Annotated in this window: 35 protein-coding genes and 1 tRNA gene (2 of these 36 only partly in view); 13 read left to right on the top strand and 23 right to left on the bottom strand. The window is 72.6% G+C overall.

The features are described 5' to 3' along the window. From SLV14N_RS26385 to SLV14N_RS26365, 5 genes are all read left to right on the top strand, one after another. A protein-coding gene (locus SLV14N_RS26385; protein WP_263271355.1) for an FHA domain-containing protein crosses the window boundary here: on the top strand, positions 1–1,405 show its 3' portion. Its footprint begins 203 nt before the window's first position; only the last 1,405 of its 1,608 coding nucleotides appear in the window; its start codon lies beyond the left edge, outside the window; its stop codon occupies positions 1,403–1,405. 116 nt (positions 1,406–1,521) lie between these two features. Then, complete coding sequence (locus SLV14N_RS26380) at positions 1,522–1,926, top strand: globin (protein WP_093643995.1); 405 nt, start codon at positions 1,522–1,524, stop codon at positions 1,924–1,926. Between the two features lie 132 nt (positions 1,927–2,058). Beyond that, a complete protein-coding gene (locus SLV14N_RS26375; protein WP_263271354.1) occupies positions 2,059–5,463 on the top strand; it encodes an ABC transporter permease in 3,405 nt (1,134 codons plus the stop codon). A 45-nt stretch (positions 5,464–5,508) separates the two neighbouring features. Continuing rightward, a complete protein-coding gene (locus SLV14N_RS26370) occupies positions 5,509–8,226 on the top strand; it encodes an FtsX-like permease family protein (RefSeq protein ID WP_263271353.1) in 2,718 nt (905 codons plus the stop codon). Next, complete coding sequence (locus SLV14N_RS26365; protein ID WP_263271352.1) at positions 8,223–9,344, top strand: ABC transporter ATP-binding protein; 1,122 nt, start codon at positions 8,223–8,225, stop codon at positions 9,342–9,344. The genes SLV14N_RS26370 and SLV14N_RS26365 overlap by 4 nt, the downstream gene beginning before the upstream one ends. 97 nt (positions 9,345–9,441) lie before the next feature. Here SLV14N_RS26365 and SLV14N_RS26360 read toward each other — a convergent pair whose 3' ends face one another. The 7 genes from SLV14N_RS26360 to SLV14N_RS26330 form a co-directional block, all read right to left on the bottom strand. Next, entirely contained in the window at positions 9,442–10,173 is a 732-nt protein-coding gene (locus SLV14N_RS26360) for a hypothetical protein (protein ID WP_208684169.1), read from the bottom strand. After that, on the bottom strand, positions 10,170–10,604 hold the full coding sequence (locus tag SLV14N_RS26355) for a thioesterase family protein (protein WP_208684167.1): 435 nt from the start codon (positions 10,602–10,604) through the stop codon (positions 10,170–10,172). Before SLV14N_RS26355 ends, SLV14N_RS26360 begins: the two co-directional genes overlap by 4 nt. A 5-nt stretch (positions 10,605–10,609) precedes the next feature. After that, positions 10,610–12,274, bottom strand: a complete 1,665-nt coding sequence (gene ettA / locus SLV14N_RS26350) for an energy-dependent translational throttle protein EttA (protein ID WP_263271351.1) — start codon at positions 12,272–12,274, stop codon at positions 10,610–10,612. Positions 12,275–12,850: 576 nt separating this feature from the next. Then, positions 12,851–14,260, bottom strand: coding sequence for an LAETG motif-containing sortase-dependent surface protein (locus SLV14N_RS26345; protein WP_263271350.1), 1,410 nt, complete (start codon positions 14,258–14,260; stop codon positions 12,851–12,853). A 226-nt stretch (positions 14,261–14,486) separates the two neighbouring features. Beyond that, positions 14,487–15,500: a single-stranded DNA-binding protein gene (locus SLV14N_RS38710; protein ID WP_272578549.1), complete on the bottom strand. Its 1,014-nt coding sequence runs from the start codon at positions 15,498–15,500 to the stop codon at positions 14,487–14,489. Between the two features lie 441 nt (positions 15,501–15,941). After that, a complete protein-coding gene (locus SLV14N_RS26335; RefSeq protein ID WP_263271349.1) occupies positions 15,942–17,981 on the bottom strand; it encodes a YfjP family GTPase in 2,040 nt (679 codons plus the stop codon). 875 nt (positions 17,982–18,856) lie between these two features. Continuing rightward, positions 18,857–20,947 carry a GTPase domain-containing protein gene (locus SLV14N_RS26330; protein ID WP_263273272.1) on the bottom strand — a complete coding sequence of 697 codons (2,091 nt, stop codon included), beginning with the start codon at positions 20,945–20,947 and terminating at the stop codon, positions 18,857–18,859. A 311-nt stretch (positions 20,948–21,258) separates the two neighbouring features. Between SLV14N_RS26330 and SLV14N_RS26325 the strand changes: the two genes are divergently transcribed. Together SLV14N_RS26325 and SLV14N_RS26320 are read left to right on the top strand one after the other, a co-directional pair. Beyond that, positions 21,259–21,334, top strand: a tRNA-Arg gene (locus SLV14N_RS26325). 422 nt (positions 21,335–21,756) lie between these two features. Further along, positions 21,757–22,587 carry an alpha/beta fold hydrolase gene (locus SLV14N_RS26320; RefSeq protein WP_263271348.1) on the top strand — a complete coding sequence of 277 codons (831 nt, stop codon included), beginning with the start codon at positions 21,757–21,759 and terminating at the stop codon, positions 22,585–22,587. Positions 22,588–23,016: 429 nt separating this feature from the next. Here SLV14N_RS26320 and SLV14N_RS26315 read toward each other — a convergent pair whose 3' ends face one another. Continuing rightward, positions 23,017–24,489, bottom strand: a complete 1,473-nt coding sequence (locus tag SLV14N_RS26315; protein ID WP_263271347.1) for an amino acid permease — start codon at positions 24,487–24,489, stop codon at positions 23,017–23,019. 569 nt (positions 24,490–25,058) lie between these two features. Here SLV14N_RS26315 and SLV14N_RS26310 point away from each other — a divergent pair. Further along, the gene (locus SLV14N_RS26310; protein ID WP_208684155.1) at positions 25,059–26,612 is read left to right on the top strand and encodes a glutamate synthase subunit beta; all 1,554 of its coding nucleotides are present in this window, start codon (positions 25,059–25,061) and stop codon (positions 26,610–26,612) included. A 364-nt stretch (positions 26,613–26,976) separates the two neighbouring features. After that, on the top strand, positions 26,977–28,371 hold the full coding sequence (locus SLV14N_RS26305; RefSeq protein ID WP_208684154.1) for a transcriptional regulator: 1,395 nt from the start codon (positions 26,977–26,979) through the stop codon (positions 28,369–28,371). Between the two features lie 290 nt (positions 28,372–28,661). On the opposite strand, the gene SLV14N_RS26300 is transcribed toward SLV14N_RS26305, so the two are convergent. From SLV14N_RS26300 to SLV14N_RS26280, 5 genes are all read right to left on the bottom strand, one after another. Continuing rightward, positions 28,662–29,186 (bottom strand): ATP-binding protein, encoded by a 525-nt coding sequence (locus SLV14N_RS26300; protein ID WP_263271346.1) that lies wholly within the window; start codon positions 29,184–29,186, stop codon positions 28,662–28,664. Positions 29,187–29,610: 424 nt separating this feature from the next. Next, a complete protein-coding gene (locus tag SLV14N_RS26295) occupies positions 29,611–35,952 on the bottom strand; it encodes a type I polyketide synthase (protein WP_263271345.1) in 6,342 nt (2,113 codons plus the stop codon). A 35-nt stretch (positions 35,953–35,987) separates the two neighbouring features. Then, the gene (locus tag SLV14N_RS26290; RefSeq protein ID WP_208684150.1) at positions 35,988–37,322 is read right to left on the bottom strand and encodes a beta-ketoacyl synthase N-terminal-like domain-containing protein; all 1,335 of its coding nucleotides are present in this window, start codon (positions 37,320–37,322) and stop codon (positions 35,988–35,990) included. A 79-nt stretch (positions 37,323–37,401) separates the two neighbouring features. Continuing rightward, complete coding sequence (locus SLV14N_RS26285; protein ID WP_259670520.1) at positions 37,402–37,608, bottom strand: DUF5988 family protein; 207 nt, start codon at positions 37,606–37,608, stop codon at positions 37,402–37,404. Between the two features lie 248 nt (positions 37,609–37,856). Then, positions 37,857–38,474, bottom strand: coding sequence for a hypothetical protein (locus SLV14N_RS26280; protein WP_263271344.1), 618 nt, complete (start codon positions 38,472–38,474; stop codon positions 37,857–37,859). Between the two features lie 838 nt (positions 38,475–39,312). On the opposite strand from SLV14N_RS26280, the gene SLV14N_RS26275 reads away from it, so the two are divergent. Further along, entirely contained in the window at positions 39,313–40,362 is a 1,050-nt protein-coding gene (locus SLV14N_RS26275) for a tyrosine-type recombinase/integrase (protein WP_263271343.1), read from the top strand. A gap of 95 nt (positions 40,363–40,457) precedes the next feature. Here the strand turns inward: SLV14N_RS26275 and SLV14N_RS26270 are convergent, their stop codons facing one another. Beyond that, positions 40,458–41,276, bottom strand: coding sequence for an IPT/TIG domain-containing protein (locus SLV14N_RS26270; RefSeq protein ID WP_263271342.1), 819 nt, complete (start codon positions 41,274–41,276; stop codon positions 40,458–40,460). 630 nt (positions 41,277–41,906) lie between these two features. Here SLV14N_RS26270 and SLV14N_RS26265 point away from each other — a divergent pair. Beyond that, complete coding sequence (locus tag SLV14N_RS26265; RefSeq protein WP_263271341.1) at positions 41,907–42,962, top strand: YncE family protein; 1,056 nt, start codon at positions 41,907–41,909, stop codon at positions 42,960–42,962. 72 nt (positions 42,963–43,034) lie between these two features. Here SLV14N_RS26265 and SLV14N_RS26260 read toward each other — a convergent pair whose 3' ends face one another. Continuing rightward, positions 43,035–44,291 (bottom strand): FAD-dependent monooxygenase, encoded by a 1,257-nt coding sequence (locus SLV14N_RS26260; protein WP_263273271.1) that lies wholly within the window; start codon positions 44,289–44,291, stop codon positions 43,035–43,037. 185 nt (positions 44,292–44,476) lie between these two features. On the opposite strand from SLV14N_RS26260, the gene SLV14N_RS26255 reads away from it, so the two are divergent. Then, positions 44,477–45,262 carry a TetR/AcrR family transcriptional regulator gene (locus tag SLV14N_RS26255; RefSeq protein WP_208684143.1) on the top strand — a complete coding sequence of 262 codons (786 nt, stop codon included), beginning with the start codon at positions 44,477–44,479 and terminating at the stop codon, positions 45,260–45,262. On the opposite strand, the gene SLV14N_RS26250 is transcribed toward SLV14N_RS26255, so the two are convergent. The 3 genes from SLV14N_RS26250 to SLV14N_RS26240 form a co-directional block, all read right to left on the bottom strand. Then, the gene (locus SLV14N_RS26250) at positions 45,259–46,344 is read right to left on the bottom strand and encodes an alpha/beta fold hydrolase (protein ID WP_263271340.1); all 1,086 of its coding nucleotides are present in this window, start codon (positions 46,342–46,344) and stop codon (positions 45,259–45,261) included. The genes SLV14N_RS26255 and SLV14N_RS26250 overlap by 4 nt on opposite strands. Before the next feature lie 226 nt (positions 46,345–46,570). Continuing rightward, entirely contained in the window at positions 46,571–47,650 is a 1,080-nt protein-coding gene (locus tag SLV14N_RS26245) for a rod shape-determining protein (protein ID WP_208684139.1), read from the bottom strand. A gap of 148 nt (positions 47,651–47,798) precedes the next feature. Continuing rightward, a complete protein-coding gene (locus SLV14N_RS26240) occupies positions 47,799–49,913 on the bottom strand; it encodes an FUSC family protein (protein WP_208684137.1) in 2,115 nt (704 codons plus the stop codon). A gap of 266 nt (positions 49,914–50,179) precedes the next feature. Between SLV14N_RS26240 and SLV14N_RS26235 the strand changes: the two genes are divergently transcribed. Further along, complete coding sequence (locus SLV14N_RS26235; protein ID WP_263271338.1) at positions 50,180–51,202, top strand: esterase family protein; 1,023 nt, start codon at positions 50,180–50,182, stop codon at positions 51,200–51,202. A 75-nt stretch (positions 51,203–51,277) separates the two neighbouring features. Here the strand turns inward: SLV14N_RS26235 and SLV14N_RS26230 are convergent, their stop codons facing one another. The 5 genes from SLV14N_RS26230 to SLV14N_RS26210 all read right to left on the bottom strand — a co-directional run. Next, positions 51,278–52,138: an ABC transporter permease gene (locus tag SLV14N_RS26230; RefSeq protein WP_208684133.1), complete on the bottom strand. Its 861-nt coding sequence runs from the start codon at positions 52,136–52,138 to the stop codon at positions 51,278–51,280. Then, positions 52,135–54,837, bottom strand: coding sequence for an alpha/beta fold hydrolase (locus SLV14N_RS26225; protein WP_263271336.1), 2,703 nt, complete (start codon positions 54,835–54,837; stop codon positions 52,135–52,137). Before SLV14N_RS26225 ends, SLV14N_RS26230 begins: the two co-directional genes overlap by 4 nt. Before the next feature lie 218 nt (positions 54,838–55,055). Further along, on the bottom strand, positions 55,056–56,258 hold the full coding sequence (locus SLV14N_RS26220) for a HAMP domain-containing sensor histidine kinase (RefSeq protein ID WP_263271334.1): 1,203 nt from the start codon (positions 56,256–56,258) through the stop codon (positions 55,056–55,058). Positions 56,259–56,567: 309 nt separating this feature from the next. Further along, positions 56,568–57,068 carry a GNAT family N-acetyltransferase gene (locus SLV14N_RS26215; RefSeq protein WP_263271333.1) on the bottom strand — a complete coding sequence of 167 codons (501 nt, stop codon included), beginning with the start codon at positions 57,066–57,068 and terminating at the stop codon, positions 56,568–56,570. A gap of 357 nt (positions 57,069–57,425) precedes the next feature. Next, positions 57,426–57,671 carry the end of a hypothetical protein gene (locus SLV14N_RS26210; RefSeq protein WP_259670517.1) on the bottom strand. The gene runs 891 nt beyond the window's last position, so only the last 246 of its 1,137 coding nucleotides appear in the window; the start codon falls outside the window, past its right edge; the stop codon is at positions 57,426–57,428.

The raw sequence follows: 57,671 nt of genomic DNA, 5'->3' as shown, positions 1-57,671 counted from the left end.
CGGACAGCCCGGACCGCCCCCCGGTGGTCCCGGCCCCGGCTTCGGTGGCCCCGGTGGCCCCGACTCCCAGGGCGGCCAGGGCGGCTATGGCTTCCCGCCCCCGCCCCCGCAGCCCGGCCCCGGCGCGCCCGGCCCCGGCACCCAGGGCGGCCAGGGCGGTTACGGCTTCCCGCCGCCCGCACCCGGCCCTGACTCCCAGGGCGGCCAGGGCGGATACGGCTTCCCGCCCCCGCAGCCCCAGCCCCCGCAGGGCGGCCCCGGCCCGTCCGGCCAGCCCGAGACCTGCCCGCAGTGCGGTACGCCGCGTGAGGCGATGGCGCCGTTCTGTGAGGGCTGCCGCTACAACTTCCTCACCAACTCCCCGACGTCCTACGCCCCGCCGCCCGGCGCCCCCGGTCCCGGCACGCAGGGCGGCCAGGGCGGCTACGGCTTCCCGCCGCCCGCACCCGGCCCGCAGGGCGGTCCCCAGCAGGGCGGTCCGCCGCAGGGCGGCCAGGGCGGTTACGGCTTCCCGCCGCCGCAGCCCCAGCAGCCCCAGCCCCCGCAGCAGCAGGGCATGCAGCCCGGCGGCCCCGGCCCCGGCGGGTTCCCCGACCAGCCCGGACCCGGCGGCTTCCCGCCCGGCCCGCCCCCCGGCATGCCCGGACCCGGTCCGCAGGGCGGCCCGCCGCCGCAGCAGGGCGGCGACGACTGGACGCTGAACCCGCCGAGCGCCCAGGCCGCTCCCCCGCCGATGGCGCCCGCGCCGCCCGGCCCCGGTCCGCAGGCCCCGTACGAGCAGCAGCAGCCGCCCGCGCCGTTCCCGCCGCAGCAGCCGGGACCGTACGAGCAGCAGCCGCCCTTCGAGCAGCAGCAACAGCAGCCCCCGTACGAGCAGCAGCCCGGCCCGTACGAGCAGCAGCAGATGCCGCCGCAGCAGCAGCCCGGCCCGGACCAGCAGTGGAACGGCGGCCCCGGCCAGGGTCCCGCGGCACCGCCGCAGGGTCCGCCGCCGGTCGTCGGTGCCGGCTGGGTGGTGGCGGTCGCGCCGGACCGTGAGTACTTCATGGCGATGATGGGGCGCAGCGGCCCGGAGGCGGCGGGCCTCAACCTGCCCTCGTACTCCCCCGAGCAGGTGCTCCCGCTGAACGGCCAGATCGCGGTCGGCCGCCGCCGCAACAGCACCGGCGAGTCCCCGGACATCGACCTGGGCAGTGCGCCGGAGGACCCGGGCGTCTCGCACCAGCACGCGCTGCTGGTGCAGCAGCAGGACGGCAGCTGGGCGGTGGTGGACCAGAACTCCACCAACGGCACGACGATCAACCTCGCCGAGGACCCGATCCAGCCATATGTGCCGGTGCCGCTCCATGAGGGCGACCGGGTGCATGTCGGTGCCTGGACGACGCTGACCGTCCGCCGCGGCTGAGCAGCCACCGGTCGTACGCGACCCCGGGGCGTGATCAACCGATCACGCCCCGGGGTCATTTCCGGCCGCGGCCTACGACCGAAGTCCTCCGCCGGGACGTCTGCCACCATGGACGGGTGAACAAGATTCCACGCGGCACGCTCGAGGAGCAGACCTTCTACGAACAGGTCGGAGGCGAGGAGACCTTCCGGCGCCTGGTGCACCGCTTCTACCAGGGAGTCGCCGAGGACCCGCTGCTGCGGCCGATGTACCCGGAGGAGGACCTGGGTCCGGCCGAGGAGCGGCTTGCGCTCTTCCTCATGCAGTACTGGGGCGGCCCCCGCACGTACAGCGACGGCCGCGGTCACCCCCGGCTGCGGATGCGGCACGCCCCGTTCACCGTCGACCGGGCCGCCCACGACGCCTGGCTGCGGCACATGCGGGACGCGGTGGACTCCCTCGGCCTGTCCGAGAAGCACGAGACACAGCTGTGGAACTACCTCACCTACGCCGCCGCCTCGATGGTCAACGCCGCGGACTGAGGAACGCCTCACACCGCCCCGCGCCTTCGCCGTCATGATCCGGCCAGGGTTATCCACAGCCCCCTCCGCCCGCGCCGCTCGTCTGACACCATTCGTTCATCTGTGTGGTGCTGAGCGCGGTAAGGGGGATCCGTGTCCGGCTTTGTCTTTCTGCGGGTGCGTGCGCACCGTCTGCTGCTGGCCGCTGCCCTGCTCTCGGTGCTGCTCACCACGACCGTGCTGACGACGCTCGCGGCCTTCTCCGGCGCGATCGGGGACGCGGGGCTGCGGCAGGCGCTGCGGACCCGCGCCGCGGCGGCCGCCGCGTTACAGGTGAAGGCGCAACTTCCGCCCGGGGCACGGGATGCGGCGGACCGGGCGGTCGCCCGGGGCGCCCGGCGGGCCTTCGACGGGCTGCCGTTCACGGTGCACACACTGGTCCGCTCCGGGCCGTATGCGCTCCCCCGCACGCTGCGGGCGCCGGACACCCGCAAGGGTGAGCCGGACCTCACCCACCTCGCGGCCCTGGACCGCTCCCGTCTGACCCTCACCGCCGGCCACTGGCCCGGCCCGGCCGCGCACGGCCGGCTGTCGGTCGCGCTGCCGGAGGCCGCGGCGGCCCGGCTGGGGGTCGGGCCCGGCCGCCGGTTCACCCTCGACAACCGGCTGTCCGGCCCCGCCCGTCTGGCGGTCGAGGTCACCGGCGTCTACCGGCCCAAGGACCGCGCCGACCCGTACTGGAAGCTCGACGACCTCGGCGGGCGCGGGGTGCGTACCGCCGGCTTCACCACGTACGGGCCGCTGCTCACCGATCCGGCGGCGTTCCGCGGCGGGTCGCCGGCCCAGGACTCGGTGGGCTGGCTCGCCACCGCCGACTTCCGCTCCCTGACCGCGGACCGGCTGGCCGCACTGGCCGCCGCGGCCGGTCCGGCGCCCAAAGCGCTGATGGCCGATCCGGCGTTCGCGGGCCGGGCCACCGTCACCAGCGATCTGCCCGCCGCGCTGGGGCAGTTGCAGCGGGCGCTGCTGGTGAACCGTTCGACGGTACTGATCGTCGCGCTGCAGCTGATCCTGCTGGCGGGCTATGCGCTGCTGCTGGTCGCCCGGATGCTGAGTGCCGAGCGGACCGGCGAGACGGCGCTGCTGCGGGCCCGCGGCGGGTCCCGGTGGCGGATCGCGGGGCTGGCCCTGGCCGAGTCGCTGCTGCTGGCGGCCCCGGCCGCGGTCGGCGCGCCGCTGCTGACCGGACCGCTGAGGCAACTGCTGGCCGGCCAGGGCGCCCTGGCCCGTATCGGACTGCCGCTGGACACCGGGCTGACCGTGCCGGTCTGGCTGACCGGCCTCGGCGTGGCGCTGGGCTGCGCCCTCGCGGTGGCCGCGCCCGCGCTGCTGCGGACCGGGGCGGACGGCCCGCGGAGGCGGCGGGCGCGGCCCGGTGCCACGGGGGTCTCCTCTCCTCGCACGGGGCTGAAGACCTGGGGAAGGACCGGGGCGGACCTCGGGCTGCTGGTGATCGCCGGGGTCGCCTACTGGCAGCTCCAGCGGCAGACGGCGGGCGGCGACGGGACCGGCAGCGGGGTACTGACCGGGGACTCCGCCGGCCAACTGGGCATCGATCCGGTGCTGGTGGCCGCCCCGGCGCTGGCGCTGCTCGCCGGTACGGTGCTGACGCTGCGGCTGCTTCCGCTCGCCGCCCGGATCACCGAGCGGGGCGCGGCCGGCGGCCGGGGGCTGGCGGCGGCGCTGGCCGGCTGGCAGATCAGCCGCCGTCCCCTGCGCGGCGCCGGCCCCGTGCTGCTGCTGGTGCTGGCCACGGCCCTGGGCATGCTGGCGATCGGCCAGGGCGCGTCCTGGGACCGTTCGCAGGACGACCAGGCCGACTTCCGCGCGGGCGCGGCGGTACGTGTACTCGCGGGCCGGACACCGCCGTTGGGCCAGGGCGGCGCGTATGCGGCGGTGCCGGGGGTGGCCGCGGCGCTGCCCGTCGGGCAGGCCGGTCTGGAGCTGTCGGACGGCCGGTCCTCCTCGCTGCTCGCGCTGGACGCCCGGCGGTCGGCGGGGGCCCTGCTGCTGCGCGGCGACCTGGTGGGCGGCGGCGCGGACGGCCCGAGGGGCCGGGCGGCGGACGGTGTGCTGCGCGCGGTGGCACCGGACCACGGGCCCCCGGTGGGGGTGCAACTGCCGCCGGACAGCGACCGGTTACGGCTGACCGCCGCACTGCGCTCGCTGCGGGCACTGCCGCCCGCCCCAGGGCAGCAGTCCCCCGGCCGGCAGGCCGCCGGGCGCGACACCGGGCCGGTGCCTGCGACCCTCTCCGCCCTCGTCACCGACCGCCACGGCATCCCGTACACCGTGCCGCTCGGCCCGCTCGCGGCCGACGGCGCACCGCACACCCTCAGCGCGGACCTCGGCGCCGCGGCCGGCGCCCCGGCGGGCCGCCCGGCCGGTCCGCTGCGGCTGACCGGTCTGCTCGTCGACACGGACCAGTCGCCGGTCTCGCACCGTCAGCGGCTCACCGTCACTGCCGTGGAGGCCGCCACCGGCCACGGCCCGTCCCGGTCCCTCACCGCTCCCGCCGCCCTCGCCTGGAAGGCGCGGATCACCGATGAGAGCAGCTCCGTGGGCGGGCCGTCCGGGCCCAGGGCGGGCCGGTCCCAGGTCCCCGACGGCGGGCTGCTGTCCCAGACGTACGACACCGGCGCCAGGCTGGACGACTGGGGGGCCGCGGTGACCACGGTGCGGATCACCGCCGCGCACCCCGTGCGTCCGCCGCTCGCCGCCGTCGCCACCGAGGCGTATCTGCGCGACAGCGGATCGCGCACCGGCTCCCTCGTCGAGGTGCCGGTCAACGGCAGTCCGCTGAAGGCCCGGATCGTCCGGGCGGTGCGGGCGCTGCCGGGGCCGGCGGACGCGCCGAACACCGGCGGACTGCTGGTCGACCTCGGTGCCGTCAACGAGGCGCTGTCCGATCGCGGCGCGCTGCCGCTGACCGCCACCGAGTGGTGGCTGCGCCCTGCGCCGGGTGCGTCGGCCGAGGTCATCGAGGCGCTGCGGGCCCGCCCCGACACCGACCCGGGCCAGGTGCTGGTCCGTGACGAGATCGCCGGGCAGCTGCACGACGATCCGCTGGGGCTCGGCCCGCAGAGCGCGCTGACCGCGGCGGCCGCGGTCGCGGTGGCCCTGGCGGCGGTCGGCTTCGCCGTCAGTGCCGCCGGGTCGGTCCGCGAACGGGCCCGGGAATTCGCCGTGTTGCGGGCCCTGGGGGCGCCGCGCCCGCAGCTGGCCCGGATGATCGTCGCCGAGCAGGGCGTCCTGATCGCGCTGGCGCTGGGCGTCGGTGCGGCGCTGGGGACGGCGCTGACCCGGGCGGTCGTCCCGCTGATCGTGCTGACCGAGCAGGCGGGCCGCCCGGTGCCGCCGGTGCTGGTGGAGCTGCCGCCGGGGCCGGTGGCCGCGCTGCTCGCGGCGGTCGCGGCGGTGCCGCTGCTGGTCGTCGCGGCCATCGGGCTGCGCCGCGGCGATCCGGTGCGGGCCCTGCGCAGCCAAGGAGTGCAGTGAGATGACAAGGCATGCCGTGGGGCCGGTCCGGTGGGGTGAGCGCCGGTGACGGCACGGAACGGGAGGAGCCGGCCGCGTCCGGCGCGCGCGGCGGCGCTGGCCCTGGGCGCGCTGGTGCTGGTCACCGCGTTCCTCGCGGCGGCGTTCCCGCGAGGGGTGGCGGCGTACGAGACGCGGGGGGTGCGCCATGCGCTCGGCTCGGTGCCGGCCGGCCAGCGGACGGTGGAGGTCACCGTCTCGCGTACGGACGTGACCGGCGGCGACCCCGCGGCCGCCTATGCCGCGGGGGAGCTGGCCCGCCAGGACCGGGCGATCCGGGGCAGGTTCCGCGCCCCGCTGCGGATCGCCGGGGGCGAGTCCCAGCACGGCGTACGCACCACCAAGCCGTTGTCCGCACAGGACGCCTGGCTGCCCCGGCCCGAAGGCGTCGCTCCCGGCCTCTCGCTCTACGCGGCCGCCGGGCTCGGCGACCGTGCCACGCTCGCCGAGGGCCGGCTGCCGCACGGCGCGGCCCCCGGGAAGCGCACCCTGGAGGCGGCGGTCACCGTCGCCACCGCACGCGCCCTCGCCCTGCATGTCGGCAGCGAACTCCATCTGGAGGGCCTGACCGTACGGATCTCCGGGCTGCTCACCCCACGCGCCCCGGACAGCGCGTACTGGGCCGTGGACCCGCTGATGACTGCCGCCCGCCAGGACGTGACGCCGGGCCTTCCGCCGCACCGGTTCTGGCGTGCCGGGCTGCTGCTGTCGCCGCAGGACGCCCCGGCGCTGCTGTCCACCGGCGGCGAGCCGGAGAAGTTCTGGCGCTACCCGCTCGACACCCGCGCGCTGACCGCCCGGGACGCTCCGCTGCTGCGGGACCGGCTGGTCTCCCTCGAACACGGCGCGGCGCTCGCCCGGTTGCGCGCGGTGGCGGGCAGCGGTGCGCTGGCCGACAGCGCGGTGGACGGGCTGCTGGACTCCTTCGCGCGGACGCGGACGGCGGTCGCGCCGGTCATCGCGGTGGCCGCGTACGGCATCGGCACCGTCGCGGGGGTGGTGCTGCTGATGACCGCCGGGCTGACCGCGGCGCGCCGGCAGGACGAACTGGCCCTGCTGCGGGCCCGTGGTGCGTCGCTGGCCGGGCTGGCCGGGCGGCTGGCAACGGAGACCGGGGCGGTGGCACTGCCCGCGGCCGCGGCCGGGGGCGGTCTGGCGCTGCTGCTGGTGCCCGGGGAGGGGGCGTCGCCCTCACTGCTGGCGGCGGCCGGGGCCGGGCTGCTGGGGACGCTCGCGCTGCCGTTGCGGGCGGTCGTCGCGCACCGTCGTCCGCGTCCCGTGGAGCGCGCCGACGCGGCGGGCGCCCGTCCCTCCCGGCGCCGTACGGTCGCCGAACTGACCGTGCTGGTACTGGCGATGGGCGCGGTGCTCGCGCTGCGGGGCCGCAGCACGGCGACGGGCGGGGTGGACGCCCTGGTCAGCGCCGCCCCCGTGCTGGTCGGGGTGATCGCCGCGCTGGTCCTGATGCGCCTCTACCCGCTCCCGCTGCGGCTGGCGGCCCGCCCCGCCGCCCGCACCGCCGGGCTGACCGGCTTTCTGTCGCTGGCCCGCGCGGGCCGCACCCCGGGCACCGCCGGACTGCCGCTGCTGGCCCTGGTGGTGGCGCTGACCACGGCGTCCTTCGGCGGCTCGGTGCTGGCCGGGGTCGCCTCGGCACGGGACCGTGCGGCGCTGACCGCGGTCGGCGCCGAGGCCCGGATCTCGGCCGGCAAACCGCTCCCCGAGGAGTTGCGGCGGGCGGTCGGCAAGGTGCCGGGCGTCGTGGATGCGGTACCGCTGCGCATCGACGTCCAGGCCGCCGACGACAACGGGCCGCCCCTCTACCTGGTCATCGCCGACGCCGAGGCGTACTCCCGGCTCTCGCGGGCCACCGGCCTGGGCGCGTTCGCCGCGCGGGACCTGGCCGACCCCGGCGGCGACCGGCCGCTGCCCGCGCTGGTGTCCCCCCGTTTCCTCACCCGCTTCGGGCACGCACCGATGGCCCTGCAGCCGGAGTTCGGCCAGCTCGTCATCCGCCCTGAGACCGTACGCGCCGACACCCCCGCCCAGCCCGGCGGCGACTTCGTCGTCATCGACGCCGGGAGCGTCGCCCGCCGTTACCCGGACACCTACCGCGACCCCGCCACCGGGCCCTCCACCCTCCTGCTGTCCGGCCGCTCCCTGGACACCGGGGCGCTGCGCTCCGCCGTGCGCGCCCACACCCCGGCGTCGCTGCCCGTCCGGCTGGCGCTGCGCTCCGCCGTACGCGCCGAGTTCGCCGACTCGCCCCTCCAGCAGGGCGCGGTACGCCTCTACACCGCCGCGGTCGCGGCCGGCGCCGGCTTCGCCCTGCTCGCCCTGTTCCTGTCCCTCCTCCAGTCCGCCCCGGAGCGCACCCAACTCCTGGCCAGGCTGCGCACGATGGGGCTGCCCCGGGCCCAGGGGCGGCGGCTGCTGGTCCTGGAGGCACTGCCGCAGGCACTCCTCGCGGCCCTCGGCGGCGCCCTGGCCGGCGCCGCCACGATCCGGCTGCTGGGCCCCGGTATGGACCTCACCGCGCTCGCCCTCCCCGGCGCCTCGGGCGGCGGCGCGGCGGGCGCCGTACGACTGCACACCGATCCCGCGTCCCTGCTGCTGCCGTCGGCGGGCGTGGTCGCCCTGGCCCTGGCGGTGGCCCTGGCCCAGGCCTGGCTGAGCGGACGGCGGCGCGAGAGCACCGAGTTGAGAGCGGGGGACACCCGATGACCACACGGCCCGACGGCACACCACCGGACACACCCGTCCCCGGGGCGGCCCCGGCCTCCGCGCCCCGGCCCGCCGCCACCAGCCTGGCCGAGCTGGAGCGGCGCGCGGCCTCCCGGCGCGGGCAGCCCGCCTACGGGCATGACGCGCTGATCGCCTGCGACCGGCTGGTGCGGGTCTTCGCCACCGACGGAGTGGAGGTGCAGGCCCTCCAAGGGCTCGATCTGCTGGTCGCGGAGGGCGAGTTGATGGCGCTGGTGGGCGCGTCCGGCAGCGGCAAATCAACCCTGATGAACATTCTGGCCGGTCTGGACGTGCCGACCGCGGGCGCCGCCACGGTCGCGGGCCGCGATCTGCTGACGATGGACGCCAGGTCCCGCCTCGGCTACCGCCGCGAGGTGGTCGGCTTCGTCTGGCAGCAGACCGCCCGCAATCTGCTGCCCTATCTGACGGCCCTGCAGAACGTGATGCTGCCGATGCAGCTGCGGGGCGGCCGGCGGCGGGCGGCCCGTACGAAGGCGGCCGGGGAGCTGCTCTCCATGCTCTCGCTCGACCACTGCCGGGACCGGCGTCCGCACCAGCTCTCCGGCGGCGAACAGCAGCGCACCGCCATCGCGGTGGCGCTGGCCAACACCCCGTCCGTCCTGCTGGCCGACGAGCCGACCGGCGAGCTCGACTCGCACACCGCCGAGCAGGTCTTCACGGCCTTCCGCACCGCCAACGAGGAGCTCGGCACCACGATCGTGATCGTCACCCATGACCAGGCGGTGGCGAGCGAGGTACGGCGCACGGTCGCGATCCGCGACGGCCGTACGTCCTCGGAGGTGCTGCGGCGCACCGAACGGGACGCCGCAACCGGCCAGGAGTCCCTGGTGGCACGCGAGTACGCGATGCTCGACCGGGCGGGCCGGCTCCAACTGCCGGCCGACTACACCAGCAGCCTGGGCATGGCACACCGCGTCCTGCTGGAGCTGGAGAGCGACCACATCGGGGTGTGGCCGGACCACACGGCGGACGGGGCGGCGCGGGGCGGGGGCCGGGGCGGGGACGTCAGCGAAGGGTCGGACCGGGGCGAGCGCGGGGACGCGGACGGGAGCGGGGACGCGGACGAGGGTCGCTGACCGGCCTCGATGCCGGGGGGCGTCGCCGGGGTGACCGGCGCGCCGAGCGGCCCTCACCGGGCAGCTGCCTCCCCGGCGGCCGTACCGGTCAGACCGGTCAGACCGGTGTCACCGTGAGACCCGACAGCCCGGTCAGCCCCGCCGGGCCGCCGGTCCGTACGGCGATCGACCCGTACGGGGTGCTCAGCCGCAGCCAGCCGCCCGCGGACAGCAGACTGAGCGGCTGAGGCCCGGACTGCGCAGGCCGGGCGCCGGAAGAGGCGCCGCCGCCCGTGAGCGCGCCGGTCCGCACCGGCCGCAGAAAGCCCAGCGACTGCGCGGCATGGGCGGCGCGCAGCGGGAGATGGGTGTCGCCGAGGGTGCGCGACCAGATCTCCCGGCCGATGCGGTCCCGTTCGGTACGGGTGCGGTGCTGCGGCGGCAACGCCTCGTCCCGGGCGCGGAATTCGGCGACCGCGGCGGCCACCGCCCGCACCAGGGCCTCGGGCGCGGGCAGCCCCGGCACCCGCTGCCAGCCGCCGCGCGGCGGCAGCATCCCGGTCCACGGCGGACCGGTGACGGCGGCGGGCACGGTCAGCTCATCCGCCGACCCGTCCACGCCTTCGAGGAGTTCACCGGCGGAGACCGTCCGGTCCAGGCCGGTGTCGTCGGCGAGCCGGGCGGTACGGATCGCCAGCACCTCGAAGGACGGCGGGCGGCCGAAGACGGCGAGCACCCCGCCGCCGGCCTGGAGCCGTACCGCGGCGGCGCGGTCGTAGTGGATCAGGCGGGCGAGGAAGGCGGCGAGATCCGCCGCCTCCCCCGCATCGGCCAGGTGCAGCGCCGTCATACCGCGGCGGATCCCTCCTGGTGCGCGGCGTCATCCAGATACTCCTTGAGGATCGCCTTCTCCTCCGCGGTGAGGCGGCGGGGACGCTCCTCGGTGAAGTTGAACGGGACGACGACGGTCGAGGCCCGCAGGTAGAGGGTGTCCTCGTCCTTGACCTCGTAGCCGACCGTCATCGACGCGGCGCTGATCTTCGTCACCCACAACTCGACGGTCACCGGGGCGTGCCGGTGGACCAGCGGCCGCACATAGTCGATCTCGTGCCGGGCGACCACCGAGCCGCCCGTGAACGACGGGCTGCCGCCCCCCGGCGCCAGCCGGTGCATGAAGTCGATCCGCGCCTCTTCGAGGTAGCGGACGAACACCGCGTTGTTGACATGGCCGAACGCGTCCATGTCCGACCAGCGCAGGGGGCAGGAGTAGAGGTGTCGCACGCCGGTCAGCCCCGGGTGAGCTTCTTGTACGTGGCGCGGTGCGGGCGGGCCGCATCCGCACCGAGGCGCTCGATCTTGTTCTTCTCGTACGAGTCGAAGTTGCCCTCGAACCAGAACCACCGGGATTCGCCCTCGTACGCCAGGATGTGCGTGGCGACGCGGTCGAGGAACCAGCGGTCGTGGGAGACGACCACGGCGCAGCCCGGGAACTCCAGGAGCGCGTTCTCCAGCGACGACAGGGTCTCGACGTCGAGGTCGTTGGTCGGCTCGTCGAGGAGCAGCAGGTTGCCGCCCTGCTTGAGGGTGAGCGCCAGGTTGAGGCGGTTGCGCTCACCGCCGGAGAGCACACCGGCCGGCTTCTGCTGGTCCGGCCCCTTGAAGCCGAAGGCGCTCACGTAGGCACGGGAGGGCATCTCAACCTGACCGACGTTGATGTAGTCCAGCTCGTCGGAGACCACGGCCCACAGGGTCTTCTTGGGGTCGATGTTCTCGCGGCTCTGGTCGACGTAGGAGATCTTGACGGTCTCGCCGACCTTGATGTCGCCGGAGTCCGGGGTTTCCAGGCCCTGCAGCATCTTGAACAGCGTGGTCTTGCCGGCGCCGTTCGGGCCGATGATGCCGACGATGCCGTTACGCGGCAGCGTGAAGCTCAGATCCTCGATCAGGACCTTCTCGCCGAAGGCCTTGTTGAGCTTGTCGACCTCGACGACGACATTGCCCAGACGCGGGCCCGGCGGGATCTGGATCTCCTCGAAGTCCAGCTTCCGCATCTTGTCGGCCTCGGCGGCCATTTCCTCGTAACGGGCCAGTCGCGACTTGGACTTGGCCTGCCGCCCCTTGGCGTTGGAGCGGACCCACTCCAGCTCTTCCTTCAGACGCTTCGCACGCTTGGCGTCCTTCTGGCCCTCGACCTTGAGGCGGGTCTGCTTGGTCTCCAGGTACTTGGAGTAGTTGCCCTCGTAGCCGTGCAGGCGGCCGCGGTCGACCTCGCAGATCCACTGGGCGACGTGGTCGAGGAAGTACCGGTCGTGGGTGACGGCGACGACGGTGCCGGGGTACTTCGCCAGGTGCTGCTCCAGCCACTGCACGGACTCGGCGTCCAGGTGGTTGGTGGGCTCGTCGAGGAGCAGCAGGTCGGGGGCCTCCAGCAGCAGCTTGCACAGCGCGACACGGCGGCGCTCACCACCGGAGAGGGTGGTGACCGGCCAGTCGCCGGGCGGGCAGCCGAGGGCGTCCATGGCCTGTTCGAGCTGGGTGTCCAGGTCCCACGCGTTGGCGTGGTCGAGGTCCTCCTGGAGCTTGCCCATCTCCTCCATGAGCTCGTCGGAGTAGTCGGTCGCCATCAGCTCGGCGACCTCGTTGAAGCGGTGGAGCTTGCCCATGATCTCGGCGGCGCCGTCCTGCACGTTCTGCAGCACGGTCTTCGACTCGTCCAGCGGCGGCTCCTGCAGGAGCATGCCGACGGTGTAGCCCGGGGAGAGGAACGCGTCACCGTTCGACGGCTGCTCAAGCCCGGCCATGATCTTGAGCACCGTGGACTTACCGGCGCCGTTGGGACCCACGACACCGATCTTTGCGCCCGGCAGGAAGCTCAGCGTCACGTCATCGAGGATGACCTTGTCGCCGTGCGCCTTGCGCGCCTTGCGCATCGTGTAGATGTACTCAGCCAAGAGAAACCGTCCGGCAGATTGGATCGATCAGGGTCTGTGCGGCACCGCCCCGGGGCCATCGTGCCTGGCGACCGTGGGAGGGCAGATACACCCCATCTTGCCGTACGCCTGCGCTCAGGCGGAAACGAGTAGGTCAGCACACCCCGCTCCGCACCGACCTGCCACGCCCCGGTGTCCGCTTGATTGCCGTCTGTCAGCGTTGATCACTCGGGAGCGGACCTTCGCCGTGCGTCCGCCGTCATACGTCTGGACCGACATACGTCTGGACCGACATAGGTCTGCCGCGGCAGAAGGGGAAGGGCGAGGCGAGGCCGGGAAGCGGGGGCCGAGGGGCGGGCAGACACCGAGAGGCCGAGCGGACGCCGAAGGCCGGCCCACCTCCGACGGCCGGCGCACCGCCGACGGCCGGGAACGCCGAAGGCCGGGAACGCCGAAGGCCCCGGAGCGCTGCTGCGCTCCGGGGCCCTGGGTACTTCACCGGCGACCGCCCACTCACCCTCGGGTCATCGAGTCACCCTCGGGTCATCGAGTGGTCGCCACGAACGGCCGGACGCCGGGGGCACCGGCCGCCGGGTGTCACTGGGCGGGGGTGCCGGCCTTCTTCTTGCGGAGGAAGAACACCGCGGCGCCGCCGACCACGACGAGGACGACCGCGATGCCCGCGATCACCGGGGTGGCGTTGCTGGAGCCGGTCTCGGCGAGGTCGCCGCCCTTGTCCCCACCGGTGTCCCCACCGGTGCTGCCGCCGACCGAGGCCGGGCTGGGCTGGCTGGAGGGCTTGCCGCCGCCACTGCCGGCGGTCTTGCAGTCCAGGACGCCGGAGAACGACTTCTTGAAGCCGCCCTCACCCTTGATCGTGATGTCGTACGGCTGGTCCTCGGCCACCGGAACGGTCACGGTCTGCGACTTGCCCGGGGCGATCTCGTAGTCCTTGCCGGAGAGCTGGAAGCGGAACGCCTCATCGCCCTTGTTGCTCGCCGTGACGTCCACACCACCCTTGGCGCAGTTCTTCTCGGCGGTGATCGCCGGGATGGCACCCTGCTTCTTCCAGGAGAACGTGGCGGCCGCGGAGACCGTGGACTCGCTGGAGCCGGCCAGGATCTGGGTCTGGCTCTTGGCGTGCTCACCGATGCCGGTGAAGGCACGGCCGACCGGGACCTTGGTGGCGGCCTGCGCGGTCAGCGAGCTGCTGCCGTCCGCGGCACCCGCGGGCACGTCGAAGAACAGCTGGGTGCCGTCGGTCGCGCTGGTGACCGGCTTGCCGTCCTTGCCGACGACCTTGGCACCGGCAGGCACACCGGCGGCCGGGGAGATCGTGACGCTGTCGGCGTTGGTGTGCACGGTGACCGGGCCGAGCTTGCTGCCGGACTTGCCGGAGACGGCCGGCGGGTCGAGCGTCAGCGAGGCCTTGGGCTCGGCGACGTTCTGCGCGCTCTTCTCGAGGTAGTCGGCGAGCTTCTCGGCCGCCGGGTCGACCGCGTCCACCTTGGCGTGGTCGGAGAAGCGCCAGATCGCGACCTGGGTGCCGGCCGCGGCGGTCTTCTCGGTGAGGTTCCCGGCACCGGCCTTGGCGGCGAGCGCGGCCAGGTCGTTCACCTGCGGGTACGAGTTCTGCAGAATCCAGCGGATCTTGCCCGCGTCCCCGTTGTTGTGCAGCGACGAGGCGCTCCAGGGCACTTCCTGGTACTTCGCCTGCTGCTGCGTCGGGTTGTGGATGTCGATGCAGTACGTCTGGAGCGTGCCGCCGTTGTCGACCGCCATCTCGAAGAGCCCGGCGCCTACACGCTGGTCCCCTCCGTCGTTGTGCACGACCGCCTGGTCGAAGGTCTTCAGACCACCGAGTGTGGCGGTGGCACCCCCGTGGGAGGGGGTCGTCCCGTCCGCCGCGGCAGGCCCCGCGGTGGCTATCGCACCCGCCGCGACCAGGCCGGAGGCCACGACCGCGGCGGCAAGGCGGGCTGCGCCCCGCCTCTTTATCGAAAGCATGAAATTCCCCTCTGGGCGAGGCGGTCGAGTGGGAGAGGTTGCCTCGCCGGAAAGATCCCAAAGAACTCAACAGCCGAACACGTCAGCCCCCGTGAGTACTTGTCGGATCTTAAGGAGCAGGCGCACCAGGGTCCCCAGTAATGGCATCCCATAAGCGATCCGACTCGTAATCGTTACCGACAACGGGCACCCTGACTTGACATTATCGACAAATCGCCGGAACTTTTCAGGGCACAGTGACCTTCTCCGGCGCATGGGTCACGACTGAAGATGGTGCGGCGGACCCCTCAGGAGACTCGGCGACGGCTGCAATCCCGCTGGTCGTAGGCGTTTTGGCGACCGTGGAGGCCTTCGCGACCGTCTGCTGATTGAGAACTGCCGGAGCCCTGGCGCCTCTCCGTGCTCTGGCGGCTGATGGTGTTTTGGCGGCCGGCTTCGCTCTGGAGGCCGGCGGTGCTTTGGCGACCGTCCGTGCCTTGACGGCAACGTCTGATGTGTCGGCCTCCGTCGGTGCGTTGGCGGTCGTCCCGGTGCGGTCTTCCGGCAACGCGCCTTCCCACAAATCTTGTTGCGATGGTGGAGAGGGGCGCGATGGCGGCGATGGTTGCGGAGATGGGGGCGGGGGCGAGGACGGCGACGATTGCGATGGATGCCGTTGCGGTGGTGCTGACGTGCCCGGTGCCGGGGTCGATTGCGGTGCCGGGGTCGGTTGTGGCGCCAGGGTCGGTTGCGGCGCCGGGGAGGGTTCCGGAGCCAGGGACGATTGCTGCGCCGGGGAAGGTTCCGGAAGCCGGGTCGATTGCGGCGCCGGGGAAGGTTCCGGAGCCGGCGACGATTGCTGAGCCGGGGCCGGTGGCCCGTCCGCTCCCGTACGCAGAGACCGGAGGACTCTCCGGAATGCGGCGGTCCCGCGCGCGAGATCGTGGCCGATCGCCACGGCATCAACCTCCGCCGAGAACCAGCGCTGCCCGCCCTTCTCGGGTGGCTGTTCCCCCTCCCGCAGCCGTAACCGTCCCTGGACGATGAGTGGTTCACCCACTGCCACGGACGCCGCCACATTGTCGGCGAGCCCACGCCACGACCGGACCGTATAGAAACTCGTCTCCCCGTCGGTCCAGCGTTCCTGCGCCTTGTCCCACCGGCGGGACGTCGCCGCCAGCCGGAACCTCGCGACCGTCACACCCGCCGCCGTCAGCCGGTGCTCCACCGCCGTCGCGGCATTTCCCACCAGCGTCACCATCGTGTCGTTCACCTGATACGCCTCCCCCGTGTCCTGCGCTCGCTCTCGTCACGTACTGCTCTCATCACGTGCCGCTCTCGTCACGTGCTGCGCTCGCTCTCGTCACGCGCTGCTCTCGTAGCGTGCTGCTCGCGCTGCGTTGACCTCATGCTGCACGGGTTCGGCGGGCGCCGCGGCGGCGTGTGGACAGGTGGCCGACTGTGGACAACTCGGCCACCCGGAAGAGGGATCACGGCGGGCTGTTCACAGCCCACCGGTCACCGGCTGCCCTCCCCGCCACCTTCCGGCAGCCGTCGGGCGTTCCTCTCCCTCCCCGGGCGCCACGGCCCCCTCTCGGAGACCACGGCCGTCCCATCGTTCCGCCACCCCGCCACCCCGCCGCCCCGCCGCTCAGCCGCTCAGCAACTCCCGCCCCCGCCCACCCATTGCTTCCTTCCGCCGTCACGCGCCCGAAGCCACCGCGTACTGCTCCCGCACCTCGCGGTAGCGCAACAGCTCGGCGGCGACCGGCTCCAGCACCCGCGCCCGCCCGCAAGCCGCCGCCGCACTCCGCAGCCGCCGCTCGGCGTCCTGCCCGTAACGCCGGGCCGGGCCGCGCGCCACCACCCGGCACATCCACGCCAGCGCCGGCCCGCCCACCGACCCGAGAACCGCGGGCAGCAGCCCGGAGGACCAGGCCGTCGCCTCGCCCACGCCCGTGACCGCACCCAGCAGCCACAGGACCCCGACGACTTGGAGTACGGACAACATCCCCTGGAGCGAGGCGGCAACCGTCCACCACCGCGGCTTCACGGCCGGTCCGCCCCGTAGCGACTCCTCGGCCTCCGCCGCCACCTTGTCCAGCGCCTCCGGCAGCCCGTAGGCACCGCGGTCCGCCGCGTCCCGCACCGCGTGGGCCCACGGCGCCGGCAACCCGTGCGCCGCCTCGGCGGCCACCGTGCGGACGGCATGCTCCACCACTGGCCGGGCCGCCGCCCGGCCGTCCACCACCGACGCGTCCCCAGAACCGGCCGCAGCAGCCCCATCAGCGCGCCGATGCCCGGCCGCCGACTGCCGCCCCACCAGGCCCTGCTGCATACCGGTCCGCCCGCCAGCGGTCAGTTCCTCGACCCCGTCGCCGTTCCGCCCGGTACGGCTCCACTCCGCGCAGGCCTCCCCCACGGCGACCCGCCCGTCCCGGCCCCGCCCCGCTCCCGCCCGCCCGATTCGACGGCCGCGCACCGCGCCGCCCCACCCCGGGTCGGTCCGCCCGACGCCTGCCGCCCCCGCACTTGTACGCCCTCCCCGGTAAGCCCCCACCCCCGTCGTCCCAGCCCCCGCCGCCCCCACTCCCGTCATCCCCGCATCGGTCGCCCCCACCCCGAAGCCAAGGGCCCCCCGGCTCCCCCGCCGCCCCCGCATCCGCATCCGCATCCGCATCCGCATCCGCGACCACGGAGACCCACAGGCACGCTCCGCATACCGCAGCCAATCGCGTTCCGCCGCCCGCCCGGTGGCCACCGCCCCCACCGCCTCCGCCAAACGGTCGTCGAACTCCGCACGGGCCCGTTCGGTCAGCCCGACCCGGCTCTGCGCCACGTACACCGACCGCAACCGATCGGTCGCCGCATCCACATCCGCCGCCAGCCGCCGGTCCGCCGCACCCCGTTCCGCGACGAACTGGCCGAGCGCCTCCCGCAGTTCCCCCACGCCCCTGCCGGTCGCGGCGGACAGCGCAAGCACCGCCGCCCCGGGCTCCCCGTGCTCGCCGAGCGCCAGCCCGTCCTCGTCCAGCAGCCGGCGCAGATCGTCCACCACCTGGTCAGCGGCGTCCCCGGGAAGCCGGTCCACCTGGTTGAGGACGACGAACATGACCTCGGCGTAGCCCGCCAACGGCCGCAGATACCGCTCGTGCAGCACCGCGTCCGCGTACTTCTCCGGGTCCACCACCCAGATCACCGCGTCCACCAGCTCCAGCATCCGGTCCACCTGCGCGCGGTGCTCGGTGGCCGAGGAGTCGTGGTCGGGCAGGTCGATCAGGATGAGTCCGCGCAGCTCGGAGCTGCCGTCCGCCGGGGCGTGCCGGCGGTGGGTGGGCACGCCCAGCCGGTGCAGCAGCCCGTCCGCGCCCGGCCGGCTGCCCGGCCAGACGCAGGCAACCGGCTCCGCGGTCGTCGGCCGCCGCGGCCCGACCTGCGAACGGTTCGCCCCGGCCAGCGCGTTGAACAGCGACGACTTACCGCTGCCGGTCGCCCCCGCGATGGCGACGACGGTGTGCTCACCGGACAGCCGGTACCGCTCGTCCGCCGTCTCCAGTACCCGGCCCGCGCCCTCCAGCGTCCGCCCGTCCAGCCGGGTCCGGGACAGCGCGATCAACTCCCGCAACGCATCCAGCCGCCCACGCAGCCCACCCCCCACGGCTCGCCGCCCCCCGTCCGCGACCCACCGGTACGCGCCTCCACCACCGCTCTCCACATCGGCCGGCGAACGCGGCTGCACCATCGCCTCCACGCGCCGGTCGGCACGTGACGCGCTACGTGTTCCGCCGCTACGGGCCCTCTCCATACGCGCTTCCGTGCCATGCACTTCCGCGCCGGGGAATTCCGCACCACGGAATTCCGCTCCATGCACTTCCGTGCCACGGGCTTCCGCACCATGTCCGTCCGCTCCACGGGCTTCCACACCATGCATTTCCGCGCCACGGGCTTCCGCAGCCCGGGCTTCCGCAAGGTGGGATCCCCTGGCACGGGCCCCCTCCGCCGAGGTACCGCCTCCCGCCCGCACACCCGACTCGGCCCGGGCCCCGACCGGCGCGGCAACTCCAGCCGCAACAGCCGCCCCAACAGGCGGCCCCATCCGCGTCCCCGGCCTGGGCACCCCTGCATCCCGCGCCCGCCGCGCGATCAACCCGTCATCCCACGCCCCGCCCACGCCCACCCGTCGCACAGCCGACCCCCCAGCCGCTGCAGGTTCCTCCTCCGCCACCGACACCGCGGCCCCGTGAGCCTCCCAAGCCTCCGCAGCCCCCACACCCTCCCCAGAAGACGCAGGCACCACAGCAACCACAGGCGCTGCACCCACCTCAGGCTCCCCCTCCACGGCAGACGCCATCGCCACCACCGACTCCCCCGGGCTCCCACCTCCCCCGAACACCCGGCCCTCCCTCGGCGCTACACCTTCCCCCGGCGCCCTCCCGCCCCCCGACGTCACTCCCCTCCCCGACATCACGTCTCTCCCCGACGCCGCATCCCTCCTCGACGCCACACCACCCTCAACCGGCATCACGCCCTCCCCCCTCACCTCACCGGCCTCTCCCTCCCCCGTCCCCCGCCCCTTGTCCGTCGAGCCTTCCCCGGAACCAGCCACCTCGGAATTGCTCACCCCGACACCTCCTCCTTCTCCATCGCCCTCGCCCGCTCCTCCGCTTGCCGCTGCTCCCGCGGCCTTTCCTTCTCCGTCCCCTCCGGCTTCTCCTTCTGCTTCTCCTTCTGCACTACGGACAGCGCGGCGATCAGCTCCGCCTGCTGGTCCAGTGGGACGGTCAGCTGGTCCAGCGGTGCCAGCCGCCGCTCGCGCTCACCGTCCAGCGCGCGCTCCAGGTAGATGGCCAGAAGCCGTCCGCCGCGCTCACAGAGCCGCAGCGCGGTCTGGGCGCCCAACAGGTCGGCGAGGTTCTCGCCCGCTGTACGGGCGCGACGGCCGCCGAGCAGAGCGGTGGCCAACAGCGCGGCCGACTCCTCCGGCTCCACCGACCCGGCACGCTCCCCGGCCTGTCCGGCGCGCGCCTCACGGGTCTCCTCCTCGGCCAGCTCCTCCAGGCAGCGCCGCCAGCGCCGGACGATCACACCGAGCCGGCCGCCCGCACCCGAGGCGCCCGCGGCGGCCGTCAGCGAGACCTCGGCCGCCGCGGGATCCCGCCGCCAGGCATCCGCCGCCCGCTCATCGGCCTCGTCCACGGCGCAGGTCAGCAGCGAGGTGAGCCCGTCGGTCAGCGCGTCGAGCAGCTCGTCCGACCGGCCGTCGAGCCCATGGTCACGCCAGTGGGCACGCGCGTCCCCGGACAGCACCTCACCGGCCGCGACCTCCTGCCGTACCCGCTCCGCGGCCCGCTCGTACGCCTCCTCGACCCGGCCGGCCAGCCGCAAGGCCGCGGCGTGCTGGGCGGCGGCGGCCCCGGCCAGCGCGGGCAGCCGGCTGCGCAGCGAGGCGATCACCCCAGCGGCCGTACGCTCCGCCGCGGCGGCGCGGGCGACAGGGTCCTGGGCATGCCGCTCCAGCCAGCCGCGCAGCGCCGCGACGGCCGTGGCGGGCAACAGCCCGCTTCCCCCGCCGGCCGACTCGGGCAGCTCGGGAATGGTGAACCGGGGGACATGGCCGAGACCGGCCCGCTGGAGAAGTTCGGCGTACCGCCCGGAGATGTCGGTGGCGATCTGATGCGGCACCCGGTCCAGCACGGTCACCAGCGTGACGTCGTACTCCTTGGCCGTCCGCAGCAGATGCCAGGGCACCGCATCCGCGTACCGGGCCGCCGTGGTGACCAGCACCCATACATCCGCCGCGCAGATCAGTTCGGCGGCCAGTTCCCGGTTCCGCGCGACCAGCGAATCGATGTCCGGTGCGTCCAACAACGCCAGCCCACTCGGCAATGCCGGATCCGTCTCGATCCGCACCGTCAGCATCCCCGCCTCGGCCCCGCCCCCCACCGCGGCCGCACCGCCCTCCCTCCCGAGGCCTGCGCCACTCCCCCCACCCACACCGTCGTACGCCCCATAACCATCCCCAGCCCCCTCCGCCTCCCGCTCCCGATACACCTCGGAGGCAGAAGCCTCAGAAGCCTCACACCCAGCCGCTCCCACCCCACGAGCGCCAACCACCCCGTGCGCGCCCCCATGCCCCTCCTGACACGCCTCCACCCCATGCCCCCCGTGAGGCCCACGCTCCGCACCGGCCCCGTTCGTCATACGGGCGCCCTGCCCGCCCACCACCGCACGCCCACCGCCGGCCGCCGGCCCGCCCACCCCATGGACCCCGACCCCGTAATCCCCCCGGCCCAGGCCACCGCCCGCCGCATACTCCCCCTCGCCGCCGTCATCCTGCTCAGGGACCCACACCCTGGCGAGCTGCGGCAGGACGCGTGGTCCGGCGAACCAGTGGAGATCGTCGGGGTGGCAGACCAGCACCGGCGTACGCGTCGTCGGACGCAGCACCCCGGCCTCCGAGACCCGCCGCCCCACCAGCGAATTGACCAGCGTGGACTTGCCCGCGCCGGTCGATCCGCCGATCACTGCGAGCAGCGGTGCCTGAGGAGAGCGCAGACGGGGAATCACATAGTCGTCGAGCTGGGCGAGCAGCTCGGCCCGGTTGCGCCGGGCGCGGGCAGCGCCCCGGAGTGGCAGTGGAAAGCGTGCGGCGTCGACGCGGTTACGCAGAACGGACAGTGCGTCGATCAGCCGGGGTCGTACGTCCAAGGTCACCACATGTGCAGAATGCCCAATTTCGTTGGGTTTTTGAAGCGTATAACCCCTCGTGCGCGCCGCAAGAACCCCCACAGATCGGGATAAGTGGCGCGCGAGACGTTCGCGACACGTGAGGCGCAGGCATAACGAGTGCACAACACCCGCCGCACGAGGCGCCAAAAGCGGTGCAGGATTCGTACCTGCCTGCGATTATCGGGACCGCTTCACCGAACCTCCACAACGTGCCACGGAGGTGAAGCAACCGGGACGAGGCACCCGGACCTCTATCCTTGTCCGCGGTCCGTGATCCACGTCCACACCCGGCCCCCGTAGCTCAGTGGATAGAGCAGGTGCCTTCTAAGCACTTGGCCGCAGGTTCGAGTCCTGCCGGGGGCGCCATCGCCCGTACGGTGTTCAGCCCTCCCTCGTGGAGGGCTTTTTGCTGGTCGGGGGCGATTCAGCGGGTCCGGCGCGCGGCGGCTTCGGCAGGGTCGGAACGGCTCCCGGGGGCGAGGGTGGGAGTCCGGCTGACTGGCCGGTGATGCAGCGTGTGTAGGTGGCCAGGAGCACGGGAACGCTGTTGCCCGCCCGCCCAGGCGGCGACCGGGACGGGCAGTCCCCGATCCCGGCCAGGAGGCGGGCGGCCTGGCCGGGAGGGAGCAGAGACCGCCTGTCCACAGCCCCGGCAACTCACCTGGGTAAAACGGTCCGCTGTTCATGCGCCGCTTCCGCAGAAGAAGGAGCTCTGCGAGCGATGAGTCTGCGCCGTCCGCGAGGTCCAGTTGTTCGACAGATCCCTCACAACCTGATTCGGAGATCGCATGACTGACGCAACGGACACTGCTCCCGCCCGTTCCCTCAGGGTGCCCGGCGCACATCTGCATTACGAGGTGCGCGGCGAGGGTCCTCTCATCGTGCTGGTCGGTGCGCCGATGGACGCCGCTGCCTTCGCCCCGCTGGCCGGCCTGCTCGCCACCGACCACACCGTGCTCACTACCGACCCACGCGGCATCAACCGCAGCAGGCTCGACGACCCCGGGGAGGAGTCGACTCCACAGCTGCGCGCCGACGACCTGTCCCGGCTGATCGCCCATGTCGACGCGGGCCCGGCCATGGTCCTGGGCTCCAGCGGTGGCGCCGTCAGCGCGCTCGCCCTCGTCCAGGCTCACCCCGATCACGTGCACACCGTCGTCGCCCACGAGCCCCCGCTGATCGAGCTGCTGGAGGAGCGGGAGCAATTGCGCGCCGGGACCGAGGACCTGGTCGCCACCTACCTGGCCGGCGATGTGACGGGGGCCTGGAAGAAGTTCTTTGCGCAGGCCGGCATCACGATGCCCGAGCCCGTGATGGAGCAGATGTTCGGCGAGGATCGCGATCCGCGGCAGGTGGCGGACGAACGCCGCTGGTTCGCCCACGAGATGCGGGCCTCCACCTACTGGCGGCCTGACACGGCAGCCCTGCGCATGGCGGCGCCCCGCATCGTGGTGGGCATCGGCGAGGACTCCGCCGGACAGCTCTGCGACCGAACCTCCAGCGCGCTCGCTCAGGCGCTGGGTACCGGGCCGGCGAAGTTCCCCGGCGGCCACACCGGGTTCGTCGAGACCCCCGATGCCTTCGCCACCCGCCTGCGCGTGGTCCTCCGCGAAAGCTGAGCCACTGGAACACGTGCGGAGGGGGCGGTTTGCGCCCAGGCTGGCCACGCGCTTGCCGACGGGCGAGTTGTACTCGTGAGCGTCTTGTACGCGTGATCGTCTTGTACGCGTGAGCGTCATGGACCGCCTTGCGGAGCGCCGGTGGGTCCCGGGCCGGTCGGCGTCGAGGATGACGTCCATGATCCGGCACAGGTCGTGCCGGGGCGGGCGGGAGTCTGATGCAGACCTTGCCTCTGCGCTCGGTGCGCCGTGTCGTCAGGGTGGGCTCGATCAGCTCCGGGGGGGGAACGTGGGCCCCTGGCTTCGCGAAGCCAGGGGGCCGCCCCTCAAAGCCGACGGGGCGCCCAGGCGGTCTGTGCCTGGGCGCCCCGGCAGGGGATGTGGTGGCGTCGAGGACCGTCTAACTGGGGCCTCGGAGGCCGTTCCCGGTCAGCTGCGGGGCCGGCCGGTGGTCTGGAGTTGCTTGTCCTGGGGCGTGCTCTTCGTCGTGATGTGCGGGTTGCGCGACTTGAGGATGGCCCAGCCGACCGCCAGGCAGACGGCCCAGCCGGCGCCCACGTACAGCGAGATGCGGCTGTCCGGGTCGATCGCGATCAGGACGGTCACCAGGAGCAGGAACGCCACCGCGATCCAGCTGCAGACCGTGCCGCCCGGTGCCGGGAAGGACGAGGCGGGCAGGCGGCCGGCGACGACCGCGCGGCGGTAGAGGATGTGGCTGATGAGGATCATCAGCCAGGTCCAGATGCCGGCCGCGGTGGCCACCGAGGTGACGTAGCCGAACGCCTTCTCCGGGACGATGTAGTTGAGGATCACGCCGATGCCCATGAGGGCGGCGGAGAGGGTGATGCCGAGGGCCGGGGTCTTGGTGGAGCTCAGCTTGCCGAGAATCCTCGGGGCCTCGGAGTTGGCGGCGAGGTCGCGGAGCATGCGCCCGGTGGAGTACATGCCCGAGTTGCAGGACGACAGCGCGGCGGTCAGGACGACGAAGTTGATGATCGCCGCACCGGCCGGGATGCCGATCTTCGCGAACGCGGCCACGAACGGGCTGACGCCCTCCTCGAACTCCGTCCACTTGACGACCATCAGGATCACGCTCAGCGCACCGACGTAGAAGACGATGATGCGCCACGGCAGCGTGTTGATGGCCTTGGGCAGGGTCTTCTCCGGGTCCTCGGACTCGCCCGCGGTGACACCGACCAGCTCGACGGCGAGGTAGGCGAACATCACGCCCTGGAGGGTCATGAGGCTGGAGCCGATGCCGTTGGGGAAGATCCCGTCGTGGGCCCAGATGTTGGAGACCGCAGCGGCGTCTCCCGCCTGGCTGAAGCCGAAGGTGACGACACCCAGACCGATCACGATCATGCCGATGAGCGCGGTGACCTTGACCATCGAGAACCAGAACTCGATCTCACCGAAGATCTTCACCGAGATCAGGTTGGCCACGAACAGCACGACCAGGAAGACCAGCGCGGTGACCCATTGAGGGATTTGTGGGAACCAGAAGTGCACGTAGATCGCGGCGGCCGTCAGCTCGGCCATGCCGGTGACGACCCACATGAGCCAGTACGTCCAGCCCGTGACGAACCCGAAGAAGGGGCCGAGGAACTCGCGGGCGTACTCCGAGAAGGAACCCGACACGGGGCGGTACAGAAGCAGCTCACCGAGCGCTCGCATGATGAAGAAGACGATCACGCCGGCGAGGGCGTACATGAGGATGAGGCTGGGCCCGGCCTTCGCGATGTTCGCGCCCGCGCCCAGGAAGAGACCGACGCCGATGGCGCCGCCGATGGCGATCATCTGGACCTGACGGCTGCCGAGACCCCGCTCGTAGCCCTCTTCCGGTGCCTCGCCCGAGGCTCCGTTGCCGTCGCCGGGGTTCGTGCCGACCTGCGTTGAGGTCATGTGTGGTGCGCCCTTCCGCTCCATGCCGACCCGCGCCTCACTTGGCTACGGATCGGGTTTCGATCCCCCCGGATGCTGATGGAGTTGCATGCCGGCGATCGGCCGGCTCAAGCGCCCCCTACGCGGACATGGGTGATGTCCGTCAGGCGGTCGTGAAGATGTACCACGGGCGAATTTCAGCCAGCATGATGCAGATCACGGAGCAGATCACCCAAAGCGCTCCAGGCTGGGCAAATTACCGGCTGCTGTGACCTAATCGATACGCGACCCGAGCGGCACGCCGGGAACGCGCCCACGCATTGCCGACCCTTCGTGGCAGTCAGTACACGGGATTTGTCTGATATTTGCGTGACCAAGGTCGTTCAAGGCGGGGGCGAGGTGACGCAGCGCGAGGAGCGCGCGGAAGCGGAAGCCGTCGACCGGGAAGGCGGAACGGCGTCGCCGGTGGCGAGATCTAGACCCTGTCCAGCCAACCCCGTCCACCCCCGCCGGCCCATGAAAGCCGTACAAACCAGGCGTAGGCTGGCAGAACGCCTTATTCCGCTGTGAGTGAGCGATGGAGGCGGTGGATGACCGACCCGCGCGGCTTTCTCAAGGTCCCCCGTCGGCCCGTTCCGGCTCGCCCCGTCGAGGAGCGGCTGAGCGACTGGAACGAGGTCTACGCGGGGCAGGCGCTGCTGCCCCTGGTGGCCGAGCAGGCGGGGCGCTGTATGGACTGCGGCATACCGTTCTGCCACAGCGGGTGTCCGCTGGGGAATCTCATCCCCGAGTGGAATGCGTATGCGACGCGGGGCAACTGGCGGGCCGCGGCCGAGCGGCTGCATGCGACGAACAACTTTCCCGAGTTCACCGGGCGGCTGTGCCCGGCGCCGTGCGAGGACGCCTGTGTGCTGGCCATCAACGCCGATCCGGTGACGATCAAGAACGTCGAGCAGGCCATCGCCGACCAGAGCTGGGAGCGGGGGTTCACGGTCCCGCATCCGCCGGAGCGGCTCAGCGGGAAGAGCGTCGCCGTCATCGGCTCCGGGCCCGCGGGGCTGGCGGCGGCGCAGCAGCTGACCCGTATCGGGCACACCGTCGCCGTCTACGAGCGCGCCGACCGTATCGGCGGGCTGCTGCGCTATGGCATCCCCGCGTTCAAGCTGGAGAAGCGGCACCTGGACCGGCGGATCGCGCAGATGCGGGCGGAGGGCACCAAGTTCCGCACGGGGGTGGACGTCGGCGGCGAGGCCGATGTCACCGAGCTCCGCAGGCGGCACGACGCGATGGTGGTGGCCGTCGGCGCCATGGAGCGGCGGGAGCTCCCCGTTCCCGGGCGGGAGCTGTCCGGTATCCACCAGGCCATGGAGTATCTGACCCTCGCCAACCGGGTCGCCGAGGGTGACTACGCCGCGCCGCCGGTCACCGCCGAGGGCAGACATGTGGTGATCATCGGTGGCGGGGACACCGGTTCGGACTGTCTGGGCACCGTCCTGCGGCAGGGCGCGGCGTCCGTGGTGCAGCTGGACATCAACCCGGAGCCGGGCGACGCCCGGGCGGACACCGAGCCCTGGCCGGTCTACCCGAGGGTCTACCGGATCTCCCACGCCCATGAAGAGGCCCGGGGCCGGGCGGGCACGGATCCGCGGTTCTTCTCCTCCGCCACCCTCCGGTTCGAGGGGGACGCGGCCGGGCGGGTGCGCGCACTGCATCTGACGGAGGTGGAGCCGACCGCCAGGAGGCCGCTGCCGGACACCGAGCGGGTGCTCCCGGCGGAGCTGGTGCTGATCGCCCTCGGCTTCTCCGGGCCGGAGCGGGGCACCGGGCTGATGACGCAGCTCGGGCTCACGCTGGACGCCCGGGGGAATTTCGCCCGGGACACCGGCTTCGCGGCCGCGCGGGGCCGGCGGCCGGGCGGAGCGGGGCCGGGTGGGACCACGGCGGCGGACGGGGCCGGGGCGGCGGACGGGGCCGGCACAGTGGACGGCGTCTTCGTGGCGGGCGATGCGGGGCGGGGGCAGTCGCTGGTGGTGTGGGCCATCGCGGAAGGCCGGGCCGCCGCGGCGGCCGCGGACCGCTATCTCACCGGCTCCACCGCACTCCCCTCCCCCATCGCCCCGACGGACCGGCCGCTGGTGGCGTGACGCCCGTGACGCCACGGGGTGCCCGCCCCGCGGCGTACGGCTCGCCCCGATGCGCGCGCGTACCGCTCACCCCGATGCGTACGGCTCACCCGGGTGCGTGGGCCGCGCTCGGGTGGTGGTGGTTGTGCGCGGTGGGGAGTGGTGGGCGCTGGAGGGGACGGCAGGGGCGTGCAGAGCGGGCGGGTGCGAGGGGTGGGCTTCTGGAGCCCCCTTTTGCCCCTTTGCTACTGGGCGCAACGCCCAGGCGACGACTTGACTTTGGTCATGGCGATTCAGCCCCGCTTGTTGGGTATTGACCTTCCTGTCCCGTTCTCTCTGTATATGCCAACGTGAATCGTTGGCGGCATGTGCTTGGAGGCGCACCATGGCCGCCCGACCACTCGTCGCGCGTCAGACCAACCAGCGGCTGCGGTCGCTCATCCAGGAAGCCTCATTGTCCAACTCCGCGCTGGCCCGCCAGGTGAACGTCCTGGGAGAGGCGCAGGGTCTGGATCTGCGGTACGACAAGACCTCCGTGAGCCGGTGGCTGAGTGGTCAGCGGCCACGCGGCCGGGTGCCGGCGATCATCGCCGAGGCGCTGAGCGGCAAACTCGGCCGCACGGTCTCGACGGAAGAGATCGGCATGGCCAACGGCAACAGCGTGACCTGCGGGGTCGGTCTCCACTTCGCGGCCACGGTGGAGGACGCGCTGGAACAGGTCCGTGAACTATGGCATATGGACGCCGAGTCCAGGGGGCTTTTGTCGCGTTCCGCCATGACCGCCTCGGCGTTGGTCGAGCCCAGCAGGGACTGGCTGATCAGTTCCCCGGATCCGCAGGTGGCACGCAGCTGGCGGCTGGGGCCGCGGGTGGGGGCGACCGATGTGGAGCTGGTGCGGGCGACCACCCAGGCGCTGGCCGAACTCGATCACCGGGTCGGCAGCGGATATGTCCGGCCGGTCATCGTCTCCTGTCTCAGCAGTGTGCTGTCCGGTCTGATGGACGGGAGTTACGCCGAGGCCACCGGACGGCAACTGTTCGCCGCGGCCGCCCGGTTGACGGAGCTCGCCGGGTACACGGCCCTGGACGTCGGGCAGCCGGGCCTGGCGCAGCGGTACTACATCCAGGCGCTGCGACTCGCGCAGGCCGCGGACGACCGGTGCTACGGCGGCTATGTGCTGGCGGCCGGGCTGAGCCATCTCGCCGTCGGCGCCGGCTGCTCCCGGGAGGCGGTCCAGCTCGCCCGCGCCGCGCAGGAAGGCACCCGGGGGCGGGCCCCGCTGGCCGCGCAGGCCATGTTCTATGCGACCGAGGCCCGCGGTTACGCGATGCTCGGGGACGCGCGGATGTGCAAGATACTGGCGGACAAGGCCACCGAGGCGATGGCGCATGTCGTTCCGGGGGACAGTCCGGAGTGGATCGCGCAGTTCGACCGCGCCTATCTGGCGGACGAGTTGGCCCACTGCTACCGGGATCTGAAACAGCCGCGGCCGGCCGCCCGGCGGGCCGAGGAGGCCCTCGCCCGGCATCCGCGGACCCGGGTACGGCGCCGGTCCATCGATCTGCTGTTGCTGGCCACGGTCTTAGTGCAGGCCGGTGACGTCGAGGAGGGGTGCCAGGCCGCCGTACAGGCGGTGGCGCTGCTCGGCAGGATGAAGACGGCGCTCGGGGAACGGTACTTGCAGCACTTCAGGGACGAGTTGCGGCCCTTCGGCGACACGACGCCGGTGCGCGAATTCGAGACCCTGGTGCAGGAGAGCGGTGTGCGGGTGCCCAAGTGACGCCCGTCCGTCGGGGGGCGGACCGGCGGGCGGGGCAGCCGGTCGTGGGGGCACCGACGGCCAGTGGGCCCGTACCGTCCCGCGGGGAGGGGGTGCGGAGCCGGAGCCCGGCTGACCGTCGGCGGTAGAGAGCCACCCTCAGGGGGGCACCTCAAGGGGTGCAGCGGCAGAGGGGTACCGGTCGCCGGTGGCGATCCGGCCCGCCGCTTGGGGTGTTCCGTCGTGCGAGGCCCGCCGGCCTGAACGCCGGGACCGGCCCTTGTGGAGGTGTTACGGCCCTTGTGGAGGTGCTACGGCGCCACGCCGTGCCGTACTCCGGCCGCCAGCGGCACCGCCGCCCACACGGTGCAGCCGCTGTCCGCCTCGACCCTGCGGCCCCATTGGGAGGAGGACTTGGCGACCAGTTCCAGGCCGCGGCCGTGCTCCTGTTCCTGTCCCGGGTGGCGCCTCCGCGGCACCGACGGCGTTCCCCCGCGGTCGTGCACCTCGATGTGCAGCTGGTTCTCCGATCTCCCTATCCGGCAGGTGATACGGGTGCCGGCGGAATACTGGATGGCGTTGGTGAACAGTTCCGACAGGACGAGCAGCACCAGATAGCGGGTGTCCTCGTCGTGTATGCGTTGTCCGTCGAGCCAGGAGCGCGCCAGGCTGCGGCAGACCGGTACGGCCCGCTTCAACGCGGGCAGTCGAAGCACCACTTGCTGCCCGGAACCCCAGCAGTCGGCGGGGACCAGGGAGTTTCCTTCCTCGGGCCAGCCGGCGATATGCCGGGCGGTCACCATGACTTCGGCCGAATGCATTGTGGTGGGTAACATGACTACCCCTTTCGTACATGCCTCATGGACTCCGATGCCGCTTTCGCCTCATGAAGCACTGCCAGCGCCATCGCTCGATCTGTCCTGGCGGCCTTCGGAGTTCGCCGCGCCTCCGGTGTGCACCGGTCCGCTTCCGACCTCTTTCCCGTATTAATTCAAGCAGCGCGAGAGCCCGCCCGGGAAGGCGCAGTGTGCAGCAATGGGAGCAGCCGGGGATATTGCCGACGCGAAATACTATCACCATAAGAAAACGGTTGCGCATTATCCGTAATGTAATTAATGAGTATGCGCGGAGACCGTGCCGGAAATGAATTCCGCGAGAATGCGGAAGAAATGCTACCGCTTCGGCGGGGCCGTGAACAGGCCGACGCCCGGCGGGCCTGAGCGACCCGCCGGGCGTGGTGTGCCCCCGATGACCGAGGGGCTACGGTGCCGTCAGTTCCAGGCCCAGCTGCTCGGCGATACCGGCGGCGAGGGCGGCGAGCGTGGGGTGCTCCCAGACGAAGTTCCGCGGGAGGCTGAGGCCGAAGGAGCGGTCGATGCGGGCCCGTAGCTCCATGGCCAGCAACGAGTCGAATCCCAGGGATTTCAGCGGGGTCTGCGGGTCGAGCGAGCTCTTGCCCAGCCGCAGCACGTCGCGGACATGGCCCGCCAGATGCTCCTCCAGCGCCGCCCTCCGGGCCAGTCCGGCCGGCAGGGCGGTGAGCTTGGCCCGCATGTCCTCGGTGGTGTCGTCCGGTTCCGGGGCCTGCTCCGCCGGTGCGTCGCCGGACATCCCGCTGAAGAACGGGAGATGCCGGCCCGCGGGCGGCAGCCAGGTGTCGGGCGGGCCGGGGAGTACCCCGGTCTGCACCCGCCGGTGCGCCAGCAGCGTCTGCAGCGCCGCCAGCCCCTGGTCCGTGGGAATGGTGCGGTAGCCGCGGGCGCTGAAGTCCGTGGCGACCCCGATCTCGCCCCACGGGCCCCAGTTGACGGCCAGCGTCGGCATCCCCTGTGCGGAGCGCCAGGCCGCGAACCCGTCGAGCCAGGAGTTCGCCGCGGCGTAGGAGCCCTGGCCGGGGTTGCCCAGCAGCGAGGCCATCGAGGAGAACGCCGCGAACCAGTCCAGCGGATGCCCCTCCGTGGCCCGGTGGAGCTGCCAGGCGCCGTCCACCTTCGGCATCCAGACCCGCTCCAGCTGGTCCTCGGCGACGTTGGCGATCACGGCGTCGTCCAGCACCATGGCGCAGTGCACCACACCGTGCAGCCGGAATCCGTCGGCCACCGCCGTGGACACCAGCCGGTCGGCGACGTCCGGCTCGGCGATGTCACCGAGGACCACCGACACCTTGGTGGTCTTGCCGATCACCGTGGCGAGCGTCTGTGCGGCTTCGGGGGACGGGGCGGAGCGGCCGTTGAGCACGAGATGGCCGGCGCCGTGGCCCGCGAGCCATTTCGCCGTGGCCAGCCCCAGGCCGCGCAGCCCGCCGGTGACGATATAGGCGCCGCCCTCCTGTACGGGCAGATCCATGTCGGGCAGCACCGCGGGGGCCTCCCCGCTGTCGGGCACGGTCAGCACCAGCTTGCCGACATGGTCGGCGGCCGCCATGGTCCGGAAGGCCGTGGCGGCCTCCGACAGCGGATACTCCGTGCAGTGCAGGGGCTTGAGCCGGCCCTCCTCGAACGCTTCGAGGACCTCGCGCCACAGCGTGGCGAAGGTGTCGGGGCGGTTGCGCCGCAGCTCGATCAGGTCGACGGTGCTCAGGGTGACGTTGTGCCGCAGCGGCAGCATGCCCAGCGGGGCGTCCGCCAGGATGTCGCGGACCCCCAGCTCCACGAAGCGGCCGAACGGGCGCAGGGTCTCCAGGCCCGTCCGGATGGCCGCTCCGGACAGCGAGTTGAGGACCACGTCCACGCCTTCGCCATGGGTCGCCTCGCGGGTGCGTTCGCCGAATTCCAGCGTGCGGGAGTCCATGACGTGGCGGATGCCCATGCCCCGCAGATAGCGGCGCTTGTCCTCACTGCCGGCCGTGGCCAGCACCTCGGCGCCCAGCAGCCGGGCCACCGCGATCGCCGCCATACCGGTGCCGCCGGTGGCGGAGTGGATCAGCACCCGCTCCCCGGCGGTGAGCCGGGCGACCGAGCGCAGCGCGTACCAGGCGGTCAGGAAGGCGATCGGCAGCCCGGCCGCGACGGCCGGTTCGATGCCGAACGGGACGGGGGCCACCGCGTCGGCGGGCACGGTCAGGAACGATCCGAACGCGCCGCCCCGCAGATCGACCGCGATCACCTCGTCGCCGACCTGCGGACGTTCCACCCCGTCGCCGACCGCGCTCACCACACCGGCGCATTCGAAGCCGATGCGGTAGCGGACGTCCGTCTCACCGGGGAGCAGGCCCATGGCCGTGAGCACATCGCGGAAGTTCAGGCCGGCGGCGGTGACCCGCACCTCGACCTCGCCGGGCCGGGGCGCGCGCCGTTCGGTGACGGCGTACTCCAGGCTCGACAGATCGCCCAGGTGTCCGGCGCGCAGCCGGAACCCGTCCACCCCGTAGCGCACGGTGCAGGCGGTCGCCGCCTCGTCCTGCCCGCCGCTCGGCGCGGCATGCTCCAGGCGGGCGACGTACCGGCCGTCGGCGCGCAGGGCGACCTCGTCGTCGTCCGCGTCCGCCAGCAGTTCCAGGGACACCTCCTCGGGATCGGCGTCGTGCGGGTCGGCGTCCACCAGCACCGGCCGGAGCTCGGGGTGTTCCAGGGCGCCGACCCGCAGCAGTCCGCGCAGCGCGGTCTGGCCGAGGTCGACCTCGTCGCCCGGCACCACGGCGCGGGCCCCGCGCGTGACGACGTACAGCCGCGGCGTGTCCGTGGTGGCGGTGATCGCCTGCAGGGCGCCGAGGAGTCTGCGGGTGCGCCGCAGGGACTGCTCGGTGGGCTCCCCGCCGTCCGCGGGGCCGCACACCAGCACCACACCGCGCGGGGTTTCGAGGGTGGCGGCCAGCCGCCCGGTGAAGGCGTCGCGGAAGGTGTCGAGGGAGGCGTCGTCGAGCGCCCGGTCCCAGACGACCGTGCGGGCGCAGCGGGTGCGCAGCGCCGCGGCCAGCGCCTGCGCCGAGCCGTCCGCTTCGCCCACGATGACCCAGCTGCCCGGTGCGTGGCCGCCGTCCGGGGCCGCACGGGGCGTGGAGCGCCAGCCGATCTCCAGCAGCCAGTCGTCGACCGCCGGGGTGCCGCGGGCGGCCGCGCGCCGTGCGAAGCGCAGACCGTTGACGACGAGCACCACGGCGCCGCTGTCGTCCAGCAGGCGCACATTCGCCACGATGGCTTCCGGCGTGATCTCGCTGACGTGTGCGTGGCAGTACACGGCGGTCGCGGGGTCACCGATGAGGCGCAGCGCCTGCATGCCCACCGGCAGCACCAGCGCCTGGTCCTCCTCGCTGATCAGCGGCGCCACGGCGAGCTGGGCGCAGACGTCGAGGAGGACGGGGTGGACCGGCAGCCCGGGGGGCGGACTGCTGGCCTGGCGCGGTACCGCGACCTTGGCCCAGAAACTGTCGTTGTGGCGGCCGGCGTTCAGCTGGAGGACACCGGTGAAGGCCGGGCCGTGTTCCAGGCCGCGCCGGCGCAGACCGGCGTAGAGATCGGCCGGGTCGACGGACAGCGGGTGGCGCAGGCCCATCTCGTCGACGGATCTGGGCCGGAGCTCGGGCCGCAGGCTCAGCCGGTGCAGCACCGCGTCCGCCTGCGGTTCCCAGTCGCCGTTCTCGTTGCGGGCGAGGATCTGGCACTGGGCCCGGTCCGGTGCGGTCATCGTGACGACGGTGGAGACCTCGGTGTCCGGCTCCAGCCGCAGCAGCTGCTTGAAGTGGACGTCGGTGACCTCCACTTCGTGCGGTGCGGCGCCGAAGACCTCGCAGGCCACCGAGAGGGTCAGACCGCAGTGGGCCGCTCCGGGGAAGACCGCGTTGCCGTGCACCCGGTGGTCGGCGAGCCAGGGCAGTGCGTCGGTACCGGCGTCGGCACGCCAGCAGTGCCGCACGGGCTCGCCGGGGAATTCGGTGTGGTGGCCGGGCAGCTGGGCCCGCGGGGCCTCGGCGAGAGCCGTGGGCTGCGGGGCGTCGGCCCAGTGGTGGCGGCGGTCGAAGGTGACGGTGGGCACGTCCACCAGCTCGCCCTCGGCGTAGAGGTGCCGCCAGTTGACCGGCACCCCGGCGCAGTGCAGCGCGGCGAGCTGGGTCCGCAGCGTGGACTGGTCGTCCTCATCGCGGCGCAGCGTCGGCAGGACGACGGGGTCGGTGACGAGACCGGCCAGACTGCTGTCGACGGAGTGGGTGACCACGGGGTGCGGTGAGATCTCGACGTAGACCACGTGCCGGTCGGCGGCCGCGGCGGCCACCGCCTCGGCGAACCGCACCGGGCGGCGCAGGTTGTCGCACCAGTAGTCGGCGTCGAAGGACGGCGTCTCCCCGGGGTCGACGACCGTCGAGTAGAACGGCACCTTGGGCTGCCGCGGCGTGAGAGAGGCCAGCGCCGAACGCAGCGCCGGCAGCACCGGGTCCACCAGCGGGCAGTGGGAGGCGACGTCCACCGCGATCGGGAACACCGGGATCTTCCGGGCCTCCCAGGCGGCGGCCAGCCGGCTCACCTCCGTGGTCCGCCCGGCCACGACGGTGGAGTCGGGCGCGGAGAGGACGGCGACCGACACGGTGTCGGCGGCGCTGCCGGCGAGTTCCTCGCGCACCGTGGCGGCGTCCAGGCCGACGCTGAGCATGCTTCCGCTGCCGGCGATGTCGCTCAGCAGTCCGGAGCGCCGGCAGATCACCCGGACCCCGTCGGCCAGGGTCAGCGCCCCGGCCACCACCGCGGCCGCGACCTCGCCCATGGAGTGGCCGATCACCGCGGCGGGTTCGACGCCGTACGAGCGCCAGGTGGCGGCGAGGGCGACCTGGAGGGCGAACAGCACCGGCTGCACCGTGCCGCAGCCCTGGACGGGTCTGCCCTGCCGCACCACATCGAGCACGGACACCTCGCTCTGCGCCTTGATGAGCTCGTCGAGCTCGGTCAGCGCGTCGAGGAAGGCCGGTTCGGTCTTCAGCAGGCCGCGTCCCATGCCGGGCCATTGGGAGCCCTGGCCGGAGAACACCCACACCGGCTGCCGCTCGACCGCGGCGCCCACGGCACCGGTCACCACCGCCGGGTGCCGCTCCCCGGACGCGAACGCCCGCAGCGAGCCGATGAGTTCGCGGCGCGCGGAGGTCACCACGCCCATCCGTCCGCGGCCCGCGCAGCGGCGCAGGGCCAGGGTGTGCGCGATGTCGCGGAGCGGGACGTTGGCGCCGTCGCCCTCCATCCAGTCCGCGAGCCGGGTGGCCGCGGTCGGCAGGACGTCCGGGGAACCGGCCGACACCAGGAAGACATCGGAGGACGTCCGTGTCGGGCGGCCGAGGTCCTGGCTGCGGGCGAGCCGCGGTTCCGGGGCCTGTTCGAGCACGACATGGGCGTTGGTCCCCGAGAAGCCGAAGGAGGACACCGCGGCCAGCCGTGTGGCCGTGCGCAGTGGCCATGCGGTCAGTTCGGTGGGGACGAAGAAGCGGGTGCCCCCGGGGGTGATGGCCGGGTTCCAGCGCCGGAAGTGCAGATTCGCCGGGATGGTGCCGCGCTGCAGGCACAGCACGCTCTTGATCAGCCCGGTGACTCCGGCGGCCGGTTCCAGATGCCCCACGTTGGTCTTCACCGACGTCAGGGCGCATCTCCCCGGCCCGTAGCCGTAGACCTCGGCGAGGCTGGCGAACTCGATCGGGTCGCCCACGGGGGTGCCGGTGCCGTGGGTCTCCACCATGCCCACGTCCCGTGGGTCGACACCGGCCTGTCCCAGGGCGTCCAGATACAGGGCCCGCTGGGCGGTCACCGACGGCGCGGCCAGGCCTTCGGACGCGCCGTCCTGGTTCGTGGCCGAGCCGCGCAGCACCGCCAGCACCCGGTCACCGTCCCGTACCGCGTCGGTCAGGCGCTTGAGCACCACGACGCCGCAGCCTTCGCCGCGCACGAACCCGTCGGCGTCGGCGTCGAAGGTCCGGCAGCGTCCGCCGGCCGACAGCATGCCCATACGGGCGAAGGAGCGGGTGATGCGCGGCTGGAAGCTCAGGGTGACGCCGCCGGCGAGCGCGACATCGCACTCTCCGGCGCCCAGTGAGCGGCGTGCCATGTGCACGGCCACCAGGGAGGAGGAGCAGGCGGTGTCCAGCGCCACACACGGCCCCTGCAGCCCGAGCAGGTAGGAGATCCGGCCGGCCGCCACACAGTGCCCGTTGGTGAGGATCGACCCTTCCAACTCCTGTGGCTGGCCGGCCAGTTGGTCCATGTAGTCGCTGTAGCTGATCCCGGCGAAGACGCCCGTCTGGGTGCCGTTCATCCGGTCCGGCGGGAGGCCGGCGTGTTCCAGGGCCTCCCAGGTGACCTCCAGCAGCAGGCGGTGCTGGGGGTCCAGGACGTCGGCCTCCCCGCCCGCGACGCCGAAGAAGGCGGCGTCGAAGCCGGTCACCTCGCGTAGATAGCCGCCCTGACGGGGCGTCGGCGCCCGGCTCCCCGGGCCGGAGGCCTCGGGAACCAGGCGCCGGCGCTCCGCGGGCAGCTCGCCGACGGCGTCGCGCCCGTCGACCAGCAGCCTCCACAGGGCAGCGGGCGAATCGGTGTCGCCGGGAAGCCGGCAGCCCATGCCGATCACGGCGACGGGCTCTGTCTGGTGGGTCGGTCGTGACTCGGATGGCGAGCCGTGCATGTCGTTGCTCATCGGGTCTCCGTATGTGGGAGGTGATCTGCCCGTGGTCACACGGCTTCCGGACTGCCGAGGAGGATGGCGTTCTTCACGCCGCCGACCTGGTAGTTGAAGCTCAGCGCGTAGTCGAAGTCGAGCGGGCGGGGCCGCACGCCGGGGACGGGGTCGAAGGGGAGCCCGTCGGCCGGCTGCTCGCAGTTGGCGGTGGGGCAGACCTGCCCCCGCTCCATCATCATCAGCGTCATGGCGACGCCCAGGCAGCCGGCCGGTGCGCCGTTGTGGCCGAAGCAGCCTTCCTGGGACGTCATCAGCACATCGCTGTCGGGTCCGTACAGCTCCCGGATGGCGGCCGCCTCGAAGGCGGTGACGACGATGTTGCCGTCGCTGCCGCCGTGGACGTACGGCACCTCGTCGATCCGCCACCGGTCGCCGAGGCAGCGGCGGACGGCGGCGACGAGCTCCGCGCCGGTCTCGTCGGACGCGAGGGGGTTGGCCAGTCCGTCCCGCGTCATGGCGGTGGCCAGCACCTGGCCGTACATGTGCGCACCGCGCCGGGCGGCGTGCTCACGGCTTTCCAGGATCACCGTGGCGGCGCCCTCACCGTGGTTGATGCAGTCCGCCCGCCGGTCGTAGGGCCGCATGAGGGAGCTGAAGGACGGCAGCAGCTCCGGCATTCCGGTGGTCCGGAGGTCGTCGTAGGTCTGCTGCGCGCCGCTCAGCAGCCGCTGGATGTTCTGGATGAGGTGGACGTTGAAGACGTCGACCCCGGTCACCACCGCGACATCGACCTCGCCCTGGGCGATCATCCGCCGGGCGTTGCCGATCTGCACGGCGGACGAGGCGCAGCCGCACGAGACGGTGTAGCAGGGGCCGTTGGACTGGGTCAGCGCCGCCTGGACCAGGGCGACGTCGGAGGGTGTCACGGCTTGTTCGGCCGCGACGAACAGCTCCATGGCGTCCGGTGCGCTGGTCTTGCCGGGGTCCGCGCTCAGCACCGAGAGATAGCTTTCGACGTTCGCGTCGACACCGCCGCGCCCGACCAGGATCGCGGCCTCGCTCAGGGCACCGCCGTAGAACGTCAGCCCGGCATCGGTGGTGGCCTCCGCCATCGACACCAGGCCGAAGCGGTGCGCCGAGGTGTAGTGGCGGGAGAAGAACGGCGGCACGTCCGGGAGGCGTTCGTCGAACATCTCCTGGGTGAGCTCGACCGATCCGTAGTAGACCTCGTCACGCTTCAGGCAGGACTGGCCGTTGGAGATCACGGCCCACATGTCGTCGGCAGTGAAGACCGGCTCCGTCCGGCCGGGCAGACAGAATCCGACACCCGTCACCACCACATCGCGGCTCTTGTTTTGTTCTCCGGAGTTCCCGGACTGCTGGTTCATGACAGAACTCCGTCCCTCACGAGGTTCAACATGTTCGTTCTCCTCTGCACATCGCTTTCTTCTGCGGGACGCACAACGCCTACTCGGCGATTCGTGTGCGGTAACACCAGCGGTAGACCGGGACCTGTTGTCCGCCCAGGTCCGCGTACTCGCCGTAGAATTCGAAACGTTCGTACCCGTTGCCCCGGAGGAGCCTTATCGGATCGCCCGCGTCGTCGTGCAGGTGCTGCGGCAGGGCATTTCCCTCCGGCCCGTCGACGAGGATCACCATTCTTCTTTTCGCCATACTGTTCTCCGGTGTTCTGTCGCAGTGGGTTATGTGGGGGGCAGGCTTCGGAGTGAGGTGGGGGACCCGGGTGCAGATCACTGCGGGACCGGTTACGGCGGGGTGGCAACTGCCTTACCGGCCATGAGGGATGGAGCGGCGACGGCGACGGCGACGGGGAGGTCGTCGACGGCGGTGAGGGCGCGGCGTAAACGGTGACCGTGACGGTCCCGGCGGCGCCCGGGGCAGGCTGCGGGGTGACGGCCCGCTCAGGCCTTGTTACTGAATTCCGCCGCGGAAAACGCGGCAGGACGGGTGCCGGTGAAGCGCACGGTGGCCATCGTCGCGCTTCCGTTGTCGAGGGAGCGGCCCGCGCCGCGCACGAGGCAATTGCCGTTCCGCGAACGGGAGATGGGGGACTCCACACCGGCGGTTTCGGTGATATCGCCATCGGCACAAGGGAATTCGGTCCGGATGCCGCGAAAGCCGGTTCCGGCCGGTACGGGCCGTCGGCCGGCGCCGGCCGCAGCGGCCGCTCCGGCCGCTGCGGCGGTGCGGAAATACCGGGCGGATTCCCCGCGGACGGGGAGGGGGCACCGTCCCGCCGGGGAATCCGCAGCGGTGGTGCGCCGGAGCGCGGCGTCCGCACCGCCGTTGCCGTACGGCGTGTGGAGCGGGTGGGTACGGTGCGGTGCCGGCGCCGGCGTGGTGGTGCCGCACGCGGGGGCCGGACCGGCCGCGGTCACGAGCGCGGCTTCGTCACCCGGCATCGGGGTCGGGAGATTCAGGTCACCGCCGGACCGGTCGGGTTCCGGTGCGGTCGCGGTGAGGGCCGGGATCAAGGCAGCTGCGCCGTTGACCCAGCGAAGAGTGGAAATGGTTCGCATGAAGCCCCCTGATCCGAATGTGGGGGCCGATCAGCCGGTGCCGAGGTGCCGGCACCGGCTGACGGATCCAAAACCCTCTACCGGGGACGCCCATACGGCATCTCGGTCTGACCGCAACCAGGCGCTGGGCCGGGCCAACGGGTAGGCCAGGTGCCGCTCCCCGGAGAGGATGGGCGGCCCACCGGTTGGATGCGACTAGTTATCCATGCGGCTCGGCGGGCTACAACAGTCAACCGATAAGGCCACCCGTTCGGAGCAGCGCGAAAAGAGGAAACCCGTACCAACTTGCGCAATGGCCTTAGAAGATGCCTTTATTCCACTCATGACTGATGAAGCGTTTGATTGCTCACTGCTCCCGCTTGATCGCGATGTAGAACCGTGTGCAGCAGCAAGCTCGCCGCTTGTCATTCTTGTATGTGGAACACAGCGGGAACCGACGCGCTGTCAATAGCCGAGCGCCGCCGGCCACCGCTGATGGTGACAATGGAAGTCACTTCGACATCGGCAAGCCTACGCCGTTTCCGCATCTTCCGTTGTCCATAAGCGAGTTGGAGGTGCGTCCACAAATTCTCCCGTACCGGTGAGTGATCCACGGGAGGCCGTCGGCGCGGACCGTCTGTGCTGTGGAGCCCGGCCCATTAACGACCTTGGCCGGCTGTCGTTCCCCTTCCGCAGCAGCGGCGCTGCAAAGCGCTCTCCGTCGGGCCTGCAGTTCACCGCACCGGCCACCGGCACGATGTGGTCACGATTCCTCGACTTCGGTTTCACGCTCACGAGCGCATCGCGCCCTCGGCTCCGCCGGCCGAATAACTTCCCAGCAGACAAGGGTGATTCGATAATGAACGATAACGCCGTGTGCCGGATTCCGTCCGGGAACGACACACACACGATGTCGCTCGCCGCCTACGGGGAACGGAGGTGGGCGGCAGCGATGCACGGCCTGGAAACCCTGACCATGTCCCCCTACCAGGCCGGGTGGCGGTTGCGGGTCGTGCCCAGCATCGGGCACGTCCTCGTGCGCAAGGTCACCCGCCGGGTCGTCAACCGCGCGCTGCACTGCTGGATCGCCGACGAATGCGGGCTGTCGACGGTGAAGAACAGCCTTGCCGTCCTCGTCCGCGTCCTGGAACAGGCCGTCCGGGACGGGGTGCTGGACGCCAACCCGGCGCGGGTGGCCGGCTGGCAGCAGGAGTACCAGCGGGCGCAGGCCGAACGCACCGCTCCGCGGGCGCTGGCGCTGCCCGACGCGGACGCCCTGGAACGGCTGGCGGTCACGCTCGTCCAGCGGTCCTCCGACGGCTACGAGGGGTGGGGCGACATCGTCCGCTTCGCCGCCTGGACCGGCACCCGCTTCAGCGAGGTGTCCGCCCTGCAGGCCCAGGACATCGACGCGAGCACCTGGACCTGGCAGGTCCAGCACTTCACCGTGTCCGAGCCGGAGGGCCTGCACGACCGCCCGTGCAGAGGCAGACATCACCGGGTGGTGCCGCTGCGCCCCGCCGCCCGGGAGCTGGCCGCCGGGCGACTGGAGAGGGCGCGGCACACTCCCCCGGCCCGGCTGTTCACCGGCCCACACCGGAGCCGGTTCACTGCCGCGGTGCTGCGGGACGCGACCCACTGGGACGACGTGGTGGACGAGCTGGGTCATGAGTACCTCCGGCGCCAGGACCTGCGCCACACGGGCCTGACGTGGATGGCGGACGCCGGGCTCCCGCTGCCGCTGCTGTGCGGCGCCGCCGGGCGGCCACCGGGGGACACCCGGCGCTATCTGCCCCCTGACGGGCATCGCCTCTCCGCGGAGAGCCATGGGGAGCCACCGGCGAGTTCGGCCCCCGCCCGTACCTCGGGCGGGGGCCGAACCGTTTTCCTGCACCCCCCTACGGAGTGACGGTGCCGTGCTGCCCGGCTAGGTCCGGCCGGGGACGGTGCGACCGGTGGACCTCAGGCGCCGGGACCCGGACCGTCGTCCAGGGGTGCGGACCCTCACAGGTAGGTGAAGGAACCGGCGTTGACGCTGCCGGCCGGGGTGACGACGGTCACCTGCACCGTCGTCCCGCTGGTGCCCGGCGGCACGGTGCCGGTCACGGTGGTGCCGCCCGCATTCACCGTCACGCCGGTGGCGGGTGTGGCTCCGAAGAGCACGCTCGCCCCGAAGAGGTTGGTGCCGACGACGGTGAAGGCGGCTCCCGCGGACCCGGAGGACGGCGTCACCGTTCCGGTGATCGTCGGGGGCAGCGGCAGGTAGGTGTAACCGCCCGGGACGGACGCGGTGCCGCCCGGAGTGGTCACCACCACCGGGACATTGCCTCCGGCGGGAGGCCCGGCCGGAGTGACACCGAACAGGACTGTTCCGGTGGGGTCCGTACCCAGCACGGTCGCCGCGTTGCCGCCGATGGTGACGCTGCCGCCCTGCAGGCTCGAACCGATGACGGCGAACGGCGTACCGCCCGCGGTCGGCCCTGCGTTGGGGCTGATGGCCGCGGCCACCGGGGCGCCCGTCGCGACATAGGTGTACGACGCCGGGTTGCTGGTACCGGCAGCATTGGTGACGGTGACCTGCACCGGGCCCGCGGCGTGCGCCGGGGCCAGGACCGTGACGGTCAGCCCCAGCGGGTCCTGCCCGACGATGGTCGCCGACGTGCCCCCGAAGAGGACGCTGGTGGCGCCGCCCAGGCCGAGGCCGACCAGCTGCACCGTGTTGCCGCCCGCGGTCGGCCCCGTGGCCGGCACCACGCCGAGCAGCACCGGTCCGATCGCCAACGGCAAGGCCGGCACTGCCGGTTGAAGTGTGGGTGTAGTCATGAAAGTCCTCCTGCTGTGTGAGCTCGTTGCTCGGCCCGCTCGTGGCAGACATGGCGCACACGCCGGGACCCGAGCACTGACAGCAGCCGGCCGTACAGGAGGACGACGCAGACGGGCGCACAGTGGCCGGCTCACACCTGGGCGGTGCGGGGGCCGTCGCGCTCCTGGCCGTCCCTCACAGCCCTGCAGCGAAGAGGACTGGTGGGCGGGCCGACTACCGAAGCCCGAGGGGGATGGACGGCCCACCGACAGGCCCCACCAGTAACCCAGAAGAGTTGCCGCCGGACAATCACGTTGACCCCGAAGCACCCGATCGGCCCAGCGCGAACTACGGGGGTTCACTACGGTCCCCCATCCCGCTGGACTCGACCCAGACCTACGGGACTTGGAGGGCGGGCAGATGTGGAGTCCGGCCATGCGGACCGTCCGGTGATCGTGGGTGAACCTGAGCTCACCGGGAGGCAGGCTTCGGGGTGCGGGGCTCCGCTCCGAAGCCCCGTAGTGGCCTTGAGGCCTCGCCCGGTCAGGGCGGCCGCCGCACAGAGGAAAGTAAAATCTTAGGCAAGCCTAAGCTAAGTTGATGGCTCATGGTCCCTCCGTGGGGCGCCTCTGTGAAGGAGATTGAGCCATATGACCGCACTCGCCCACCGCATACGCCGTACTACCGCGCTCGCCGTGAGCCTCGCCGCCGGCAGCACTCTCGCCCTGGCCGGAACCGCGGCGGCGCACTCAGGGAACCCGTGCGGCTCGGTGGCGAGTTCCGCTCCGGTTGCCAAGGGTCTGTACCAGACCGCGTACTCCGAGCGGAACCACGTGCTCTGGGCCACCTCCTCCGTGGGCGAACCGCCGGTCACCAACTCCAGCCTGGTCAAGCTCGATCCGCACACCCTCAAGGTCGAGGCGATGTACAGACCGCCGGTCACCAACCCGGAGACCGGCGCCGTCGAGGCCGTGTACGGCATAGCCGTCGACGACACACACAACACCGTCTGGACGACGAACACCCGCGACCATTCCGTGGGCGTCTACAGCCAGCGCACCGGGAAGCGCCTGGCCACGCTGCCCGGCGTGAACCATGCCCGCGAGGTCGTCGTCGACGAGAAGCACAACCTGGCCTGGGCGAGCAGCTTCGGCGACGGCAGTGTCGTCGCCTTCGACACCCGCACCTACAAGGAGAAGAAGCGGCTCACGCTCGCCGGATCGAGCCCCGCCGGCATGGCGGTCGACGAACGGACCGGAACCGCCTACGCCACCGACTTCGCCAACGACCGGATCATCGAGATCGCCCCGCGCGCCAAGAGCCCGCGCCTGATCCCGGCCGGTGACGGCCCTCTCTCGATAGCCCTGTCCAAGGACGGCCGCACCGCCTACTCCGCCGACCAGGCAGCCGGCACCGTCTCGGTGATCAACCTGCGCAAGGGGGCCGTCACCATGACCGTGCCCACCGGTGCGGGCGCGAAGTCCGTGGCCACCGATCCGCGCTCGGGCCGGATCCTGGTCGCCAACCGCACCACGGCCACCGTCACGGTCGTCGACCCCCGCAAGGGCACCGTCGTCGACAGCCTGACCACCGGCGCCAACACCAACCATGTCCACGTGGCTCACGGCGCGGCGTTCGTGGCCGCCAAGTCGGGCTCCGGTCCCGAGGGCCAAGACCTCCTGCACCGCTTCCCCCTCGGGTACTGACACCCCCACCACCGCGGTTCGGTCCGGAGCCGCACCGCGTCCCGCCCAGACGTCATGCAGCGTCAGTTGCCGCTACCCCACACCCACCGCCCTCGCCCCCGAGACCGCCTCCGCGACCAGTGCCGGATAGTCCTCCAACGTGATCGCCGCGGAGATGTCGTGGCCCTGTTTCAGCATGGCGGTGACGGTGGACGGGGTGTTCAGGGCGGTGTTGCGGGCGTCTATCGCCTCCTGGGTGGTGGGGGCGAAGAACTCGCCGGCACCGCGGCCGCCTTGCTGGCAGCGGGTGGCGTAGGGGCGCAGCTTCTGTTCGTAGCGGGTGAAGGCCGTGCGGTGGTCGCCTTGGGCGAGGGCCAGTTCGCCGGCGAGGACGTAGGCGCCGATGATTGCCGCGCCGGTGCCCATGCCGCCGAGTGTGGCGCCGTGTGCGGCGTCTCCGAGGAGCGCTGTGCGGCCCGTGGACCACTGCGGCACATCGGCGCGGCTGATGGAGTCGAAGTAGAGGTCGTCGGCCGCCCACAGAGTGTCGATCACCTCCGGTGTGCGCCAGCCGGCCCCTTCGTAGGCGTGGGCTATCGCCTTCTTCTGGGACCGGAGGTCGCGCCGGTCGTAGAGGAGTTGCTCCTCGGAGGCGAAGACGCAGAAGGTTTCGCCGGTGTAGCCCGGCTCCGCGGCGCGGCGGGGCAGGCGGCCGACCGTGGCCAGCCGGCCGGGTTCGCCGTGGCCGACCGGGCGGGCGGCCAGGTCTCCGGCGTCTGCGGGCAGGTCCCATGCGGCGATGTAGTAGCCGAGGTGGCTGACGAACTGCTCCTCGGGGCCGAAGGCGAGCCGGCGGACGGTGGAGTGCAGACCGTCGGCGCCGATCACGAGGTCGAAGGTGCGGGGCGCGCCCCGTTCGAAGGTGGCGTGGACGCCGTCGGCGGTCTCGGTGAGAGAGGTGAGGGAGTCGCCGAAGACGTACTCGGGGGTGGCGCCGGGGACGGCGTCGTCGTCTTCGGGCGGGGTCAGGCTGTGTGCGTAAAGGAGGCGGGAGAGGTCCGAGCGGAGTATCTCGACCTCGCCGGCGGCGAACTCGGGCGGGAGGGTGGCGAGGTCGCGGCCCTGCCCGTCGATGAAGCTCATGGGGGTGCCGGGGCCGGTGCGGTGCCGTCCGATGTCGTCCAGGACGCCCATGCGCTCCAGGACCGCCCGATGCGCCGCGCCGCGGAAGTCGACCGCGAAGCCGCCGCCGCGCAGGGCGGGGGCCACCTCGATCACGGTGGTCCGGTAGCCGTAACGAGCCAGCCAGTAGGCCAGGGCCGGGCCGGCCACGCTGGCGCCCGAGATCAGAACTGCCGGGCGTGGTGGTGCCGTTCGCTTCCCCCGTGCCCGGCCGGGCCCGCCTGCGCCCGGGTGCCCCGTCGTCGTTCCGTCCGTCATCGCGCGCTCCCCCGTCGATCGGTCGTACTGACACAAGAAACTGTATCCGATGGACACTGTTCTGTGTACCCCGGACACAGTTTTAGGATGCGGGGATGGCCGGAGACGACGAGAAGCGCAGTGTGTTCGGGGATCAGGCGGGCAGCGTCGCGTTGCTGTGGGGCGGGCGCGAGCGGCCCAGCCGGGGCCCCAAGCCGGCGCTGAGCCTGGAGCGGATCACGCGTACGGCCATCGGCCTCGCCGACACCGGCGGGCTCGGGGCGGTCTCCATGCAACGGGTCGCGGCCGAGCTGGACTTCACCAAGATGTCCTTGTACCGCTATGTGCCGGGGAAGAGTGAGCTGGTCGCGCTGATGATCGACCTGGCGATGGGGGAACCGCCGAGCGCACCCTCGCCGGACGCCGACGGCCGTGGCGACGGCGAGCCGTGGCGGGTCGCGCTGCGGGCCTGGGCGCACGCGCTGGCCGCGCTCTACGACCGGCACCCCTGGCTGCTGGGCGCGGCCGTCGGCCCCCGGGTCATGGGCCCCAACGAACTCGGCTGGACCGAACGCGCCCTCGCCGCGCTCTCGGACACCGGCCTGACCGGCGCCGAGCAGCTCGACGCCGTGGTCGTGGTGAGCGGCCACATCCGGGCCATCGCCCAGGTCGCGTCCTCGATGGGGCTGGGCAGCGCCCGGGCCAGGGAGCCCGAACAGGTCATGAGCGCGGCGCTGAACGAACTGCTCGCCGGCCGCGCCGACCGCTTTCCCGCGGTCGCCGCGGCCGTCGCCGCCACCGAGGCCGACAGCGCCTCCCGCGACCAGGCCGGGGAGTTCGGCCTGGAGCGGATCCTGGACGGCCTGGCGGCCTATATGAGCCGGGCCCGGGGCCTGGCTTAGGACGTCGTCCGTACGGAGGCGGCGGGCAGCGAGCGCAGCCAGTCGAGCAGGAGCCCGTTGACCTCCTCGGGGCGTTCCTGCTGGATCCAGTGGCCGCAGCCGTCGAGAAGGTGTGAGGCGGACAGGCCGGGGAGGGTGCGGGGGAACGCCTTGATGGCGTCGGCCATCCACTGGGTGGGGGCGTCGTGTTCCCCGCCGATGAAGAGGGCGGGCTGGGTGAGCGGGGCCCCGTCCCAGGCGGCGAGGTCCTCCCAGTCCCGGTCGACATTGCGATAGCGGTTGAGGCCGCCGGTCAGACCGGTCCGCTCGAACTCGCCCGCGTAGAAGTCGAGATCGGCCTCGGTCAGCCAGGAGTGCGGGGGCGGTCCTGCGGGGAAGCGGTCGGACAGCTTTCCGCCCCGGGGCACGGAGAAGAGGCCGGCGCCGGCCGGGTCGGCCGAGGGCTCGGCATCGCCCGAGAGCCCGGCGTAGAACCCGGCGAGCCAGCCGCGGACATCGACTTCGATCTCCGCCTCCGCCCGGCCCGGCTCCTGGAAGTAGTTGATGTAGAACTCCTCGGCACCGCCGAGCTGCGCGAAGGCCTCGGTGGGCCGGATCGGGCCGCGGGGTGCGTACGGCACGCTCAGCAGGGCCACGGCGGTGAAGACATCGGGCCGCAGCAGCGCCGAGTTGGCGGCAATGGGTGAGCCCCAGTCGTGGCCCGCGATGACGGCGGTCTCCTCACCGAGGGCGCGCACCACGGCGACGTTGTCGGCGACATGGGCCAGCATCCGGTAGGCCGCCACCTCGCGGGGCTTCGACGAACGCCCGTAGCCGCGGACGTCGAGGGCGACCGCCCGGTAGCCCGCCGCGGCGAGCACGGGGAGCTGGTGGCGCCACGAGTACCAGGACTCGGGAAATCCGTGGACCATCAGGACGAGCGGTCCGGTGCCCTGCTCCACCAGGTGGATGCGGCCGGCGGGGGCGTCCACCGTGCGGTGAACCGCCGCCGGCAGCGGCGCGGCGGAGGGCCGGCCCGGTGCCGATGCCCGGTCTCCCGGGGTCGGGGCGGGTGTGGGCGTCGTCTTGGCGGACTGCGGCATGCTTCCTCCTGGGGCGAGTACGGCCGCGCTCATGAGGGCGGTGGGCGGTAGGCGGTGGAAGGAGCGGGACGACGGGTCGTCATGGCCCGTCGTCGTCCGGCGCGTTCCGTTCCGGCCCGTTCCGTTCCGTGCCTTTCCGCCCACGATCATGGCGCTGCCCCTACGGCGGGCGCGACCCTTCTTGCCGGAACGGCAAAGGCCCGCCGGGGCCGCCGGACCGCTCCCCCTACAGGCGCACCGTCCGCCTCGGCTGTTCCTTCGCGCCCGTCAACAGGCCGTGCAGGCTGGCGAATTCATCGACACACTTGGCGGTGCCGTTGACCACACAGTCCAGGGGTTCGTCGGCGACCCGGACCGGGACGCCCATCTCCTGGCGCAGCCGCCGGTCCAGGCCGCGGAGCAGGGCGCCGCCGCCGGTGAGGGCGATGCCGTGCTCGACGATGTCGCCGGAGAGCTCCGGGGGGCAGTCGTCGAGGGTGCGGTGGACGGCGCGGACGATCGCCTCGACCGGCTCGGCCAGTGCCTCGCGGATCTCCTCCTCGGTGATCTCCTGGATGCGGGGCAGGCCGTTGACGTGGTCGCGGCCGCGGACCGTGTAGGTGGACGGGCGCTCGGGCTCGCCGTCCTCGTCGACGTCGACCGGGGTCCAGACCGCCGAACCGATCGCGATCTTGATGTCCTCGGCGGTGCGTTCACCGATGTCCAGGGAGTGCTTCTTCTTGATGTAGGCACTGACGGCGGCGTCCAGGGCGTCACCGGCGACCCGTACGGACTGGGCGGTGACCAGGCCGCCCATGGAGACGACGGCGACCTCGGTGGTGCCGCCGCCGATGTCCACCACCATGCAGCCGACCGGCTCGTCGACCGGGAGGCCGGCGCCGATCGCGGCGGCCATCGGCTCTTCGATGAGGTGCACTTCGCGGGCGCCGGCGCCGCGGGCGGAGTCGATGACCGCGCGCCGTTCGACACCGGTGATGCCGGAGGGGACGCAGATGACCACCCGCGGCCGGGAGAAGCGGCGGCTGGGCAGGGCCTTCTTCATCAGGGCGCGGAGCATCTGCTCGGCGGCGTCGAAGTCGGCGATGACCCCTTCGCGCAGGGGGCGCATCGCGGTGATCCCGGACGGGGTGCGCCCGATGGTCCGCTTGGCCTCCACGCCCACGGCGATCACGTCACCGGCGGCGTTGACCGCGACGACGGACGGCTCGTTCAGCACCACGCCCTTGCCGCGGGCGTACACCAGGGTGTTGGCGGTGCCGAGGTCGATGCCTATGTCGTACGTACCGGACGAAGTGCTGGACGCCATGGGGAGTTCGTGTGCTCTCTCGCGACGGGGCGGGCCTGGGGCATTGCGCTGCAGACAACCCCATGGCCACCAATGGTGATCTTTGCGGGCAATTGTTAAGACTACTGGGGACGCCGAATGGTTCCCCTCCGTACCACTCCTGTCCATTTCACCGGCTGCTGTTCTCCTCCGTCCCGGGTGCCGCCGGGCTGTCCGTTTCCGGCTCCCTGGACAGCGCCTCGGCCAGGTCGTCGAGGGCGTCGAGGAGCAGATCCGCGACGCGCAGGGCGACACCGCGGTTCTCGTCCTCCGCGTCCCATCTCTCCCATACGGCGCGCAGCTCGCTCCAGTTCAGTTGGCCCCGTTCCCGGACGGCCAGGGTGGCCTCCTCCAGGGAGGCGCGCAGCTCGAAGGCGAACGCGGTGGCGCCCGGCGAGGACGCGGCATCCCGTTCGGGCAGGTGGACCTCCAGGATCATCGTGACCCGGCCCATCGTGGCGAGCGCGGTGCTGGCCGCCTTCGCCGAGGCGAGGGAGAGCCCGCGGTGGCGTACGGGTTCCTTCTCGGCTCGGGCCTCGCTCTCCTCCCAGGCGGCGCGGGCGGCACGGGAGTCCAACAGGGCGTCGCGGACCTGCCGGGGGCGGCGTTCGGCGGGCGTGGCGTAGAGGTCGAACACGGCCAGCGCGTACTGCCCGTTGGCCGCCAGCCAGGCGGCGAGGCGGTCGCGGAGCTTGGGGGTCTCCCAGGCGGGGAACAGCGCGTACGACAGCATCGCGAGCAGTCCGCCGAGGAGGGTCAGCACGACGCGTTCCTGGACGGTCTGTTCCCAGCCGGCGCCGGCGATGCCGAGCAGGAAGACGACATAGGCGGCCACACACGCCGAGGTCACCGAGAAGCCGGTGCGCATCAGCAGATACATCAGCCAGACGCAGACCACGGCCAGCCCGGCGCTGACGTACATGCTCGGATGCGCCACGGCCATCAGCGCCCCCGCGATGCCGACACCGACGAGGGTGCCGCTGAAGCGGGCCACGCCGCGGGAGTAGGTCTGGGCGAAGTCGGGGCGCATCACCATGACGGAGGCGAGCGGCGCCCAGTAGCCGTGGCCGAACGGGAGGGCGGTGCCCAGCAGATAGCCGGCGGCGGCGACCGCGGCGACGCGGAGGGCGTGCCGGAAGATGTGCGAGGTCCAGCGGGCCTCGCGGTGCAGGGCGCGCAGGGCTCCCGGGACCAGTTTGGGGACGCTGGGGCGCAGCAGATGGCCGCGTTCGGCGTCGGTGGTGGGGCGGGTGGCCTCGACGGGCTCATCGGTGAGTTCGACGGCGTCGGCGAGCAGGGAGATCAGGCGGTAGGCGGAGCGGCGGGCGGCCCCGTGGAGCATCGGGCCGGTCGCGGGGACTTCGAGGGTGGCCATCGCCTCGGGGGGCAGTCGGACCGGGCTGGCGTGCCGTACGGCGTGGGCGACGGCGTCCAGGACGGTGGCGGCGGCGCCCAGCAGGTCGCGGGCCCGGTCGCGTTCGGGCCCTTCCAGCGGGGGGCCGACGACCGGGTCGGCGAGGGAGGCGAGGACCGGCCGGACGCGTTCGGCGAGGCCACGGGGGCCGTGCAGCTGTACGGGGCGGCGCCGGGCCTGACGCGCGGTCACGGCGGAGGCGAGCCGGGCGTCCATCAGGGGCGCCGGGTCGAACGGGGCGACCGGGTCGTGCCGCAGCCGCCGGGCGTAGTCGGCCTCGGCGGCCAGGGCGTCGGCGAGCGCATCGCGCTGGACGCCCCAGGGGCGGACCGGGAAGACCACGATGAGGGTCGCCTGGACGACGCCGCCGAAGAAGATCAGTGCGGCGTGTTCCGCCGCGCCGAGGACGGAGGTCGGCAGGGTGACGGTGACCAGCATGATCGCCACGGTCTGGGTGCCGGCCAGCCCGGAGACCGGGCCGATCGCCCAGGCCATGCCCGCCAGGAACGTCCAGCCGGCCAGGAGCAGGACGAAGGCGACGACATGGGCGGCGGCCAGATAGCCGAGGAAGGTGGAGACGGCCAGCGCCCCGGCGACGGCGAGTGCGAGCACCGGGCGCGGCCGCATGCTGCGCTGGAAGGTGACGATGCCGGAGGAGAACGCGCCGAACGCGGAGGAGACCGCCAGCGCCGGGTCACCGAGCCACAGGCACAGCCCGATGACGATGGCGACGCCGACCGAGCCGCGGATGGCGATCAGCGGGGTGAGCTTGGTCCGCTCGATGGTCAGCCCCGAGCGGGCGGCTTCCTTGAGCGCACGCGACCAGGTCATAGCGAGAGGATACGGGCCAAAGTCAGGGGTTCCGGTATGGCCGGAGCAGGCTCCGCGTGCCCGCGTTCCGCCCTTCGCACCGGGAAAATCCCGGTAAAACCGTCTTCCGCCGCCCGCACAACATCCCAGGTCACGAAGGGGATGGCCGGATTCCGGGCGGGCGGTGCGAGGAAGCCGACACTCCGGCAGGGAAACCGCGGGCCGCCCCCCTTCCTCTTGCTCCACAGCCGGGACCGATCCCGGCTGTCCGGCAAGGAGAAAGACCCGTGCACAGAGCCCTGTTCCGCCCGGTGATCGCGCTGATCGCCCTGACCGTCCTCGCCACCACGGCCGGCTGCGGCACCGGCGCCTCCCAGGCCTCCTCCCCCATACGCTTCGGCAGCACCCAGGCGGACGCCGCGCTCCAGCCCGGCCCGCCGGGGAAGCGCTCGCTGGTGCAGTGGCCCACGAAGCCGATCAGCTTCGACGTGGAGAGCCGGGTCGGCGGGGCCGGCGAGAACACCCCGATCGGCGTGACCACCCTGCACGGCCCGAAGTCGGGCTTCACCGGGAAGGTCTGGGTCTGGGCGCCGCCGGAGTACTACGAGAAGCGGAACGCGGACAAAGGCTTCCCCGTGATGGAGGCGCTGCCCGGCGCGTACGGCTACCCCGTCAACTACTGGATCGGCGCCGGCCTCAAACTGCAGGAGAGCCTCGCCCGGTGGTCGAAGAACGGCAGCAGTCTGCCGTTCATCGTCGTCATGCCGGTGCTCAATCCCGACGACAAGCAGTACTACGACGGCAGTGACATACCGGGCCACCCGAAGATCGGCACCTGGCTCAGCCAGGACGTGCCCGACCTCGTACGGCAGAACTTCCGCACCCTCAGGACCCGCGACGCCTGGGCGATCATGGGCTCCTCGTCGGGCGGGTTCGCGGCGCTGAAGAACGTGCTCCAGCACCCGGACAGGTTCAAGGTGGCGATACCCAACGGGCCGGACATCGTGCCCGACTCACCCCTGTGGAAGGGCCACGCCGGGGCGAAGCGGGACAACAACCCGGAAGTGCTGGCCCGCCGGCTGATGGCACGCGGCGGACCGGAGGTCTACCTCGCCTTCCAGGACGGCTCCCGGGAGCACACGGTGCTGCCGAAGGTGCGCAGGTTCCGCGCCCGGTACGGGCACGGCCCGGTGCACACCCGGCTGCAGATCGTGCCGGACGGCACCCACAGCGCGGCGACCTATGTGCGGGGCCTGGGCGAGGGCACGATGCGCTGGGTCAGTGCGCACATGCAGGGGCCGACGGCCTGACGGGGCCGGCCCCGTCAGGCGGGCACCGCGGCACACGGCCCGCCCCGGCACCCCGCCGTCACGGCCGCCCCGCCGTCACGACACCACGTCCTTGCGCGCGAACCCCCGGAACGCCAGCGCGCACAGCACCAGGGCGTACGCCACCGAGACCGCCGAACCCTGGATCATCCCGGACCACTCCATCCGGGGCTGCAGGGCGTCCACCCAGGAGTACTGCCAGTGCGCGGGCAGCACATCGCGCCAGGTGCCGAGGGCGGTGACCTGGTCGAGGACATTGCCGACGATGGTCAGCCCGACGGCGCCGCCGACCGCGCCCAGCGGTGCGTCGGTCACCGTCGACAGCCAGAACGCCAGGGCCGCGGTGACCAGCTGGCTGACGAAGACATAGCCGACCACCACGGCCAGCCGCGGCACCGCCTCGCCCGCGGACAGCGCGCCGCCGGTGGGCAGTTGCAGCGGGCCCCAGCCGTACGCGGCGCTGCCCACACCCAGCGCGACCAGCGGCAGCAGCAGCATCGCTGCGGCGCTGAACGCCAGCCCGACGGTGAGCTTACTCAGCAGCAGCCGGGCCCGGGGGACCGGCGCGGCGAGCAGATAGCGCAGCGAGGACCAGCTCGCCTCCGACGCGACCGTGTCTCCGCAGAACAGCGCCACCGGCACCACCAGCAGAAAGCCGGCGGAGACGAACAGCGCGGTGGCCGCGAAGTTGCCGCCGGACGCGGTGGCACTGTCCATCAGGGTGATCCGGCCGTTGCTGCGGCTGTCCGGGTCGCCGCCGATCGCGAACGCCGCCACCAGCACGAACGGCAGCAGCGTCAGGATGGCGGCGATCACCAGCGTGCGGCGGCGGCGCAGCTGGCGCCGGGCCTCGACGCGCAGCGGGAGGGTGCGGCGCGGGCGGTAGCCCGGCGCCCGCGCCGTGGGGGTCGCGGTCATCGGTCCCCTCCGATCAGGGTGAGGAAGGCGTCCTCCAGGCGTCGGTGCGGGCCGACGCGGTCCACCGGGACCTCCATCCGGAGGAGTTCGGCCAGCAGTTGGGGCGTGCCCAGGCCGTCCAGCCGTACGAGCAGGCCGCCCTCGGCGCGTACGGCCGAGGCCACGCCCGCCAGCGCGGCCACCTTCTCCACGACGGCGTCGCCGATCTCCTCCGCGACCCCGACCAGCAGGGTGTCGCCGGAGCCGGTGATCTCGGCTACCGGACCGGCCTGCACCAGCCGGCCGCGGTCCATGACGACCAGATGGGTACAGCTCTGTTCGACCTCGGACAGCAGATGGCTGGAGACGATGACGGTGCGTCCGGCGGCGGCGTAGCGGATCATCACGTCCCGCATCTCCCGGATCTGCGGCGGGTCGAGCCCGTTCGTCGGCTCGTCGAGGATCAGCAGATCCGGCAGGCCGAGCATGGCCTGGGCCAGGGCGAGGCGCTGGCGCATGCCCTGGGAGTAGGTGCGTACGGCGCGTTCCAGGGCGTCGCCGAGACCGGCGATCTCCAGTGCCTCGTCGAGGTGCGCGTCGGCGGCGGGCCGGCCGGTGGCCTGCCAGTACAGGTCGAGGTTGGCGCGGCCGGACAGATGCGGCAGGAAACCGGGGCCCTCCACGAACGCGCCGACCCGCGACAGCACCGGGGCGCCCGGCCGGACGGCCTGCCCGAAGATCCTGATCTCGCCCTCGTCGGGCGTGATCAGCCCCATCAGCATCCGCAGGGTGGTGGTCTTGCCGGCGCCGTTGGGCCCCAGCAGGCCCAGCACCTGCCCCTTGCCGACGCGGAAGGACAACTCCCGTACGGCATACCGGTCGGTGGACTTGGCATACCGCTTGCTCAGGTCGCTGATCTGCAGCGGGACCTCGGCGAGCGCCGGATCGGGCGCGGGCGCCGCGGTCCGGCGGCGGGCGGTGAGCAGCAGCAGCGCGGCGACGGCGGCGGCCGCGGCGGGCAGCGCCCAGGTCCAGGCGGGCAGCGGGGCGGCGGCGCCGCGCACCCCGGGCGCGGTGGGCACGCTGAGGGCGCCGTCCTTCAGGGAGACGGTGTAGGTGGCGGGTTCGGCCGGTGAGGCATAGCCGAGGTCGGTGGCGGAGAGCACCAGCCGCAGCCGGTGGCCGGCCGCGAAGTCATGGTCGACGGTGGGCATCCGGAGCCGCACGGTCCGGCCGTCGTGGGCGTCCTTGATCCGGTACGGCGTGACGAGCTGGGACGGCAGCACCTGGCGGCGGCCGTCCGGGGCGACGTCGTAGACCTTGGCGAAGAACACCGCGTCCGGGGTGTCGGACCGTACGTGGACGGTGGCGGTGGGGCTGCCGGTGAGATGGACGGGGCTGTCCAGCGGCGCCGATTCGAAGCGGGCGTACTGGCCGGCGAAGTCCAGGGACAGTCCGCCGGCGCCGAGCGAGGAGAGGTTGCCGAGCGCGCCGACCCCGGGCACCGCGGAGATCGCCGGCGGTCCGGCGCCGGGCGGGTTGCTGAAGGTCTGGGTGCGGCCGGTCAGCCGGATGCGCCGCGGATCGTTCTCCAGTCCGGTGTAGCCGTCCGCGTGCGCGCCGCGCAGCCGCACCGCGCCGTTGGTGGAGTCCACTCCCCCGCTGCGGCTGATCCGGAACCCGGGCCCGGTCCCGGCGTGCTCGTCGCCCTTGAGGTAGCGGTCGAACCAGGCCTTCGTCCGTCCCTCCAGCCGGGCGGTCTCCCGGTCCCCGCCGTCGTGCCCGCCGGCGATCCAGTCGACGTCGACCGGCGCACCGTTCTTGCGGAGCTTCTTGTAGAGGGCGTCGGACTGGTCGAGCGGGAACAGCGAGTCGGTCTGGCCCTGCATGATCAGGGTCGGCACCTTGATGCGGTCGCCGACGGCGGACGGGCTGCGGTCCGCCAGGAGGGCGCGGGCCGCGGCGTCCGGCTTGCCGCTGACGGCGACCCGCTCGTACATCCGGCACAGCGCGGGCTCGAAGCGCCCGCAGCCACCGGACGTGGTGGGCGCGGGGCCCGCGGAGCCGGTGGGGGCGCCCGCCGAGCCGGTGGTGAAGAAGATCCCGGCCCACAGCTTCTTGAACACGCCGTGGGGGAAGAGGGCGTCGGCGAGGTTCCAGTAGGTGATCTGCGGGGCGATCGCGTCGACGCGCCGGTCGTGGCCGGCCGCCAGCAGCGAGATCGCACCGCCGTAGGAGCCGCCGGCCATCCCCACCCGGGGGTCGCCGTCCTTGTCGAGCTGCACCTCGGGGCGCTCGGCCAGCCAGTCGATCAGCCGCCGGGCGTCGGCTACCTCGCCGTCCGGGTCGTTCAGCCCGATGCTGCCGGTGGACTTCCCGAAGCCGCGCGCCGACCAGGTCAGTACGGCGTATCCGTCCCGGGCCAGCCGCTCGGCCTGGGGGCGGAGGTCCTTCTTGTTGGCGCCGAAGCCGTGGGCCAGCAGCACCGCGGGCCGGCGCCCCCCGGAGTCGCCCCCGGCGGTGAAGAAGGAGGTGTCGATCCGCACCTCCTTCTTGCTGCCGGGCTTCTCCGGCATGGTCATCAGCCGGTCCGTGCGGTGGACGGCGGGCGCGGCGTCCGAGGAGGCGGCCGCCCAGGTGCCGCCTCCTATGAGGACGGCCAGCGCGCCCGCGGCGGCGTACCAGCGCCGGCCGCGCAGTCGGATACCTCGGAGAGCCATACCGTGAATCCTAAGGAGGAGCCGATACGGGCGGCCGGTACCCCGGGCTGAACCCGGCAGCCTCCCTGGGGAGTAGGGTGCGCGCTCCCGTACCACGGACGCGGTACGGGGCCGGGGGCCAGGGCCCGCCGTCCGGAGCGGCCGGTCCGGGGTGCACGGAGCGGCTGATGACAGCCCCGGAGGGCGGGGCAGGACGGCCGCGGAGGACGGGGCCTCGCCTACCGGGGCAGGACGACCCGCATCACCATTCCGCCGCCCTCGCGGGGCCGGGCGGTGATGGTGCCGTCGTGGGCGCGGACCACCGACCGGACGATGGACAGGCCCAGACCGACACCCTTGTCACTGCCCGTGCGCTCGGTCCGCAGCCGCCGGAACGGCTCGAAGAGGTTCTCCACCTCATACGCCGGAACCACCGGCCCCGTATTGGCCACCACCAACACCGCACACCCCGGCTGCGGCTCGGTGACCACCTCCACCCACCCCTCCTCCGGCACGTTGTAGCGCACCGCGTTCTGCACCAGATTCAACGCGATCCGCTCCAGCAGCACACCATTGCCCTGCACCAACACCTGATGACGCACCCCGCGCAGCTCCACCCCCTTGGCATGCGCCTCCTCCCGCGTCTGGTCCACCGCCTGCGCCGCGACCTCCGACAGATCGACCGGCTTCTTGTCCACCACCTTGTTCTCACTGCGCGCCAACAACAGCAGACCCTCCACCAACTGCTCACTGCGCTCATTGGTCGCCAGCAACGTCTTGCCCAGCTGCGCCAGCTCCGGCGACGCCCCCGGATCGGCCAGCTGCACCTCCAACAACGTCCGATTGATCGCCAACGGCGTCCGCAGCTCATGCGACGCATTCGCCACGAACCGCCGCTGCGACTCGAACGCCCGGTCCAACCGGTCCAGCATCTGATCGAACGTGTCCGCCAGCTCCTTCAGCTCATCATCCGGACCCCCCAGCTCGATCCGCCGATGCAGATCCGAACCCGCCACCCGCTGCGCCGTCCGCGTGATCCGCCCCAACGGCGACAACACCCGACCCGCCATCGCATAACCGAACGCGAACGCCACCACCGTCAGACCCACCAGCGCCGCCAGGGAGCGGTTCAGGAAGGTGTGCAGCGCCAGTTCGCGCTGGTCGCGGAGGCAGTCGCTGATCGCCGAGTTGATCTCGGCGACCGTGCCGACCGACGGCAGGCCGGGACAACTGACGTTCCCCACCCTGACGTTGGTGCCGAAGACCCGGAACTCCGGGGTGCCTTCCTTGAGGGTCTGGGCCGCCAGGATGTAGATGAGCGTGAGCAGGACGACCCCGGCCATCAGGAACATGCCGCCGTACAGCAGCGTGAGCCGTATCCGGATGGTCGGCCGCAGCCAGGGCGCCGGGCGGCGCGGCGGGTCGGGGCGCACGGTCGGCATCGGTGGCAGGGCGGCCGGCGCGGGTGCCCGGGAAGCGGGTGCCACGGCCCTCAGCCCCGAGGGGCCGACGAAGCGGGCACTGCTACCGATAGCGGGGCAAGAGGTGTACGCACGACTGATCCTTCCTCAGATGCCTTAAGGCACAGGAGAGTTGCCAGGCACTGTCCATCCTGCACAAAGGGGTCATAAACCGGCAGTAAGCAACGGCTCACCTCCCGGCCCACGGCCCCCGCCCGCATCTGCCCGTCGATCGCCGGGCTCGCCTTCCGGGACCCCTCACAAGGGGCCCGGAAGGCGAGCCGATACGGACTAGCCGGCGGCCGGTTCCGGTGCCGTCAGCCGGTACCGTGCGAGCCGGTCATCGCTGCTCCAGCGCACCAGCCCGGCCTTCTCCAGAACGCGGCCGGACGCCGGGTTCGACAGCTCCACGTCCGCACACACCGTGTGCACGCCCGGTGCCGTGAAGGCGAACGCCACCAGGGCGCGGGCGGCCTCGGAGGCGTAGCCGCGGCCCCGCCGGGACGGCACGACGCCGTAGCCGATCTCCAGCGACCCGTCGCGCGGCGGCCAGAACAGCCCGATGGCGCCGACCACCCGGCCGCCGTCCCGTTCGAGGATCTGCCGCTGGCCGTGGACGCCGCGCGCGTCGGGGTTCTGGGCGGTGAAACCGGCGATGACCCGGTCACCGTCGGCGGGGAAGTCCGCCGCCCAGTGCGGCTGCGGTGTCCCGTCGAGCACGGCGGCGAGCTCACCGTCGGACCACGGCCGCAGCAGCAGCCGTGCGGTGAGCAGATCCCTACCGCGCGGCACAAAGGCGGAATCCGGGGAATTCCGGGGGCCTTGGGGGTCCCGGGAATCCGGGGAGAGAGGAGAAAAAGAGGAAGACACGCGTCACTCCTGGTCGTTGTCGACGACCGGGCCGCGCTCAGGACTTCGGGCGCACAGGCGTCCCGCTCAGGCGGCGGCCCGGACAAGGGCATGCTGAGGAAGCGGCCGGCGGGCCATATTCATCAACCTCCCTCGTCCAGCAGTGGTCGCGCTCCGGGCGCGCGCCGTCGCACCGTACCAACCGGTGGGCTGCCGCCCCCAGTTGTTTTCCGCGGCGGTCGGCCGGAGCCGGTCACGCGGGGCGGGCACCGCCCTGTGCGCACCGGCCCCGGCGCCGGGTCAGTACTGCGGCGGTCCGAAGCCGCCCTGCGGGGGCGGCGGAGTGCCGGGCGGCATCGGCGGGGCACCGGCCGGCGGCATCGGCGGACCGCTGACCGGGGGCACCGGGCCGGCGGGCGGCTGCCAGGCCGGCGGGGCCTGCGGGCCGGGCGGCGGGACGAAGCCGGGCGCGCCGAACTGCGGGGACGGGGACGGCGGATACCAGGCGGGGGCGACCGGCTCACCGCGGCCCATCAGCGCCAGCAG

Origin of the sequence: Streptomyces sp. Je 1-4 4N24, from assembly GCF_026239515.1 — a bacterium.
In the GTDB taxonomy this organism is placed as follows: domain Bacteria; phylum Actinomycetota; class Actinomycetes; order Streptomycetales; family Streptomycetaceae; genus Streptomyces; species Streptomyces nigrescens.
This window is presented reverse-complemented; position numbering and strand designations above follow the sequence as displayed.

Excerpts from the sequence above, each read along its gene's own strand:
- SLV14N_RS26365 (WP_263271352.1), top strand. The coding sequence starts at position 8,223 with ATGACCACACGGCCCGACGGCACACCACCGGACACACCCGTCCCCGGG.
- SLV14N_RS26345 (WP_263271350.1), bottom strand. The coding sequence starts at position 14,260 with ATGCTTTCGATAAAGAGGCGGGGCGCAGCCCGCCTTGCCGCCGCGGTC.
- SLV14N_RS38710 (WP_272578549.1), bottom strand. The coding sequence starts at position 15,500 with ATGGTGACGCTGGTGGGAAATGCCGCGACGGCGGTGGAGCACCGGCTG.
- SLV14N_RS26270 (WP_263271342.1), bottom strand. The coding sequence starts at position 41,276 with ATGACTACACCCACACTTCAACCGGCAGTGCCGGCCTTGCCGTTGGCG.
- SLV14N_RS26305 (WP_208684154.1), top strand. The coding sequence starts at position 26,977 with ATGGCCGCCCGACCACTCGTCGCGCGTCAGACCAACCAGCGGCTGCGG.
- SLV14N_RS26290 (WP_208684150.1), bottom strand. The coding sequence starts at position 37,322 with ATGAACCAGCAGTCCGGGAACTCCGGAGAACAAAACAAGAGCCGCGAT.
- SLV14N_RS26280 (WP_263271344.1), bottom strand. The coding sequence starts at position 38,474 with ATGCGAACCATTTCCACTCTTCGCTGGGTCAACGGCGCAGCTGCCTTG.
- SLV14N_RS26360 (WP_208684169.1), bottom strand. The coding sequence starts at position 10,173 with ATGACGGCGCTGCACCTGGCCGATGCGGGGGAGGCGGCGGATCTCGCC.
- SLV14N_RS26230 (WP_208684133.1), bottom strand. The coding sequence starts at position 52,138 with ATGACCGCGACCCCCACGGCGCGGGCGCCGGGCTACCGCCCGCGCCGC.
- SLV14N_RS26265 (WP_263271341.1), top strand. The coding sequence starts at position 41,907 with ATGACCGCACTCGCCCACCGCATACGCCGTACTACCGCGCTCGCCGTG.
- SLV14N_RS26225 (WP_263271336.1), bottom strand. The coding sequence starts at position 54,837 with ATGGCTCTCCGAGGTATCCGACTGCGCGGCCGGCGCTGGTACGCCGCC.
- SLV14N_RS26250 (WP_263271340.1), bottom strand. The coding sequence starts at position 46,344 with ATGCCGCAGTCCGCCAAGACGACGCCCACACCCGCCCCGACCCCGGGA.
- SLV14N_RS26295 (WP_263271345.1), bottom strand. The coding sequence starts at position 35,952 with ATGAGCAACGACATGCACGGCTCGCCATCCGAGTCACGACCGACCCAC.
- SLV14N_RS26255 (WP_208684143.1), top strand. The coding sequence starts at position 44,477 with ATGGCCGGAGACGACGAGAAGCGCAGTGTGTTCGGGGATCAGGCGGGC.
- SLV14N_RS26315 (WP_263271347.1), bottom strand. The coding sequence starts at position 24,489 with ATGACCTCAACGCAGGTCGGCACGAACCCCGGCGACGGCAACGGAGCC.
- SLV14N_RS26240 (WP_208684137.1), bottom strand. The coding sequence starts at position 49,913 with ATGACCTGGTCGCGTGCGCTCAAGGAAGCCGCCCGCTCGGGGCTGACC.
- SLV14N_RS26220 (WP_263271334.1), bottom strand. The coding sequence starts at position 56,258 with ATGCCGACCGTGCGCCCCGACCCGCCGCGCCGCCCGGCGCCCTGGCTG.
- SLV14N_RS26285 (WP_259670520.1), bottom strand. The coding sequence starts at position 37,608 with ATGGCGAAAAGAAGAATGGTGATCCTCGTCGACGGGCCGGAGGGAAAT.
- SLV14N_RS26245 (WP_208684139.1), bottom strand. The coding sequence starts at position 47,650 with ATGGCGTCCAGCACTTCGTCCGGTACGTACGACATAGGCATCGACCTC.
- SLV14N_RS26320 (WP_263271348.1), top strand. The coding sequence starts at position 21,757 with ATGACTGACGCAACGGACACTGCTCCCGCCCGTTCCCTCAGGGTGCCC.
- SLV14N_RS26310 (WP_208684155.1), top strand. The coding sequence starts at position 25,059 with ATGACCGACCCGCGCGGCTTTCTCAAGGTCCCCCGTCGGCCCGTTCCG.
- SLV14N_RS26275 (WP_263271343.1), top strand. The coding sequence starts at position 39,313 with ATGAACGATAACGCCGTGTGCCGGATTCCGTCCGGGAACGACACACAC.
- SLV14N_RS26335 (WP_263271349.1), bottom strand. The coding sequence starts at position 17,981 with ATGGTGCAGCCGCGTTCGCCGGCCGATGTGGAGAGCGGTGGTGGAGGC.
- SLV14N_RS26300 (WP_263271346.1), bottom strand. The coding sequence starts at position 29,186 with ATGTTACCCACCACAATGCATTCGGCCGAAGTCATGGTGACCGCCCGG.